The sequence below is a fragment of the Stenotrophomonas sp. 22DLJC03 genome, assembly GCF_056861405.1.
On the sequence record NZ_JBSPUG010000003.1, the window covers coordinates 905,206 to 962,876 of the forward strand.

Annotated in this window: 45 protein-coding genes (1 of these 45 running past the window's edge); 36 read left to right on the forward strand and 9 right to left on the reverse strand. The window is 66.0% G+C overall.

The genetic code is table 11. The features are described 5' to 3' along the window. From AC13GA_RS14820 to AC13GA_RS14850, 7 genes are all read left to right on the forward strand, one after another. Positions 1-1,467, forward strand: the 3' portion of a protein-coding gene (locus AC13GA_RS14820; protein WP_046987317.1) for a RelA/SpoT family protein. The gene continues 696 nt to the left of window position 1, outside the view; the window shows 1,467 of its 2,163 coding nt (coding positions 697-2,163); the start codon falls outside the window, past its left edge; the stop codon is at positions 1,465-1,467. Positions 1,468-1,727: 260 nt separating this feature from the next. After that, positions 1,728-2,114 carry a RidA family protein gene (locus tag AC13GA_RS14825; RefSeq protein WP_005410875.1) on the forward strand — a complete coding sequence of 129 codons (387 nt, stop codon included), beginning with the start codon at positions 1,728-1,730 and terminating at the stop codon, positions 2,112-2,114. Positions 2,115-2,121: 7 nt separating this feature from the next. Continuing rightward, a complete protein-coding gene (gene recG, locus AC13GA_RS14830; RefSeq protein WP_482998425.1) occupies positions 2,122-4,233 on the forward strand; it encodes an ATP-dependent DNA helicase RecG in 2,112 nt (703 codons plus the stop codon). A 447-nt stretch (positions 4,234-4,680) separates the two neighbouring features. Continuing rightward, entirely contained in the window at positions 4,681-5,619 is a 939-nt protein-coding gene (locus AC13GA_RS14835; protein WP_482998426.1) for a nucleoside hydrolase, read from the forward strand. An 87-nt stretch (positions 5,620-5,706) separates the two neighbouring features. Continuing rightward, entirely contained in the window at positions 5,707-5,949 is a 243-nt protein-coding gene (locus tag AC13GA_RS14840; protein ID WP_006389217.1) for a type B 50S ribosomal protein L31, read from the forward strand. A 296-nt stretch (positions 5,950-6,245) separates the two neighbouring features. Continuing rightward, positions 6,246-7,523, forward strand: coding sequence for a citrate synthase (locus AC13GA_RS14845; RefSeq protein WP_032127838.1), 1,278 nt, complete (start codon positions 6,246-6,248; stop codon positions 7,521-7,523). Positions 7,524-7,814: 291 nt separating this feature from the next. Then, positions 7,815-8,915 carry a hypothetical protein gene (locus AC13GA_RS14850; protein ID WP_478432585.1) on the forward strand — a complete coding sequence of 367 codons (1,101 nt, stop codon included), beginning with the start codon at positions 7,815-7,817 and terminating at the stop codon, positions 8,913-8,915. A gap of 237 nt (positions 8,916-9,152) precedes the next feature. On the opposite strand, the gene AC13GA_RS14855 is transcribed toward AC13GA_RS14850, so the two are convergent. Next, positions 9,153-9,926 carry an AraC family transcriptional regulator gene (locus AC13GA_RS14855; protein WP_482998427.1) on the reverse strand — a complete coding sequence of 258 codons (774 nt, stop codon included), beginning with the start codon at positions 9,924-9,926 and terminating at the stop codon, positions 9,153-9,155. A gap of 93 nt (positions 9,927-10,019) precedes the next feature. Between AC13GA_RS14855 and AC13GA_RS14860 the strand changes: the two genes are divergently transcribed. The 8 genes from AC13GA_RS14860 (at position 10,020) to AC13GA_RS14895 (ending at position 22,361) form a co-directional block, all read left to right on the forward strand. After that, positions 10,020-10,787, forward strand: coding sequence for an alpha/beta fold hydrolase (locus AC13GA_RS14860; protein WP_482998428.1), 768 nt, complete (start codon positions 10,020-10,022; stop codon positions 10,785-10,787). Positions 10,788-10,896: 109 nt separating this feature from the next. Continuing rightward, positions 10,897-11,262, forward strand: coding sequence for a NirD/YgiW/YdeI family stress tolerance protein (locus AC13GA_RS14865; protein WP_482998429.1), 366 nt, complete (start codon positions 10,897-10,899; stop codon positions 11,260-11,262). Between the two features lie 276 nt (positions 11,263-11,538). Further along, positions 11,539-12,045: a CS1 type fimbrial major subunit gene (locus AC13GA_RS14870; RefSeq protein WP_107380324.1), complete on the forward strand. Its 507-nt coding sequence runs from the start codon at positions 11,539-11,541 to the stop codon at positions 12,043-12,045. 49 nt (positions 12,046-12,094) lie between these two features. Continuing rightward, entirely contained in the window at positions 12,095-14,818 is a 2,724-nt protein-coding gene (locus AC13GA_RS14875) for a TcfC E-set like domain-containing protein (RefSeq protein WP_482998430.1), read from the forward strand. 221 nt (positions 14,819-15,039) lie between these two features. Further along, positions 15,040-15,948 carry a CblD like pilus biogenesis initiator family protein gene (locus AC13GA_RS14880; protein WP_482998459.1) on the forward strand — a complete coding sequence of 303 codons (909 nt, stop codon included), beginning with the start codon at positions 15,040-15,042 and terminating at the stop codon, positions 15,946-15,948. A 19-nt stretch (positions 15,949-15,967) separates the two neighbouring features. Further along, a complete protein-coding gene (locus AC13GA_RS14885; RefSeq protein ID WP_482998431.1) occupies positions 15,968-16,666 on the forward strand; it encodes a pilus assembly protein in 699 nt (232 codons plus the stop codon). A gap of 67 nt (positions 16,667-16,733) precedes the next feature. Continuing rightward, entirely contained in the window at positions 16,734-21,542 is a 4,809-nt protein-coding gene (locus AC13GA_RS14890) for an ESPR-type extended signal peptide-containing protein (protein WP_482998432.1), read from the forward strand. A gap of 69 nt (positions 21,543-21,611) precedes the next feature. Continuing rightward, positions 21,612-22,361, forward strand: a complete 750-nt coding sequence (locus AC13GA_RS14895; protein ID WP_049444611.1) for a hypothetical protein — start codon at positions 21,612-21,614, stop codon at positions 22,359-22,361. A 144-nt stretch (positions 22,362-22,505) separates the two neighbouring features. Here AC13GA_RS14895 and AC13GA_RS14900 read toward each other — a convergent pair whose 3' ends face one another. Then, entirely contained in the window at positions 22,506-23,150 is a 645-nt protein-coding gene (locus tag AC13GA_RS14900) for a hypothetical protein (RefSeq protein ID WP_046984289.1), read from the reverse strand. 245 nt (positions 23,151-23,395) lie between these two features. After that, positions 23,396-25,819 carry a penicillin-binding protein 1A gene (locus tag AC13GA_RS14905; RefSeq protein WP_046984288.1) on the reverse strand — a complete coding sequence of 808 codons (2,424 nt, stop codon included), beginning with the start codon at positions 25,817-25,819 and terminating at the stop codon, positions 23,396-23,398. Positions 25,820-26,038: 219 nt separating this feature from the next. Between AC13GA_RS14905 and AC13GA_RS14910 the strand changes: the two genes are divergently transcribed. From AC13GA_RS14910 to AC13GA_RS14980, 15 genes are all read left to right on the forward strand, one after another. Next, positions 26,039-27,097 carry a pilus assembly protein PilM gene (locus AC13GA_RS14910; protein ID WP_482998433.1) on the forward strand — a complete coding sequence of 353 codons (1,059 nt, stop codon included), beginning with the start codon at positions 26,039-26,041 and terminating at the stop codon, positions 27,095-27,097. Beyond that, a complete protein-coding gene (locus AC13GA_RS14915) occupies positions 27,097-27,981 on the forward strand; it encodes a PilN domain-containing protein (protein WP_482998434.1) in 885 nt (294 codons plus the stop codon). The genes AC13GA_RS14910 and AC13GA_RS14915 overlap by 1 nt, the downstream gene beginning before the upstream one ends. After that, positions 27,978-28,634 (forward strand): type IV pilus inner membrane component PilO, encoded by a 657-nt coding sequence (locus AC13GA_RS14920; RefSeq protein WP_046984285.1) that lies wholly within the window; start codon positions 27,978-27,980, stop codon positions 28,632-28,634. The genes AC13GA_RS14915 and AC13GA_RS14920 overlap by 4 nt, the downstream gene beginning before the upstream one ends. Before the next feature lie 26 nt (positions 28,635-28,660). Then, positions 28,661-29,164 carry a pilus assembly protein PilP gene (locus tag AC13GA_RS14925; RefSeq protein WP_046984284.1) on the forward strand — a complete coding sequence of 168 codons (504 nt, stop codon included), beginning with the start codon at positions 28,661-28,663 and terminating at the stop codon, positions 29,162-29,164. 21 nt (positions 29,165-29,185) lie between these two features. Next, positions 29,186-31,153 (forward strand): type IV pilus secretin PilQ, encoded by a 1,968-nt coding sequence (locus tag AC13GA_RS14930; RefSeq protein ID WP_046984283.1) that lies wholly within the window; start codon positions 29,186-29,188, stop codon positions 31,151-31,153. A 189-nt stretch (positions 31,154-31,342) separates the two neighbouring features. Beyond that, positions 31,343-32,368 (forward strand): AAA family ATPase, encoded by a 1,026-nt coding sequence (locus AC13GA_RS14935; RefSeq protein ID WP_428709420.1) that lies wholly within the window; start codon positions 31,343-31,345, stop codon positions 32,366-32,368. Between the two features lie 8 nt (positions 32,369-32,376). Beyond that, a complete protein-coding gene (locus AC13GA_RS14940) occupies positions 32,377-33,306 on the forward strand; it encodes a DUF58 domain-containing protein (RefSeq protein ID WP_046984281.1) in 930 nt (309 codons plus the stop codon). Continuing rightward, the gene (locus tag AC13GA_RS14945; protein WP_482998435.1) at positions 33,303-33,752 is read left to right on the forward strand and encodes a DUF4381 family protein; all 450 of its coding nucleotides are present in this window, start codon (positions 33,303-33,305) and stop codon (positions 33,750-33,752) included. Before AC13GA_RS14940 ends, AC13GA_RS14945 begins: the two co-directional genes overlap by 4 nt. After that, positions 33,749-34,753: a vWA domain-containing protein gene (locus AC13GA_RS14950; RefSeq protein ID WP_337302858.1), complete on the forward strand. Its 1,005-nt coding sequence runs from the start codon at positions 33,749-33,751 to the stop codon at positions 34,751-34,753. Before AC13GA_RS14945 ends, AC13GA_RS14950 begins: the two co-directional genes overlap by 4 nt. Next, entirely contained in the window at positions 34,750-36,585 is a 1,836-nt protein-coding gene (locus AC13GA_RS14955) for a tetratricopeptide repeat protein (RefSeq protein WP_482998436.1), read from the forward strand. Before AC13GA_RS14950 ends, AC13GA_RS14955 begins: the two co-directional genes overlap by 4 nt. After that, positions 36,582-38,297 carry a BatD family protein gene (locus AC13GA_RS14960; protein ID WP_482998437.1) on the forward strand — a complete coding sequence of 572 codons (1,716 nt, stop codon included), beginning with the start codon at positions 36,582-36,584 and terminating at the stop codon, positions 38,295-38,297. Before AC13GA_RS14955 ends, AC13GA_RS14960 begins: the two co-directional genes overlap by 4 nt. Positions 38,298-38,354: 57 nt before the next feature. Next, complete coding sequence (locus tag AC13GA_RS14965) at positions 38,355-39,674, forward strand: dicarboxylate/amino acid:cation symporter (protein WP_046984276.1); 1,320 nt, start codon at positions 38,355-38,357, stop codon at positions 39,672-39,674. 214 nt (positions 39,675-39,888) lie between these two features. Next, complete coding sequence (gene tkt / locus AC13GA_RS14970) at positions 39,889-41,886, forward strand: transketolase (RefSeq protein ID WP_482998438.1); 1,998 nt, start codon at positions 39,889-39,891, stop codon at positions 41,884-41,886. Positions 41,887-42,193: 307 nt separating this feature from the next. Continuing rightward, positions 42,194-42,472, forward strand: coding sequence for a type II toxin-antitoxin system RelE/ParE family toxin (locus tag AC13GA_RS14975; RefSeq protein ID WP_136639477.1), 279 nt, complete (start codon positions 42,194-42,196; stop codon positions 42,470-42,472). 11 nt (positions 42,473-42,483) lie between these two features. Next, positions 42,484-42,789, forward strand: coding sequence for a HigA family addiction module antitoxin (locus tag AC13GA_RS14980; protein ID WP_046984273.1), 306 nt, complete (start codon positions 42,484-42,486; stop codon positions 42,787-42,789). Positions 42,790-42,873: 84 nt separating this feature from the next. Here AC13GA_RS14980 and AC13GA_RS14985 read toward each other — a convergent pair whose 3' ends face one another. Next, positions 42,874-44,826: an acetyl-CoA hydrolase/transferase C-terminal domain-containing protein gene (locus AC13GA_RS14985; protein ID WP_482998439.1), complete on the reverse strand. Its 1,953-nt coding sequence runs from the start codon at positions 44,824-44,826 to the stop codon at positions 42,874-42,876. 34 nt (positions 44,827-44,860) lie between these two features. Next, positions 44,861-45,418 carry a flavin reductase family protein gene (locus AC13GA_RS14990; protein WP_482998440.1) on the reverse strand — a complete coding sequence of 186 codons (558 nt, stop codon included), beginning with the start codon at positions 45,416-45,418 and terminating at the stop codon, positions 44,861-44,863. A 118-nt stretch (positions 45,419-45,536) separates the two neighbouring features. On the opposite strand from AC13GA_RS14990, the gene AC13GA_RS14995 reads away from it, so the two are divergent. From AC13GA_RS14995 to AC13GA_RS15005, 3 genes are read left to right on the forward strand one after another with little or no spacing between them, the layout of a single operon-like run. Next, positions 45,537-45,902, forward strand: a complete 366-nt coding sequence (locus AC13GA_RS14995) for a BlaI/MecI/CopY family transcriptional regulator (protein ID WP_482998441.1) — start codon at positions 45,537-45,539, stop codon at positions 45,900-45,902. Further along, a complete protein-coding gene (locus tag AC13GA_RS15000) occupies positions 45,895-47,136 on the forward strand; it encodes a M56 family metallopeptidase (protein WP_482998442.1) in 1,242 nt (413 codons plus the stop codon). Before AC13GA_RS14995 ends, AC13GA_RS15000 begins: the two co-directional genes overlap by 8 nt. Next, positions 47,133-47,696, forward strand: coding sequence for a hypothetical protein (locus tag AC13GA_RS15005; RefSeq protein WP_482998443.1), 564 nt, complete (start codon positions 47,133-47,135; stop codon positions 47,694-47,696). The genes AC13GA_RS15000 and AC13GA_RS15005 overlap by 4 nt, the downstream gene beginning before the upstream one ends. Positions 47,697-47,753: 57 nt before the next feature. Here AC13GA_RS15005 and AC13GA_RS15010 read toward each other — a convergent pair whose 3' ends face one another. The 4 genes from AC13GA_RS15010 to AC13GA_RS15025 form a co-directional block, all read right to left on the reverse strand. Next, complete coding sequence (locus AC13GA_RS15010; protein ID WP_482998444.1) at positions 47,754-48,554, reverse strand: MBL fold metallo-hydrolase; 801 nt, start codon at positions 48,552-48,554, stop codon at positions 47,754-47,756. A gap of 11 nt (positions 48,555-48,565) precedes the next feature. Beyond that, complete coding sequence (locus tag AC13GA_RS15015; protein WP_482998445.1) at positions 48,566-49,384, reverse strand: S1/P1 nuclease; 819 nt, start codon at positions 49,382-49,384, stop codon at positions 48,566-48,568. A gap of 174 nt (positions 49,385-49,558) precedes the next feature. Beyond that, the gene (locus AC13GA_RS15020; RefSeq protein WP_482998446.1) at positions 49,559-50,968 is read right to left on the reverse strand and encodes a hypothetical protein; all 1,410 of its coding nucleotides are present in this window, start codon (positions 50,966-50,968) and stop codon (positions 49,559-49,561) included. 195 nt (positions 50,969-51,163) lie between these two features. Beyond that, positions 51,164-51,793 carry an OmpW/AlkL family protein gene (locus AC13GA_RS15025; protein WP_046984265.1) on the reverse strand — a complete coding sequence of 210 codons (630 nt, stop codon included), beginning with the start codon at positions 51,791-51,793 and terminating at the stop codon, positions 51,164-51,166. 193 nt (positions 51,794-51,986) lie between these two features. Between AC13GA_RS15025 and gap the strand changes: the two genes are divergently transcribed. The 3 genes from gap to AC13GA_RS15040 all read left to right on the forward strand — a co-directional run bounded on the left by gap (position 51,987) and on the right by AC13GA_RS15040 (position 57,153). Further along, the gene (gene gap, locus AC13GA_RS15030) at positions 51,987-52,991 is read left to right on the forward strand and encodes a type I glyceraldehyde-3-phosphate dehydrogenase (RefSeq protein WP_046984264.1); all 1,005 of its coding nucleotides are present in this window, start codon (positions 51,987-51,989) and stop codon (positions 52,989-52,991) included. Positions 52,992-53,116: 125 nt separating this feature from the next. Beyond that, the gene (locus tag AC13GA_RS15035; protein ID WP_482998447.1) at positions 53,117-55,780 is read left to right on the forward strand and encodes a DUF2339 domain-containing protein; all 2,664 of its coding nucleotides are present in this window, start codon (positions 53,117-53,119) and stop codon (positions 55,778-55,780) included. Continuing rightward, a complete protein-coding gene (locus tag AC13GA_RS15040; RefSeq protein WP_482998448.1) occupies positions 55,777-57,153 on the forward strand; it encodes a DUF3999 domain-containing protein in 1,377 nt (458 codons plus the stop codon). Before AC13GA_RS15035 ends, AC13GA_RS15040 begins: the two co-directional genes overlap by 4 nt. Positions 57,154-57,671: the final 518 nt, after the last annotated feature.

Below are 57,671 nucleotides of genomic sequence, written 5' to 3' on the forward strand. Positions count from 1 at the left end.
GAAGTGCAGTTGTCGCAGCGCCTGGCCAAGGAGGGCATCGAGCACCGCCTGGTCAGCCGCATCAAGACGCCGTGGAGCATCTACAACAAGATGCACGAAGAGAACAAATCCTTCGATCAGGTGATGGATGTGTTCGGTTTCCGCCTGGTCGTGCGCAGCGTGCCCAGCTGCTACCACGCGCTGGGTTCGGTGCACGCTACCTTCAAGCCGCTGGATGGGCGCTTCCGCGACTTCATCGCCATTCCCAAGGCCAACGGCTACCAGTCGCTGCACACGGTGCTGTTCGGGCCGTATGGCTCGCCGATCGAAGTGCAGATCCGTACCGAGGAAATGGACCTGATCGCCGAACGCGGTGTGGCCGCGCACTGGACCTACAAGTTCGGTGGTGATTCACCCAACAGCGCACAGAGCCGCGCACATGCCTGGATCGTCGAACTGATCGACTCGCAGCGCGCTGCCGGTTCCTCGCTGGAGTTCCTCGACAACGTGAAGGTCGACCTGTTCCCGGACGAGGTCTACCTTTTCACCCCGAAGGGCAAGATCCTCGCGCTGCCGCGCAACTCCACCGCGCTCGACTTCGCCTACGCCGTGCATACCGACGTCGGCAACATGGCCGTGGCCTCGCGCGTGGACAAGAAACTGGTGCCGTTGCGGACCAAGCTGGTGTCGGGCCAGTCGGTAGAGATCATCACCGCGCGCTCGGCCACGCCGAAACCGCAGTGGCTGGAATTCGTGGTCACCAGCAAGGCACGCACCGCCATCCGCCACCAGCTCAAGCAGCTGGAGCACGAAGACGCCGTGCAGCTGGGGCATCGGATGCTGGACCGCGCGCTGGAAGCGATGGACAGCTCGCTGGAGCGGCTGCCGAAGGGACGCCTGGATGCGTTCCTGGCCGAGCACCGGTTCCCGCGCCTGGAGGCGCTGCTGGCCGAAGTTGCGCTGGGCAACTGGATGCCGACCCAGGCCGCACAGGCGCTGATGGCCTACGCCGAACTGCGGGGCGGCCCGCATTCGCGCCACCACTCGCAGGAGAAGATCCTGATCAACGGCAGCGAACGCGGCGTGGTCACCTTCGCCGGCTGCTGCCAGCCGATTCCCGGCGACGAGATCATGGGCTACCACACCGCCGGCAAGGGCATCGTGGTGCACCGCATGGACTGCCCGAACCTGGCCGAACTGCGCAAGTCACCCGAGCGCTGGGTGCCGATCGGCTGGGATACCACCGTTTCCGGGGACTACGACACCTCGCTGGTGGTGGAAGTGGAGAACGGCACCGGCGTGCTGGCGCAGCTGGCCGCGGCCATCGCGCAGAGCCACTCCAACATCGAGCGCGTGGACTACCTGGACCGCGACTTCAACGCCGCCGTGCTGGCGTTCAACATCCAGGTACGCGACCGCAACCACCTGGCCGAAGTGATGCGCCGCCTGCGCCGCCTGTCGGTCGTGCAGGCCGTGCGCCGCCAGTAACGCGAACCCGGGGTCGGATCCCTCTCCAACGGAGAGGGCTCTGACCGCATTGAATCCCGCTGCAGGTCCACGCCATTCGTGGATGCTTCCGGTAGTGCCGGCCGCTGGCCGGCAACTTCGCGGTGCTTCCGACGTTCATGAGGTTGCCGGCCAGCGGCCGGCACTACCGAAGCGGCGCAGTAGATCCACGCCATGCGTGGATGCGCGCCCACCCGGTACAATCACCGCTCTGTTTTCCCCCAAAAGCACCGGAGCGACCCATGTCCCGCCAGATCATCAACACCGAAAAGGCCCCGGCCGCCATCGGCCCGTACTCGCAGGCCGTGCGCGCCGGCAACACCGTGTATTTCTCCGGCCAGATTCCGCTCGACCCGGCCACCGGCGACATCGTCGGCGCCGGTGACGTCGAAGCGCAGGCCCGCCGCGCCTTCGACAACCTCAAGGCTGTGGCCGAAGCCGCTGGCGGCTCGCTGGACAAGGTCGTGCGTCTGGGCCTGTACCTGACCGATCTGGGCGAGTTCGCCAAGGTCAACGCGGTGATGCAGGACTACTTCCAGGCCCCGTACCCGGCCCGTTCCACCATCGAAGTCTCCGGCCTGCCGAAGGGCGCCAACTTCGAGGTTGACGCGGTGATGGTCATCGACTGACCACCACGTGGCACGCAAGGCGGCGGTCACCCCGGTCCTGTCACCGTCCGGCGAAGCATCGCTTGCGATGCTCGCCGGCGTCGGTCCGGCCGTGGCCGCCAAACTGCAGGCACGTGGCCTGGCCACCCTGCAGGATCTCTGGCTTCATCTGCCGCTGCGCTATGAAGACCGCACCCGGCTGACCCGCATCGAAGACCTGCGCAACGGCGTGCCGGCGCAGGTGGAAGGGCGGGTGGTCGCGGTCGAGCGCGGCATGCGCTACCGGCCGATGCTGAAAGTGGCGGTGGAAGACGAAGGGCAGGGCACCCTGGTGCTGCGCTTCTTCCACTTCCGCCAGCAGCAGGTCGGACAGTTCGCGGTCGGCAACCGGCTGCGCTGCTTCGGCACGCCCAAACCCGGCCATCTCGGCCTGGAAATCGTCCATCCCAGCTACCAGGTGCTGGGCCGCAACGACGATCCCGAACTCGGCGACCGCCTCGACCCGGTGTATCCCACCGTCGAAGGCGTTGGCCCGATGACCATGCGCAAGCTGATCGGCCAGGCGCTGGACCGCCTGCCCGAGGAAAGCACGTTGGAACTGCTGCCCAGTGGCTGGCTGGATGGCCTGGGCCTGCCGTCACTGCGCAGCGCGCTGCTGACCGTGCACCGGCCGCCGCCGGATGCCGACCTGGCTGCACTGGCCGCCGGGACGCATCCGGCGCAGCGCCGGCTGGCGATGGAAGAACTGCTGGCGCACCACCTCAGCCTGCGTCGCCAGCGCATTGCCCTGCAGGCACACCATGCCCCGCCGCTGGCCGGCCCCGGAAAACTGGCCAAGGCGCTGCTGAAGCAGTTGCCGTTCGCGCTGACCGGCGCACAGACGCGCGTGTTCAAGCAGATCCGCGAGGACCTCGCACGGCCCAGCCCGATGCTGCGGCTGGTGCAGGGCGATGTCGGCTCCGGCAAGACCGTGGTCGCCGCGCTGGCTGCCATGCTGGCGGTGGAGCAGGGCAAGCAGGTGGCACTGGCTGCCCCCACCGAACTGCTGGCTGAGCAGCATCTCAACAACCTGCGCGGCTGGCTGGAACCGCTCGGCGTGCACATCGCGTGGCTGGCCGGCAAGGTCACCGGCAAGGCGCGCGCCAAGGTGATGGAACAGGTCGCCACCGGCGAAGCGCAGGTGGTGGTGGGCACCCATGCGCTGATGCAGGAGGCGGTGGTGTTCCAGGATCTGGCCCTGGCCATCGTCGACGAGCAGCACCGCTTCGGCGTGCACCAGCGGTTGGCGCTGCGCGACAAGGGCGCGGGCGGCAACAGCGTGCCGCACCAGCTGGTGATGACCGCCACGCCGATTCCGCGGACGCTGGCGATGTCCGAATACGCCGATCTGGATGTCTCGGCCATCGATGAACTGCCGCCGGGCCGCACACCGGTGCAGACCGTCGCATTGAACAACGATCGCCGCCCGGAACTGATCGAGCGCATCGCCCTGGCCTGCCAGGAAGGGCGGCAGGTGTACTGGGTGTGCACGCTCATCGAGGAAAGCGAAGAACTGGATGCCACCCCGGCCCAGGCCACCTACGAATCGCTGCAGGCGCTGCTGCCCGGCGTGCGCGTGGGGCTGGTGCATGGCCGGCTGAAAGCAGCCGAGAAGCTGGCGACGATGGTCGCGTTCAAGGCCGGCGACATCGACCTGCTGGTAGCCACCACCGTGATCGAGGTCGGCGTCGACGTGCCCAACGCGTCGCTGATGGTGATCGAGAACGCCGAGCGCCTGGGCTTGGCCCAGCTGCACCAGCTGCGTGGCCGCGTCGGCCGTGGTTCGGCGGTATCGCGCTGCGTGCTGCTGTACCAGGCACCGCTTTCGCAGATGGCGCGCGAGCGCCTGCAGACCATGCGCGAAACCAACGATGGTTTCGTCATCGCCGAGAAGGATCTGGAACTGCGCGGGCCCGGCGAACTGCTGGGCACCCGGCAGACGGGCCTGGCCGGTTTCCGCATTGCCGATCTGGCCCGCGATGCCGGCCTGCTGCCGGGCGTGCATGCGCTGGCAGAACGCCTGCTGGCGCAGCAGCCCGCGCTGGCCGATCGTGTGGTGCAGCGCTGGATCGGCACCGCCGTGCGTTACGCCTCGGCCTAATGCCGCCTTGGTGGGTGTGGACCTTGGTCCACACATCCACGCATGGCGTAGATCTACATCGCGCTGCGCGCGGGAGTCGAGCAAGGCTCGACTCTACAGACAGCGCTTTCGATCATTTCCATGTTCATCCACGCATTGCGTGGATGTGTCGACCAAGGTCGACACCTACCAACATCCGCCGTTCCGACAGACCGCGGAAATCTGTCGAAGGCGGGGTGGGTCCGGTTGCGGGGGTGTCCGCGGCATGGATGCCGCGGCCAAGCCCCCAAGGACGGGTTTACGGCGTCCCCCGCAACCGGACCCACCCCGCCATCCCCCAGAAAACCAGCTTTTGACGTTGCCGTTGCTCCTGCCTCTGCGGGTGCAGGGCGCAGCCCTGCCGACCCCCGTACTTGCAACGGTCATCATCCCGGTCCACACTTCGTTGCCGATCTGAAGACGGCAACGATGACCCACAAGATCCCCCTGTTGATCGACACCGACCCTGGTGTGGACGACGCCCTGGCCCTGCTGATGGCCTTTGCCGATGAACGGCATGACGTGGTCGCCCTGACCATCGCCGCCGGCAATGTCGGCCTGCAGTACACCGTCCGCAACGCCCTCAAGCTCTGCGACATCGTCGGCCGCGCCGACGTGCCGGTGTTTGCCGGCAGCCCGGATCCGCTGCTGCATCCGTCCGTCGACGCCGCCCACGTGCATGGCCGTGATGGTTATGGCGATGTGGACCTGCCACCGCCGAGCCGCGAGGCTGAAGCCGAACACGCCGCGCTGGCGATCCTGCGCCTGTCGCACGAACACGCCGGCGAACTGATGCTGGTGATGCTCGGCCCGCTGACCAACCTGGCGCTGGCGCTGAAGCTCGATCCGACCCTGCCCCAGCGCATCAAGCGCATCGTGGTGATGGGGGGCGCAGTCACCTGCCGCGGCAACATCATCCCCGCCGCCGAATTCAACATCGCCTTCGACCCGGAAGCCGCGCATGTGGTGTTCACCGCGTTCCCGCACCTGCTGGTGTCGGACTGGGAAGCCACCGTTGCCCATGGCCTGCCGTTGACCGAAGCCGAGCAGTGGCTGGGCGCAGATTCCGATCGCGCCCGCTTCTACGAGCTGATCTCGCGCAAGACCCGCGGCCTGTCCGAAGACAGCAAGGGCGGCCGCTGGTACACCGCCGACGCACTGGCCATGGCCTGGGCGCTGAACCCGGAAGGGCAGCTGCAGGTGGAGTCGCGGCCGCTGAACGTGGAGCTGAACGGTACGTTCAGCCGCGGTGCCACCATCGTCGACTGGAACCGCCAGACCGGCCAGCCGGACAACTGCGATCTGCTGATGGCCTACGACCAGGCGCGCTTCGAGGCCCTGGTGCGCCAGGCGTTGGGCGCCGCCTGAGCCGGATGCCGGCAACCGGTTGCCCCGAGGGGCAACCGGTGCTTATAATGCCGCTCTTGACCACCAGCCCATTTACGGTGTGAGCCCATGAAGGCCGATATCCATCCGAACTACCGCGACGTCGTCTTCCATGACGTCACCTCCGATTTCAAGATCCTGACCCGCTCGACCATGAGCACGAAGGAAACCATCAAGTGGGAAGACGGCAACGACTACCCGCTGGTGAAGGTTGAAATTTCCTCTGCTTCGCACCCGTTCTACACGGGCAAGCACAAGGTCATCGATACCTCGGGCCGCATCGACAAGTTCCAGAAGCGCTACGCGCGCTGATCTGTCGATCCAGCTTCGAACCGACGGCCGCGCTCTGCGCGGCCGTTTGTTTTTCCCCAACGCCAACCCAACGGGCGTTTGGATGGACGGAACACTGCGTTCGGGTGACAACGCTTTTGCCGATCCGGGCCGCTCAACGGCCGGCGTCTGGCCGCCTGTCGTCTACGACTTCTGTCTAGCGCCGGGCAAATGCTGCTGTGCGATAATGGCGTGATCCCCGGCACAGGCCGAGGACGTCATTCACGTGCCTGACCAATGCGCTTGGGCAGGCGCCTTCCCATGAAGGAGCGCACACAGTGTCCGATCTTGATCAGGTCACGCTCAACGCCGGCGATAAGTCGGTCGTTCTGCCCGTCATCAAACCCACCCTTGGCAACGACTGCGTCGACATCGCGAAGCTGACCAAGGAAACGGGGTACTTCACCTACGATTCCGGTTTCACCGCGACGGCCAGCTGCAAGTCCGCCATCACCTACATCGACGGCGACAAGGGCGTGCTGCTGTACCGCGGCTACCCGATCGAACAGTTGTCGGAAAAGTCGAGCTACGTCGAAGTGGCCTACCTGCTGATCAACGGCGAGCGCCCGAGCGCCGAGCAGCTGAAGGCCTTCACCGACGAGCTGGCTGCCGAAGCCAACGTCGATGAGTCGATCAACACCCTGATCGGCAGCTTCGCCAAGGATGCCCATCCGATGGCGATCCTGACCGCCGCCATCGCGCAGCTGTCGGGCATCTACCACGCCTCGCTGGACCTGTCCGACGCCGAACAGCGCCGCCAGGCCGCCGTGCGCCTGATCGCCAAGGTGCCGACCCTGTCGGCGCTGATCTACCGCCACGGCAAGGGCCTGCCGGCCAACAAGCCGGACACCTCGCTGGACTACGTCAGCCGCTTCCTGAAGCAGACCTTCGAGTCGGCTGATGGCCAGTACGATCTGAACCCGGACGTGGTCAAGGCGCTGGACCTGCTGTTCATCCTGCACGCCGACCACGAGCAGAACGCCTCGACCTCGACCGTGCGCCTGGTCGGTTCGACCGGTGCCAACCCGTACGCGTCGGTCGCCGCTGGCGTCACCGCGCTGTGGGGTCCGGCCCACGGCGGCGCCAACGAAGCCGTGCTGAAGATGCTGGAAGAGATCGGCAGCGCCGACAACGTCGAGTCCGCCGTGGTCAAGGCCAAGGACAAGACCTCCGGCTTCCGCCTGATGGGCTTCGGCCACCGCGTCTACAAGAACTTCGATCCGCGCGCCAAGGTCATCGGTGAGATGACCAGCAAGGTGCTCAAGCAGCTGGGCGTGCAGGATCCGCTGCTGGACGTGGCCGTCAAGCTGGAACAGGCCGCGCTGCAGGACGAGTACTTCGTCGCCCGCAAGCTGTACCCGAACGTCGATTTCTACAGCGGCATCATCTACAAGGCGCTGCAGATCCCGACCGAGATGTTCACCGTCATGTTCGCCCTCGGCCGCACCTCCGGCTGGGTGTCGCATTGGCTGGAACAGCAGGTCGACCCGGAAATGAAGATCGGCCGTCCGCGCCAGGTCTACACCGGCAGCGACGTGCGCGACTACCAGGGCTGATCGCCCGCGTAGGTTGTGCCAAGAACGCCCCGCATCCGCGGGGCGTTTTTTTTTTGCTTCGGCTCTGGTGGATGCCAACCTTGGTTGGCACGCTTTCGACACTCGGGAAAAATCATCCACGCGTGGCATGGATCTACCGCGTTCCCGCTTTTTGGTAGGTGCCAACCTTGGTTGGCACGCTCTTCACCGCGCCAAGACCGCGTGATTCAAGGGTCTCGCCAGCTTCACAAGCGCTCGCGCAGCCTCAGGACGCCAGCTGCACCCGCAGCACTGATACGGAGCATCCACCCCATGAGTACCCGATTCGATCCACCCGAGCGCGGCCCGCTCGGTCCCGACGTCGCCGCTGTCGTTACCGCACCCATCGTGCCGCCCACCAGCGAAAGCGCAGTGTCCTGGGGCGCGATCCTGGCCGGCGCCGTTGCCGCCGCTGCACTGTCCCTCATCCTGCTCATCCTGGGTGTAGGCCTTGGTCTGTCCTCGGTGTCACCGTGGTCGTTCGAAGGCGTCAGCAAGGAAACCTTCGGCTGGTCCAGCATCATCTGGCTGACCTTCACCGCGCTGGCCGCTTCCGGCCTGGGTGGTTATCTGGCCGGTCGCCTGCGCACCAAGTGGACGCAGCTGCACGGCGATGAAACCTACTTCCGCGACACCGCGCACGGCTTCGTGTCCTGGGCTGTGGCGACTCTGCTCACTGCTGGCCTGTTGACCTCGGTCATCGGTGGCGTGCTGGGCGCCGGCGCAAAGGTTGCCGGTGCGACCGCAGGCGCCGCTGCCACCACTGCCGGTGCTGCCGTGGCCGGAGCTGGCAGCGCTGCTGCAGGCGCACCGGAGAGCGACCTCAACTACTGGGTGGATTCGCTGTTCCGCAGTGCCACCACGGCGGGCCCGGACGCTGCCGGTGCACCTCCGGTTGCGCCGGCAGCGGGCGCAGCGCCGGGTACCAGCCCGATGGACCCTGCCGCACCGCCGCCGCCCCCGGCCGCCGCCAGCGTTGGCCCACGTGACGCCCGCACGGCCCCGCCGCCGCCGCGACCGATGCCGGGCAATGGCCCGATGGGCGACCGCCGCGAAGTCCGTGCCGAAGTGAACCGCATCATCGTCAACAGTCTGCAGGGGGATGGCCTGGACCCGGCCGATACCCAGTACCTGTCGCAGCTGATCGCGCGCGAGACGGGCATGAGCCCGGCCGAAGCGCAGGCCCGTGTGACCGACGTGCAGACCCGCATGCGTGCTGCGCTGGAGAAGGCCAAGACCACCGCCAAGCAGGCTGCCGACGATGCCCGCAAGGCAACGGCCTATGCCGCGCTGTGGCTGTTCATCACCCTGCTGATCGGCGCGTTCTTCGCCAGCCTCAGCGCCACCTGGGGCGGCCGTCGCCGCGACCTGTAACCCGCATCTGATGCAAGGAGACCTGCCATGAAAACGCTTCTGCTCTGGTTCTTGGGCGTGCCGATTCCGCTGTTGATCCTGTACGCGATCTTCTTCTGAGGTCGTGTCGTTGAGTGAGATCCATCAGGCCGCCGCGAGGCGGCCTGATGCCATCCAGTTGCGCATGGACATTTACAGCGTCGAGCCACGCTCGACCCACGCGCGCAGCGCACACAACAGCCAATCACCGGCCCAGTACTACGCCTCTGCGTACCGGCTCGGCGAACACCCCAGCACACGCCGGAAGGCAGCGGAAAACGCGCTCGGGCTTGCATAGCCCAGGTCCAATGCCACACGCGTCACCGCCTGGCCCTGTCCCAGCCGCTCGATGGCCACCAGCAGGCACACCTGCTGCCGCCACTCGGCAAAACCCACCCCGGTATTGGCGCGGAACAGGCGCGTGAACGTGCGCCGGCTCATGCCTGCTTCGGCAGCAACGTCATCGAGGCGGGCTCTCAGCGAAGGAACGTCGAGCAATGCGCGGCAGACACGTGCGAGACGTGCATCGGCGGGCAGCGGTGCATGCAGGGAAAGTGTCGGCATCGATGCGATTTCCGCCACCAGCAGCTGCATCAGTTTGCCTGCGCGCCCGTCTTCGTCGTACAGCGGGGGCAGGTCCACCGCCGCCTCCAGCAGCTGCTGCAATAGCGCAGAGACCGCGTACACCCGGCAGTGCGGCGGCAGCGCCACTGCGTCGGCCACCTCGGCGGAGAGAAAGGCGTTGAGCATCGTCACTGGCCCGCGCATGGTCATCTCATGCGTCAGGCCTGCAGGCACCCAGCAGGCGCGCCGTGGGGGAACCAGCCACCGCCCCTGCGGCGTGGCCACACTGATGGTGCCGCGCGCAGCGAACGCGAACTGCCCGCGCCGATGGGCATGGCGGGGAAACGTGAACTCGGCTGCGTAGTCGTTCGAGGTGACCACGACATCGCGTGGCAGGTCTTCGTAGGGTTCAAGCAGCGAATTGCGCATGGCCCGGATTCTATAGCGATTGACCCGTCATCGACGGTGGGCCGGATCCGCGCTGTCTAGCATCAACGCTCCCCTCAGCTGTAATGGAGCCACATGACCAATACTTTCCATCGCGTGGGACACGGACCCCATGCTGTCCTGGTGCTGCACGGCTGGTTCGGCGACGCGCACGCGTTCGAGCCCATCGAGCCATGGCTGTCGCGCGACGACTTCAGCTACATCTTCATGGACTGTCGTGGCTACGGCGGCATGCGCGATGTACGGGGGGCCTATACCATCGGCGAGATTGCGTCCGATGCATTGGATCTGATGACCGCCCTGGGCCACGAGCGCTTCAGCGTGGCAGGTCATTCGATGGGCGGCGTGGCCATTGAACGCATGGCCGTGCTTGCGCCGGAAAGGGTACGCGGCATGGTGGCCATTGCGCCGGTGCCATGCGGCGGCATTGTCTACGACGCCGCGACGCGAAGCCTGCTTGAAACGGCAGCCGGGGACGTAGGCGTGCGTCGGACCATCATCGATCGCAGTACCGGCGGACGGCTGCCGGCGCAATGGCTCGACTGGAAGGCCGCGTATTCGGCGGCACATGCTTCACCTGCAGCATTTGCCGCCTATCTTCCAGCATGGGCGGATACCGATTTCAGCAATGAGATCGTCGGCAATCATTGGTTGAAGGTGCTGGTGGGTGGGCACGATCCCACCTTCAACCGCGCACTGATGCAGCGCACCTATCTGCGCCGCTACCGGCAGGCCACGATGGAGGTCCTGCGGGATGCCGGGCATTACCCGATGAACGAGACGCCGCTGGCCCTGGTGGCGGCCATGGAATCGTTCCTGAAAGAGGCGTCGGGTTCGGGATGAATGGTTTCTGACACGGGATGTCGTTTTCACATCTTTTCGGATCTATTGCATGGGCATCACATTCGAGGCGATAGAAGCTGAGGGCACATATCCCTGCATGGAGACCCCCATGAACCGACGACTCACCCTTGCGCTCATCGCCACCTCCTTGAGCCTGCCCAGCGCTGGCGCCTTCGCCCAGTACACCGGCCCGGGCGCCACCAGTGCCGTCACCACGGTTGCCGAGGCGCGCGACCAGCGTGACGATCAGCCGGTGGTGCTGCAGGGCACGCTGGTGGCCAAGATCGGCCACGAGCGCTACCGCTTCAAGGACGCTACCGGCGAGATCGATGTGGAAATCGACGACAAGGATCTGCCCAGCCACCAGGCCGTCAGCGCGACCACCGTGGTGGAACTGCACGGTGAAGTGGATACGCACCGCTTCAAGCCCACCGACATCGACGTGGATCATGTGCGGATCGTCGGCACGCGTTGAGGCGACGGTAGTGCGCGCGTGCGTCGAGCATTGTGCACTTCTACGAAGGGCATCTCCCGCAATGAGGGTTGTTGCAAACGCGGTATGAGGAAGATTGCATAACCCCTAAACATTGAGTGAATTCAAGGATTCTTCTTAACGTTCAGTTATTTAGGAATCCTTGAATGGTCAGCGTGCGGTAGGCCTACCTACCATTCTCTCCGTCGCCCGCCCCCACGCAGGCGGGTGATGCCTCCGCACTGGAGGCCTCATATCCCACCGTCCGAGAGAGACACCATGAACTCCATCCTGAAGAAGGCCGCGCTCGCTGCAGCGCTGGCTACCGTTTCGCTGTCCGCCAATGCATTCGATGCCGACATCAAGGTCTGGGCCGACGTCGATCCGACCCTGGCCCTGCTCAAGGCCGATGGCACTGCGCTGGATTCGGTGGTCAACATGGTCCACAACCCGGTCAGCGGCCTGGTGCCCTGGTCGCAGCAGGTGCGCATCTACTCCAACGATGAAAGCAAGGACATCGAAGTGCGTGTTGGCAGCACCCCGCAGCTGCTCAACACCGATGGTGGCGGCGCGCCGGTGCCGCTGACCGTCAGCCTCAATGGCAGGGCGCTGACCGTGGCGGCGCAGGATTTCTCCGCAACCGATCTGTTTGATGGCGCCATGCCCGGTGCGTCGATCCCGATGGCGCTGCGCATCGCGCAGACCAGCCCGGCGCCGATCACCCGCGGTGGCCGCTACGAAGGCATCGTCACCATCGCCATGCAGCAGAAGACCACCAGCCCGTAAGGCACCCGCGCCGGCCCGCTTGCCGGGCCGGCTGCTTCCGGTAATCCCCATGAATGCTCCCGCACCCGCCGTCACCCGGCTGGCGGTCGCGCTCGCCCTGTCGCTGGCCACACCCCTGGTCGCGGCGCGCGGCGTTCCCGCCGGTTTCGAGGATCTGGTCGAAGGCCAGACCGAACACCTGGAGATCCGTCTGTTCGGTCGTTCGACCGGGCTGGTGCCGGTGCGCGTGACCCTGGAACACGTGCAGCTGGAAACCCCGGCCGAGGCGCTGCAGGCCTTGCAGCTGTCCGCCGAAGCGCAGGCCGCGCTGCTGCCGGCGTTGTCGCAGCCGCTGCCGCGCAACAGTCATCTGGCGTGCCGTTACGGTGGTGCCAGTGCCGGTTGCGGGTACATCGATCCTCCCCAGGAGCCCACTGCCGTGTGCGCGCTGTATGACGAAGGCGAGGGCGCAGTGCGCCTGTTTGTCGCCCGCCAATGGATCCCCGGCGAGCCGGCCGCCGAGCGCTACCACCAGGTCAGCGCCAATGCCGAGAACGCCTTCCTGCACCAGCACACCTTCAATGTCAGCGGTGGCCGGGGCTACCAGGCGCTGGCCGCGCAGGGCATGGGTGCACTGGGCGTGTTCCAGCGCGGACACCTGTCCGCCGACTGGACCTTCAGCCAGCAGCACTACCGCGGCGGTCTTGCCAGCCGCCGTTTCCAGCTCGACAACGCCTACTACCGCCATGACCTGGGCCAGCAGCACTACCTGCAGGCCGGGCGCATGGACCGCCGCAACCTGAGCAGCCCGCAGGGCGGCACCTTCAGTTTCAGCATGCTGCCGATGGATCGCTTCCAGGGCCTGCGGCTGGGCACCACGCAGGCCTACGTGGACTCCGCCGCCGCCGTGCAGGCCGCGCCGCTCACCGTGCTGCTGGCGCGCGATGCGCGTGTGGATGCGTTCGATGGCGAGCGCCTGTTGCAGACCTTCTACCTGCAGGCAGGCATCAACCAGCTCGATACGCGCCGGTTCCCCATGGGCAACTACACCGTCAGCCTGCGCATCTACGAAGACGGCGTGCTGGTACGCAACGAGGACGCGCCGTTCGACAAGGGCGGTGACTGGACCGACAGCAGCGTGCAGTGGTTCCTGCAGGGGGGCCGCCGCAACGAGCGCCGCAGCGACCGCTTCGACGACGAACTGGCGGCCATGGGCGGCCTGCGCGTGCCGATGGGGCGCAACGTGGCCATGACCGCTGGCATCGCCGATCTGGGCGGTTTCAGCTACGGCGAACTGCGGGTGGACCTGCGCCATGTGTTTGCCACCCAGGAAGTCCGCGCCACCTTCAGTGGCATGCACGGCAGCGATGGCAGCCGTGGCCAGCAGCATCAGGTTTCCTACCGTCGCCGCGCTTCGTGGAATGTGTACCACCAGCGCATGCGCGGCCGTGCCTGCCAGTTCGAGGATGACGCGCGCGACCGGCTCGGCTGCGCCGATTCGCTCAGCGCCTCGATGGCGCTGCCGGTGGCCGGCGGCAACGCCTACGTGGCCTATACGCGCCGCCAGACCTGGCGTGCAGGCACCGTGCGGCCGGGGCTGGATGATGATCCGCTGGCCGGACTTGACCCGCTGCTGCCGCCGTGGATGCCACAGCCCACGCGCATACCGCAGCTCAGCCGCACCTGGCAGGCCAGCTACAGCCGCAGCCAGCGCTGGGGCGAGTTCAGTGTCTCCAGCCGCATCGGCGTGTGGCAGCAGACCAGCGGCGGTGGACTGCGCGACGGCCGTGACCGCGGCATCTACCTCAATTTCAGCCTCAACCGCCTGCAGCACGATGACCGGGGCAGTTCGCAGCGACGCTATGGCGTGGACGTGCGGCAACCACAGCATGCGCGCCCGGACATCAACTACAGCGCCGGGCAGACGCTGCGCCAGGAATACGAGGATCAGTACCGCGAGGTATCGGGCGAACTGCGCGGCAACAACAACGAGCGCTACAGCGCCACGCTGAGTACCCAGCTGCTGAACCGTATCGGCCAGACCGGTGCCACGGTGTCGCGCTACCAGCACCAGGGTGGCAACGAAGTGGCGTACAGCGCCACGCACAGTTCCGGCCTGGCCATCGGCAAGCGCGGCGTGTACTGGGGCGCTGGCGTTGGCGCCGACGCGGGGCTGGCGGTGCAGGTGGATGACACCGACGACCTGGACCTGAGCGGCGTTGCCGCCGAGCTGCAGGTGGGCGGGCTGCGCCGGCAGCGACTGAAGCTGGGCGAGCGCCGGCTGCTGCCGATTTCCGCCTACCAGTCGCACCGCGCTGAAGTGCAGGACGCCAGCGCCCTGGACAGCATCGCCGCCGTGCGCGTGAGCGGTGTGGGCGGCGCGCGTCCGTTGTTCCTGCCACCGGGCCGGCTGGTACGCATGCCGGTGCCGATTGAAGTGACCTACACCTTCATCGGCAACGCCCAGGACATCGCCGGCGCACCGCTGCGCGGTGCCCGCATTCTCAACGCGCCGGTGCCCGGCACCGGCAGCAATGGAGGTTTCGTGGCCGACTTCCCACGACGCGAGAAGACCCTGTACCTGCTGCAGGACGACCGGTTGCTGCACTGCCCGCTGCAGGTGCGCGAGCGCCGCAGCGTGGTGATGCTGGTAGGCGCCGTGCAGTGCGAGCCGCTGGCCGTGGCCCAGCTGCCGGCCGACATCCGCCACCAGGCGCGGGTGACGCGGTTGCTGCAGGAGCAGGCGCTGATCGCCGCCACGCCACAGACCGCAGCAGCGGGAGGTGCGAAGTGAGCCGTCGGTTGTGGTGGGTGATGGCGGTGTTGTGTGGGCTGGTGCTGTTGGTGCCGCGGGCGATGGCGCAACAGCCGCCGGAGACGCATCCGTCGAGCGAGCACCGGGACATCGTGATGAGTTGGGATCGCTCTGCGATGCCGGGAGATATCGAGTTGTGGCCATCCAAAACTGTATTTGGATACGAGGAGCAGGGCACGCTGGGCTACGGTCATATGTTCATGACGTGCAGCTCGAACTCCAGCTCGGAACGCGGAAAGTGCCCGACTAATGACACCTTGGAGGATAGTAGAGGGGCCGTTAGCACAATCCCACTGAGGTTCACGGAAAGTCGCAGCGGTATGGAGGTGGATGTGGAAGTCACCGCTGCCATCCGTCGTATCGACGCTACGTTCGCCTGCAGCTTTGACTACTGGTCCGGGCCGCTCCGGCCAGTCTGGTCTTCCACCACAGGCTCGTGCGCGGGTATTGATCGCGTGGGCACATCCGTCGAGATGAAGCTGACTTCCGGTCAGTTGAGCCAGCTTGTAGCGGGTCACTGGTCGGCCGTATTGGACCTGACGCTACGAATGCCGCCCCACCAGCACCTTGCGGACTACTCGTTCTCCTTCGACTTCACCATCACCGATCACAACGCGGTCTCCATCTACTTCCCGCTTTTCGACCAGGTCAACCCTCACGTTGGCCTGAACCTGCAGTACGACCCGATCGCGCAGACCATCGGCGGGCGTACCCAGCTCGACATGTGCCTGTACGACGGACTTGGCTCGCAGAGCAGCTACCTCGGCGTCACCGTGCGTGACAGCGGCGCGCAACCTCCCGGGCCCTCGGGCTACTCGGTATGGCACGTCGATGGCGGCAGCGATGCCACCCAGCGCGTGGACTACACCGTCACCCTGGATCACAACGGTAGCGCGTTGCCCATGCGCAATGGTGTGGAGCAGTTGCTGCACGGCATCGATACCGCACGGCTGCGGCTGGTGCTGCTGCCCGGCATGACGCAGCCGGTGTTCTGCGTGCCTACGCCATTGACGCTGGAAACACCGCGCGTGCCGGTCAGCACCAAGCGCCCCGGCTACTACAGCGGCGATCTCAAGGTGGAACTGCGTGTTCCCACCGTCACGCCCTGAACCCCACATGGAGTACCCGATGAAACCCCTAGTCCGCTGCCTGCTGCCGCTGTCGCTGCTGATGGCGTTGCCTGCCCATGCCAATCTCACCGTGCATCCCATGCGTACCTCGGTGGACGCGAAGACGGGCGCGCAGATACGCATCTACTCGCAGTCCACCCAGCCGCAGTACGTGCAGGCATCGATCAAGCGCATCGTCGACCCGGCGGGGGCAGGTGAACAGGAGGTTGAGGTGGAGCCGAATGAGGCCGCCATCGCCATCACGCCGGGAAAGTTCGCCCTCGCCGGTGGCGGCAACCGGCTGATCCGTGTGATTCCGCTGCAGCCGGTCGAAAAGGAAACGGCATACCGCGTGTACTTCGAGGGTGTGCGCGGCCCCGAACGTGCAGACCCGGCAGGCGAGGGTGAGAAGGCCCAGGCCAATGTCGGCGTCAGCCTGGTATGGGGCGCGCTGGTCAATGTGCTGCCCGCGCAATCGACGATGGACGTGCAGGTGGAGGGAAGCCAACTGCGCAACACCGGCACGGTACGCGTGGGCATCACCAGCATCGCTGACTGCGATGGCGCGCGCTGCACCGCACATGACGTCTCGCGCAGCCTGTATCCCGGCAGCGCGCTGGAACTGCCATTTGCCCTGCAGCCGGGCCACACGCTGCAGCTGCGCTACCGGCTGACCCGCGATGGCTATCGCGAGCACGTGCACAACGTCGCGCTCTGAGTGCATCTCGCCGCTGTGGCTTGGTGCCACAGCGGTTCCTTCTGTTCCGTTTGTTAAGGAGAATCCCATGAACAAGATCTATCGACGGCTCTGGTCCGCCGCCCGCCAATGCTGGGTGGTTGCAAGCGAACTGGTGGCAGCGCGCGGCACGCGCAGGCACACATCGCGTGGTCCCGGACTGGCGCTGGTGCTGGCCATGCTGCCGGCATCGGTCATGGCAGCCACAGCGGGCCATCTCGAAACAGGCGCTGATGAGTGGATGGAAGACGCCCTGTACGCTGCCTTTGGCCCGTTCAACGCAAGCGCCATGCTTGTGCACGAGGATGCCGCCACCGCTCCCAGCGGGCGAGCGTTCTCCCGCGCGAACGCGCTTCCGCTGGCCTACAGCGACTTCGTCCAGCTCGGTTCGTATGCTGGTGCTCTCAACAGGGCAGTCGCGGTCGGCGTATGGGCACACTCCAACAACTACGGCGTGGCACTTGGCTACCAAGCCAATGCCAACGGGCAACATGCGACTGCGCTGGGGCATCAGGCCGTTGCCTGGGAGATTGGCAGCGTCGCGGTGGGTAACGATGCAAAATCCTACGGCTACAACGCGATTGCGCTAGGGAGCGGCGCGCTCGCGGCCGGGCGCAATTCCATCGTGCTTGGGGCGGATTCCAATGACTATGGTGACAATCAGGTATCGGTCGGAAATGGCGGAACGCGACGCAAGATTGTCTATGTCGCCGATGGTGCGGTCGACGCAAACAGCAGCGAGGTCGTGACCGGCAGGCAGTTGCATGCTACGCAGCAGGCGCTGGCCAGCGTACGCCAGAGTCAGACGTTGCTGGCGACGGGGACTGCGCCATCCAGTGCCAATGCCGCCAAGGCAATCGGCAGCCGTGCGCTTGCGATAGGCGTTGAGGCAACGGCTGACGGTGAAGATACACTCGCATTGGGCGGCGGCGCGCGCACGGCACCCGGGTCCGGAGTAGCGCGTATTGCCATTGGCGCAGGTGCCTTCGCTGGCAGCAGCGGCTGGACGGGTGCCGTCGCCTTGGGCGGCAGTGCCAGTTCCACGCATGATGGGGTTGCCATCGGCTATCAGGCCAAGACAAGCACCAACGGTACGGTGGCCCTTGGTCGCGGGGCAATCGCGACGCATGGGAATTCGGTTGCACTCGGCAGCAACTCGGTCACCTCTGGAGCCAACAGCGTCTCGGTCGGAAGTTCCTCCAACAGGCGGAAGATCCAGTACCTGGCCGATGGCGTGATTGCGGCGGGCAGTACCGACGCGATCACCGGCAACCAGTTGCACGCTACCAACGCATTGGTGGCGACCGCGACGTCCAACGCGACGACCGCCAAAACCATCGCCGAAAATGCTCTGGGCACAGCGACGTCCAGTGGCTATATCACAGCAGTGGGCACGGCCATGTCCAACGCCAACAAGGCAGTTGCCAGTGGCACCGGCGCATTCGCTGCGGGCACACAGGCCAAGGCGCAAGGTACCCACGCCAGCGCGTTTGGATTCTCTGCACAGGCGTCGGCCACTCAGGCCACCGCACTGGGACGTGAGTCGGCTGCCAGCGGAACGTATTCCACTGCTGTCGGGAACCTCGCCAAGGCAGGCAGCGCCAGTGCGGTAGCTCTGGGAGATCGCGCCAGTGCCACGCACGCCAATGCCGTAGCCCTGGGGGCCGGTTCGGTAACAGCAGGCGCCAATACCATCTCGGTCGGAAATTCCTCCAACAGGCGAAAGATCCAGTACCTGGCCGATGGCGTGATCGCGCCGGGCAGTACCGACGCGATCACCGGCAACCAGTTGCATGCCACCAATCAGGACCTGGCTGCAGCGCAAGCCGCTGCGCAAGAGGCCTTGCGCAGAGCCCGGGCCACGAACAATCTACTTGCCACAGCGGCTGAGGTGAGCGAGGCGAACAAAGCAACCGCGACCGGAAACCTGGCCATGGCGATGGGTAATGCTGCCAAGGGCAATGGCGTGGCAGCAATCGCTCTGGGCAACACGGCCAATGCCGTAGGCACCAATGCAATCGCTGTAGGCAGCGCTTCCAGTGTGACGGCCCACTATGCTGTCGCCCTCGGTGGAAACGCGAAGGCATTGCACGACAATGCGGTGGCCTTGGGCGAGAAGTCCGTGACGACCGGCACCAGCCAGGTCTCTGTTGGCAACGCGACGCTGAAGCGCAAATTGGTAAACGTGGCGGATGCCGCGTTGAGCAACACCAGCACGGATGCAGTAACGGGCAAGCAGCTGTTTGCCGTTGACGAGAAAGTCACTGCAAATCAGTCCCTGCTGACCAGTCATGCCTCGCAGATTTCTGGGCACCAGACGCGTATCGCCGACAACCGGCGCGATCTGGATGCCCTGCGTACCGAGTTCGACAACTTCGATCCCGATCTGGAGGGTGTGGTCCGCTACGCAGCTGACGGCTCCATTGATCTGGACGGCGGCAAGGTGCGGGGTGTGGCAGCGGGGGATATCAGCTCTGCGTCCAGTACCGATGCAGTGAATGGTGGGCAGTTGTTTGCGGCCAACGAGAAAATCCTGGCGCTTGAGAGCGTGGGAAAGTTCGTATCAATCGGTATAGGTGGCAGCCAACGAGCATCGGCCGCAGGAGTGGGGGCAGTTGCAATCGGTGATTCGGCTGAAGCAACCGTCGGTGGTGAAGGTGGAGTCGCGATAGGGGCATTTTCTCGCGCGGTGGGAAAGAACTCCATCGCCATAGGTCGCGCAGCGTACGTTGCTGGAAGTGCAGAAGGTGGCTTTGCATTGGGCGTTGGCACATCCGTCAACGCGAACCGAGGGGTAGCACTGGGCGCGGAAAGTCAGGTGCAGGCGGGAGCAAACAATAGTGTCGCAGTTGGCTATGGCTCGATTGCATCAGAACCTGACACCGTTTCTTTTGGAAATGACAGCATCCGTCGAAGGTTGACCGGCGTTTCTCGAGGACTCGGCGATGCCGAAGCTGTTGCCATCGTCCAGTTGTCTGAATCCCTCTCCACTTTAGGAGGTGGTGCGAGGTTGAGCAGCCAAGGTGGCGTGATAGCGCCCGTCTACAACGTACAGGGTGGTACGCAGAGCAATGTAGGTGACGCCATGGCTATTCTCGATGGTGCAGTGCTCAGGGCCGATAGTCGCGTAGATGGCGTCGAAGGCCAGCTGCGCGCGACATTCCAACAGTCGCCGTCAACGAGCGCAAATGGAATCGGCCAACTGAACCTGGCTGGTGCGCAGGGCATGATTCTGTCGAATCTCGTCGATGGGCGTATTGATGCGGGTAGTCGTGATGCGGTGACTGGCAGTCAGCTGTACGCAGCCAAGCAGGAAATCGCTAGGAACGGAGATGAGATCGAGCGTATGAAGGGCATGTCAGATAAAGGCGTGAGGTATGTTCTTCAGCAAGCACTTGATGAACGAGGAGGGCCGATTGATTTCGCTGGATCGCGATTGACTGGGATTGATTCGGGGGATATCTCATCTGCCTTCAGTACTGATGCAGTTAACGGCAGTCAGCTGTATGTGACTAATCAGCGAATCGCGAGCGTTGAATCGACTCATCGATTCTTCAAAATCGGTCGGGACGATTTGAGTGAGGACGCCAAGGCTGGATCGTTTGGTGTTGCGATTGGTGAATCCGCGCAAGCCACACCTAAGGATGGAGGTGAGGGTGGAACAGCCGTTGGCGCTTTTGCGATTGCTTTGGGCAAGAATTCCGTTGCTCTGGGGAGAGGGGCCTTGGTCGAACAGGGAGCAGATAGCGCATTCGCTCTCGGTGTAGGGTCACGTACGGCTGGTTCTGATAGCGTGGCGCTAGGCGCAGTCACTAGAACAGAAGTCGGTGCGGTCAGGTCCGCCGCCATTGGCATGGGATCCGTTGCCACAGAGGCAGACACGGCATCCTTCGGAAATAGCAGATACCAGCGCCGCCTCGTCAACGTAGCCAACGGCCGCAACGCCAACGACGCCGCCACCGTCGGCCAGCTCCGTGGCGCACTGTCCACCCTCGGCGGCAACATGGACGCCAACGGCAACGTCACCATCCCCGGCTTCAACGTCCAGGGCCAGCAGCAGAACACCATCAACGAAGCCCTCGCCACGCTCGACTCGGCCGTAGTCACCACTGGCTCCCGTGTCGACCGTGTGGAAGCCCAGCTCCGCTCGGTGTTCCAGGAATCTCCGTCCATCCGCAGCGACGGCACCGCCCAGCTCACCCTGGCGGGTGCCAACGGCATGGTCATCTCCAACGTCGCCAACGGCTTGATCGCCGCCGGCAGCCGCGAGGCGGTCAACGGTGGCCAGTTGCATGCCGCGCAGCAGCAGCTCAACGGTCGCATCGATGGCCTGGAGCAGCGCGTGGACGGCCAGCCGCAGGCGCGTGCAATGGCCACGGCGTCGGCAGCGCCGACCGAAGAGATCATGCCAAGCCCGGAAGCCAGCGGTTCGCCGCAGGTCGCTTCGGCAGGCGAGGGCGCTTCGCCTGCACCGCAGCCGAAGTCGAAGAAGGACGATTCGCCCGCGCCCACGCCGCAGGTTGATACCGCCGAGTTGGAAAAGATGCTGGCCCGTGCCAACGAGTACACCGACGGTGCGATCAGCAACTTCGAGCGCCGCCTGGACAAGATGGACAAGCGCTTCAACCGCATGGCGGCGATGAGCAGCGCGCAGACGGCCATGGCCATGAACACCGCTGGCCTGGCCACCTACAACCGCCTTGGCGCGGGCGTGGGCTACGCCGAGGGCGAGTCGGCCATGGCGGTGGGTTACCAGCGCGTACTCAACGACAAGGGCTCAGCCACCTTCAGCCTCAATGGTGCCTTCACCAACAGCGGTGAACGCAGCATGGGCGTGGGTGTGGGCATCGGCTGGTAAGCCATGGCGCCCCGGCGTGGTGCGCGTAACGAGCCCCGCCGCGCCGGGGTCCTTGCCGAGGAGATGGCAATGTACCGATGGGTGAGTCGATTCATCAGCTACCGCACGTTCTACGTTTGGCGGGCACGGTTTTACTACCACACCCGGCATCTGGACGTCTGGATGCTTGCCAGCGTGCTGTGCTTCCTGGGGGTAGTGGCGTTGCTCTGGTACTACTGGCGGTTCACCAATGTGCCGCTTCCGCGCATGCATCCGCAGGTAGCTGCGCTACGGGTGGAGGGCATCACCAACGAGGCGATCCACAGGATTGTTCTGGTGCGCCATGGTGGTACTCCCCCCGGCAAGCCGTTCTCCACGCCGGAGGAGATCCGGGCCAGCACGGTGCGTACGATGCGGGTGCGGCAAGTGCTGGATGGCGAGGTGGCATGGCGGCTGAAGGCGAACCTGCTGGCGGATATCGCCGATTACATCGAGGCGACCGCGGGCTGCGTGCCGTATCAATGCACACGGGTGCAGGCGCACATCAGCCAGCTGCGTGAGGCCGCGACGGAGAACGCGGGCATCAACAGGGCGTTGCAACCCATTCTGGATGGCCCGCGTGATCTGGTGCCCGGTCTCACGAGCGTCGATCGCCAACGGGTGAAGAGCGGCTGGTCGGATTCGTTCAGTGACATCTTTCACCAGGTATGGCTGTTGAACGATCTGCAGACCATGCACGCGCGGATGATGGCGGAGTACCCCAAGCGCGCACCCGCACCGTGGTTGCCGGAGTGGTTGATTGGCCCGGAGCCGACGACCGGTAATGGCATGCCACTGTAGAGCACTGCCATGCTAGGTGGCGCCCGCGGATGCCACGCGCCCTGTAGAGCCGAGCCCACGCTCGGCTGCTCTTCAGTCAGATATCCGGAAGTCTGAAATGCAGTGCGGACCAACAGTCCGCACCCACCAAGACTGGCGCTACCGTCACCCGCCGATATACGCGGTGATCTCCGCCTCGGCCAGCACCTGCCGCAACTGCGCCACGGACGCGCGCCGCATCGGCTTCTCATCCACCGGCGACAGCGGCGCTTGGCGCAGGGCGTCGTAGGGCAGCACGGCCAGGTCGAAGGTCAGCTCTTCGGCACTGAACACCCACACCGGCACGTCCAGGCAGCGTTCGCGGTCCATGCGCAGACGACGTGTCCGTGATTCGGCGGGGATGCCATGTTCGTCCAGGAAGCGATGCACGGCTTCCGGGTCGTCACTGTGCAGGTGCAGCTGCACGGGGCTGTTGGCGTCGGCGGTGCCATCCAGTACCGGGCCGACCAGGCGTGGGGCGAAGCCGTGCAGGAACTCCAGGGCGCGCATTGCGGCTTCGCGGCGGCGCTGCAGTTCGTTGCCATGCTGGGGCCCGGAGAACAACCGCTGGTACTCGCGCAGGGCGTCTTCAATCTCGGTGTTCCGGGGCAGGGAGGCATCGTCGTGGATGCCGAGCCGGGTGGCGGCCTTCAACTTGGCCTGGTGGTAGTCGCGGATGCCGCCTTCGGCCATCAGGCGCGCGGCTTCGTGGGCGAGACGGTGGCGCCGCTCGCGGGTCTGGCTGGCAGCATGCTGACGGGCGCGATGCATGCGATGACTCCCTGTTGCGACCTGGCTACAGACTAGCGCACGGATGTGACATCTGCGTGGGTATTTCGCGGAGGCGCCGCTGCGCTCGCCGGGCATGGCCCGGCGCTACCCGGCAAGACCGTGCCGTTGATCCACCAACGCTCTGGTAGGTGCCGACCTTGGTCGGCACGGGGTGCCAACCAAGGTTGGCAGCTACCAGAGCAGCATCGGTGCCAACCCACGGTTGGCACCCATCGCCCCCTTCCTCAGAAGATATCGAAAGCGGCGGCGTCGGCCTGCGGCGTATTGAGGTTCAGGTCGTAGTCGGTCAGGCGGTCCATGTCTTCCACCTTCACCCACTCGGTGGCGCCATTGAGGGTGGCCTGCACCATGCCGCTGGGCGGGTCGTTCTGCGCGATCGGGGTGTCCTTCAGCGCGGTGCGCATGTAGTCGATCCAGATCGGCAGGGCGGCCTTGCCACCGTATTCGCGGTAGCCCAGCGAGCGGAAGTCGTCGCGGCCCACCCACACGGTGGTCACGTACGGGCCGCCGAAGCCGGAGAACCAGGCATCGCGGTGGTCGTTGGTGGAGCCGGTCTTGCCGCCTACGTCCTCGCGGCCGAGTACCTTGGCCTGAGCACCGGTACCGCGCTGGACCACGTCGCGCATCATCGACACCAGCTGGTAGGCGGTGCGGGCGTCGATCGCGCGCGGGGCGGTGCGTGCATCCGGGTTGACCGGTGCGGCCGGGGTTTCGGGCTTGGCTTCGGCCTTTGCCGCAGCGGCCGGGTCCACCTTCGGGGCCGGGGCGCCGAAGTTGAAGCCGTCCACCACCTGGTTGACCGGCTGGCCGCTGCTGCCGGCGCAGTCGCGGCATGCCATTGCCGGGTTTTCCTTGAACACCAGATTGCCGTCGCGGTCGTTCACCTGGTCGATCAGCCAGGTGTCCACGCGCGAGCCGCCGTTGGCGAACACGGCATAGCCACGGGCTACCGACAGCGGAGTCAGCGAGGCGGTACCCAGCGACATCGACAGGTTCGGCGGCAGCTCCGACTCGGCAAAACCAAATTCACTGATGTACTTGCGCGCGTAATCCACGCCCATGCCATCGAGCAGTCGCACCGAAACCAGGTTGCGTGACTGCACCAGCGCTTCGCGCAGGCGCATCGGGCCGCGGAAGCCGCCGCCGTCGTTCTGCGGGGCCCAGGTCTTGCCGCGGCGGTCGCGGAACACGACCGGGGCGTCGAGCACGATCGAGGCCGGGTTGTAGCCCTTGTCGAAGGCGGCCGCATAGACGAACGGCTTGAAGCTCGAACCCGGTTGGCGACGGGCCTGGGTGGCGCGGTTGAACTTGTTGCCGGAGAAGCTGAAGCCACCGACCAGCGCTTTCAGCGCGCCGCTGTGGGCATCCAGCGAAACCAGTGCGGACTGGCCGCGCGGCAGCTGGTCCAGCAGCCATTCGCCCTCCTTGGCACCGGCGCGCACGCGCACGATGTCGCCGCGCTGCACCAGCTTGGCCGGGCTCTTGTTGGCCCACTTGGCGGCGCCGGCCGGCAGCACGATCTCGCTGCGATTGGCCAGCACCACGGTGGCGCTGCCATCGGCGCCGGTGCTGGCAACGATGGCCGGCAGCAGGCCGGCCTGGCCGAACATGCCGCGCAGGTGCTCGGCCAGGGCAGCGGCGTCTTCGCTGGCGCCTACCTGGACCTGCTTCTCCACGCCGTGCCAGCCATGGCGGTGGTCGTACAGCAGCAGGCCGTCGCGCACCGACTGGTTGGCGGCGGTCTGCAGGGTCGCATCGATGGTGGTGGTGACGTGGTAACCCTTGTTGACCACATCGCCGCCGAAGCGGGCGATCATTTCCTGGCGCACCAGCTCGGCCACGTACGGGGCATCGACCTGGACCGGCGGCTCATGCGCGGTGGCGTGCATCGGCACGGCCTTCGCCGCATCGGCCTCGGCCTGGCTGACGAACTTCAGGTCGGCCATGCGCTGCAGCACGTAGTTGTCGCGGCGCTGGCGGGCACGTTCCGGGTTGGAGATCGGGTTGCCCGAAGACGGGAACTTGGGGATGCCGGCCAGCGAGGCCATTTCATCCAGGTCCAGCTCGTTGAGCTTCTTGCCGTAGTAGAACTCGGCGGCGGCGGCCACACCGTAGGCGCGGTTGCCGAAGAAGCTCTTGTTCAGGTACAGCTCGAAGATCTCGTCCTTGCTCAGCTCCGACTCGATCTTCCGTGCCAGCAGGATCTCGGCCAGCTTGCGGGTGTAGCTGTACTCGGAGCTGAGGAAGAACTGGCGGGCGACCTGCTGGGTGATGGTGGAGCCACCGGGTACGCGCTTGTCGCTGGTGGTGGCCAGCAGCCATACGGCACGGCCGATGCCCATGTAGTCGACGCCGCCATGCTCGTAGAAGCGGGCATCCTCGGTGGCCAGGAACGCCTGCTTCAGGCGCTCGGGCACATCCTTCATGGTGATCGGGGTGCGCCGGGTCTCGCCGAACACCGCCATCAGCTTGCCGTCGGCAGCGTAGACGTACATCGGCTCCTGCATTTCCACGTCGCGCAGGGTCTGCACGTCGGGAAGCTTGGAGGAAACGGCATAGTACAGACCGCCTACGGCGGCCGCGCCGATCAGCGCCAGGACCAGGACAATCAGGAAGATCCAGCGCAGCCAGCGGCGGAGTCGAGTCATCGGGTTCAGATTCCGATTGCGAATTTCGTGGTCGCAGAGTATAGATTACGCAAGGTGGCGGCTGGGGTCGTCGCCGGGGAGCGCAAAGGGAACAGTCAGGGGCTGCATGGTGAATCCGTGAGGGACTTCACAGCAGGGCCGTTGCCATTTGCTAAGAATACGTTATTAATGCTCGGGCGCAGGTCTTGCGTCCAAGTGCCCGTCGGCAGGGGAGAAACCGTGGGGCTCATCCCAAAAAGTCAGTCGCCGCTTGTAGGCGTCGACATCAGTTCGACTGCGGTAAAGCTTTTGCAGCTGTCCCGCAGTGGCAACCGTTTTCGTGTGGAACATTACGCTGTGGAACCTCTGCCGCCGAATGCGGTGGTGGAGAAGAACATCGTGGAAGTGGAGGCCGTGGGTGAGGCCATCCGCCGCGCGATGAGCCGCTCGGGGAGCAAGGCCAGGCTGGCCGCTGCTGCCGTCGCCGGGTCGGCGGTGATCACCAAGGTGATCCCGATGCCGGCCGAGCTCGACGAAAACGACATGGAAGCCCAGATCGAGCTGGAAGCGGTCAACTACATTCCATATCCGATCGAGGAAGTGAACCTGGACTTCGAGGTGATCGGGGCGATCCCGAACAACCCGGAGATGGTCCAGGTGCTGCTGGCCGCGTCGCGTTCGGAAAACGTTGAACTGCGCCAGTCGGCGCTGGAGCTGGGTGGCCTGCAGGCCAAGGTGATGGACGTGGAGGCCTTTGCGGTCGAGAACGCGTATGCCCTGGTCGCCAGCGAGCTGCCGGTGTCCATCGAGGGCGTGGTCGCGCTGGTCGACATCGGTGCCACCATGACCACCCTCAATGTCCTGCGTGGTGGCCGCAGCCTGTACAGCCGCGAACAGGTGTTCGGTGGCAAGCAGCTGACCGACGAGATCATGCGCCGCTATGGCCTGAGCTACGAGGAAGCCGGCCTGGCCAAGCGCCAGGGCGGGTTGCCGGAAAGCTATGAGATGGAAGTGCTGGAGCCGTTCAAGGAAGCCACGGTCCAGCAGATCAGTCGCCTGCTGCAGTTCTTCTATGCGGGCAGCGAATTCAACCGCGTCGATCACATCGTGCTGGCCGGAGGCTGCGCCGTGCTCGGTGGCCTGCCGGAAATGGTCGAAGAGCAGCTGGGCGTGCCGACCGTGATCGCCAACCCGCTGGCACAGATGACCCTGGGCCCGAAGGTGAACGCACATGCGCTGGCCCAGGATGCCCCCGCGCTGATGATCGCCACCGGTCTGGCGCTGAGGAGCTTCGACTGATGGCGCGCATCAATCTATTGCCCTGGCGCGCCGAGCGGCGCAAGCAACGCCAGCGCGAGTTCTACGCAATGCTGGGCATGGCCGCGATTGGTGGCCTGCTGCTGTCGCTGGTGATCTGGTTCTACTACGACCGCCAGGTGAGCGGCCAGATGGACCGCAACGCCTATCTGGAAGCCGAGATCGAGAAGGTCAAGGAACAGAACAAGGAGATCGACCGCCTCGACGCCCAGAAGGACCGCCTGCTGGCGCGCAAGAAGGTGATCGAGGAACTGCAGGCCAAGCGCTCGCAGATGGTCCACCTGTTCGACGCGCTGGTGCGCACCATTCCTGACGGCGTGGTACTGACCGCGCTGCAGCAGGAGGGCGACATGCTCACCCTTGAAGGCCGGACCCAGTCCAATGCACGCGTGTCGGCGTACATGCGCAACCTGGAAACCTCCGGCTGGATGACCAATCCGGAACTGTCGATCATCCAGGCCAGTGCTGCCGACAAGAACGCGACCGGCCCGGTGTCTGACATCAAGGCGCTGCCGTACATGTTCAAGGTCACGGTGAAGCTGCCTGCGCAGAGCGAAGAGACCGGCACGCCCGGCTTGAATGCCGATGGCAGCGTGGCGGCCGCACCAGCGGCAGTGCCTGCCGTGGCACCGCTTGCTGCAGGCCCGGACGCGGCAGCTTCGGCCGCAGCACCGGCAGCATCCCAGCCGGCCCCGGCCCCGGCCCCGGCCCCGGCCCCGGCCCAACCGGCCCCGGCGGCTGCACCGGCCGCCGCGCCGGCCAAGCCGAACCAGCCGGCTGCACCGGCACCGGCCAAGCTTGAGGGCAGCCGCCTTGCGCAGCCGCCGCAGGCCTCCAACGCCCCGTTGCAGGGGGACCGCGCATGAGCCAGAAAATCGATCTGAAGAACCTGGATTTCAACGACATCGGCAACTGGCCGCAGAAGGCCAAGATCGTCTTCTGCTCGTTGCTGGCGCTGGTCATCATGTTCGTCGCCTGGATGCTGCTGATCAGCGGCAAGCGCGACGAACTGTCCAGCCTTGAGTCGAGGGAAGGCGACCTGCGCACCGAGTTCACCAAGCAGCAGGAACGCGCGGTGAACCTGGGCCCGCTCAAGCAGCAGCTGGCACAGATGGAGCAGGTGCTGCAGCAGATGTTGCGGCAGCTGCCCAGCAAGACCGAAATGCCCGACCTGATCATCGACATCTCGCAGACGGCGCTGTCCAGCGGCCTGACCAGCCAGTTGTTCGAGCCGGAGCAGGAGCAGGTGAAGGAGTTCTACGCCGAGAAGCCGATCAAGCTGAAGATGGTGGGCAGTTACCACCAGTTCGGCGCCTTCGTCAGTGGCGTGGCCTCGTTGCCGCGGGTGGTGATCCTGACCATGCACGACATCAACCTGAAACCTGCCGACAAGACCGGTGGCGGTGCCCGTGCGGGTGCGCTGGAACTGTCCGGCACGGTCAAGACCTATCGCTACCTGGACGAGACCGAGGTCCAGGAACAGCAGAAGGCTGAAGCTGGCAAGGAGGACAAGAAGTGACGCGTTCCTTCTTTGCACGCTGTGGGATGGTTGCCGCGGTGCTGCTGCTGGCAGCCTGTGGCCGTGGCGTGACCAGCACGCCGGGCGATGCGCCGAACCTGGAAAAGTGGGTGGAGGGCGAGCGTGCCCGGCCGGCACAGCCGCTGGAGCCGCTGCCGGTGATGCAGCAGTTCGAGACCTTCGAGTACTCCGCGCAGGGCCTGCGCGATCCGTTTACCGATGCCTGGACCAATCCGCAGGGGAGCGGTGGGTTGCGGCCGGATCCGAACCGGCGCAAGGAGCCGCTGGAAGGCTTCCCGCTGGACGCACTGGACATGGTCGGTACCATCGGCACCGGCAGCGGTACCGTTGCGCTGGTGATGGGGCCGGACAAGGTGACCTACCGGGTACGCCCGGGTGGCTACCTGGGGCAGAGCGACGGACGGGCCACGGCGGTCTTCGAGGACCGCGTGGAGCTGATCGAACTGGTGCCGGATGGCGCGGGTGGCTGGCTGGAACGGCCGGCAACGCTCTCGCTTGAAGATCAATGATCGTTTACTGGGGATAGCACGATGACCTTTCACCAAGCCAAGGGGCTGCGTCCCATCCGGCGCTCTACCTTGAACCGTGTCAGCGCGTTGGGAGTCGCGCTGATGCTGGCCTGCGCTCCGGCGCTGGCCGCCGCACCGGCAGAGAAGCCGGTGGGCACCACCGTGGCACCGGCCGCGGCGCCGGCCGGCCTGTCGGTCGCCAAGATCGATTTCAAGCGGGGCGATGATGGCGCGGGGCGCCTGATCGTCCAGTTCGATGGCCAGGGCGCGATCCCAGACCTGCGTACGCAGGGCAACAGCGTGGTGGTTGATGTCGGCAATGCCCGCCTGCCGGCCAACCTGCAGAAGCCGATGAACGTCATCGACTTTGCTACGCCGGTGCAACGCATCGACGCCAAGCCGTCCGGGGCCGGTACCCAGCTGGTGCTGAGCACCGGCGGTGCGGTCGAATCGCTGGCCTACCAGAGCGGCAACGAGTACGTGGTCGAGATCAGCCCGCGGCAGGCCCCGGCCGCCGTCGGTGCGGTTACTGCCGGCAGCGTGACCCAGGCCGCCAAGGCCGTCGGCCAGCGCGGTTTCACCGGCAAGCCGGTGACCTTCAACTTCCAGGACGTGCCGGTGCGCACCGTGCTGCAGTTGATCGCCGAAGAGTCCAACCTCAACGTGGTGGCGTCCGATTCGGTGCAGGGCAATGTGACCCTGCGCCTGGTGAATGTGCCGTGGGACCAGGCGCTGGACATCGTGCTGCGCGCCAAGGGCCTGGACAAGCGTCGCGACGGCAGCGTGATCTGGGTGGCGCCGCAGGCCGAACTGGCCAAGTTCGAGCAGGAGAAGGAAGACGCGCGCATCGCCATCGAGAACCGCGAAGACCTGGTGACCGATTACGTCCAGATCAACTACCACAGCGCCACCCAGATCTTCAAAGCACTGACCGAAGCCAAGGGCATCGGCGGCGGTGGCGGTGGTGGCGCAGGTGGCGGTGGCGGTGGGTCGTCGCAGGAGGAAAGTGGCTTCCTGTCCGGCCGTGGCCGCATCGTCGCCGACGAGCGCACCAACACGCTGATGATCAGCGACATTCCGAAGAAGATCGCGCGGATGCGTGAGCTGATCAGCGTGATCGACCGCCCGGTCGACCAGGTGCTGATCGAAAGCCGCATCGTCATCGCCACCGATACGTTCGCACGTGAGCTGGGTGCGCGGTTCGGAATCAGCGGCAGCCGCGACAATGCCTACTTCAGTGGCAATCTGGAAGCCAACCGCGATACCCGCAAGTCGCAGGTCGAAGCCGATGCGGCCAATGCCAAGGCGTACCGCGACTGGCTGGCCGGCGGCAGCACCGGTCCGGCGCCGGTGCCGGTGGGTTCGGCGATCACCCGTGGCCTGAACTGGGCCATGCCGGCGGCATCGACCAACCCGGCAGGCTCGCTGGCACTGTCGATCCTCAATGCCGGCTACCTGCTGGACGTGGAGTTGTCGGCCATGCAGGAAGAGTCGCGTGGCGAAGTGATCTCCAACCCGCGCGTGGTCACCACCAACCAGCGCGAGGCCCTGATCAAGCAGGGTAAGGAAATCGGCTACGTGACCATCAGTGCCGGTGCGGGTGGTGTCGCCACGCCGAATGTGCAGTTCAAGGAAGTGGTGCTGGAGCTGAAGGTTACCCCGACCATCACCAACGACAACCGCGTGTTCCTCAACATGCAGGTGAAGAAGGATGAAGTGGATCGGCTGATCCAGCTGGAAGGCTACGGTACCGTGCCGTCGATCAACCGCCGCGAGGTCAATACCGCCGTGCTGGTCGAGGATGGGCAGACCGTGGTCATTGGTGGCGTGTACGAGTTCACCGATCGCAACAGCATCAGCAAGGTCCCGTTCCTGGGTGACGTCCCGTTCCTCGGCAACCTGTTCAAGAAGCGTGGCCGCAGCAAGGACAAGGCCGAGCTGCTGGTGTTCGTGACCCCGAAGGTGCTGCGCGTGGCCAAGCAGAACTGAGCCATCGCAACCGGCAACACGAAGAGGGCCGCCCTGTGCGGCCCTTCTTCGTTTGGCCCCCCGTTCACGCATATGGCCGGTAGATCCACGCCATGCGTGGATGCTGTTCAGCCGTTCTTGATGCCATTCGCAGGGCACCCTGCGATGATGTCGGGAACCCGTGCCGTCCTGCGCCGGTCAAAGGCCCCCATGAACCTGCCACCGCCGATGCCCGAAACCGTCTCGCCGCCGCCCGCGCCGGCCATCTCCCGCCTGCATGCCGCTTTCAGCCAGCTGCGCGACGCATTGTCGGCCGAGATCGTCGGCCAGGCCGCGCTGGTCGAACGCCTGTTGATCGCGCTGCTGGCCGACGGTCACCTGCTGGTGGAAGGCGCCCCCGGTCTGGCCAAGACCACTGCCATCCGCGCGCTGGCCGCGCGCCTGGAAGCCGACTTCGCCCGCGTACAGTTCACCCCGGACCTGTTGCCGGCCGACCTGACCGGCACCGAGATCTGGCGCCCGCAGGAAGGCCGCTTCGAATTCGTGCCCGGCCCGATCTTCCACCCGATCCTGCTGGCCGATGAAATCAACCGCGCACCGGCCAAGGTGCAGTCGGCATTGCTGGAAGCGATGGGTGAGCGTCAGGTCACCGTGGGCCGCCACACCTACGCGTTGCCGTCTCTGTTCCTGGTGATGGCCACGCAGAACCCGATCGAGCAGGAAGGCACCTTCCCGCTGCCAGAAGCACAGCTGGATCGCTTCCTGATGCACGTGCGCATCGGCTACCCGGACCAGGCAGCCGAGTCGGAGATCCTGCGCCTGGCCCGCGAGCGTGCCCGTGGCGCGTTGGGTGAAGCCGCACCGGCGCCGGAGAAGCTGCCGATGCAGGATGTGTTCGATGCCCGCCGTGAAGTGCTGGACCTGCACATGGCGCCGGCGCTGGAACGCTACCTGATCGAGCTGGTGCTGGCCTCGCGTGATCCTTCGCGCTATGACGCCGGCCTCGGCCGCCGCATCGCCTGGGGTGCGAGCCCGCGTGGCTCCATCGCACTGGAGCGCTGCGCGCGTGCGCGCGCCTGGTTGGCGGGCCGCGACTTCGTCACCCCCGATGATGTGCGCGCGGTGGCCGCCGACGTGCTGCGCCATCGCGTGCTGCCCAGCTACGAAGCCACCGCAGAAGGCTGGGACGGCGAGCGCCTGGTGCAGGAACTGCTGGCCCGGGTGCCGGCACCCTGAGCCTGCGCATGACCGATCCATCCCTGGAACCCACATCCAACGTCAGCGATGGCGACGGGCTGCGGCCGCAGCTGTCCGAGCTGGTGGCGATGCGCCGCCTTGCACAGCGGCCTCCGCCGCCGCGCCGTGGCCGCGCCGGCAATGCAGGCCAAGCGCCGTCACCGCTGCGCGGACGTGGCATGGAATATGCCGAGTCACGCGAGTACGTGGCCGGTGACGACGCGCGGCATATCGACTGGCGGGTGACCGCGCGCACCGGCCGCGCCCACACCAAGCTGTTCCAGGCCGAGCGCGAACGCGTCAGCTTGATCGTGGCCGATACTTCACCGGCGCTGTATTTCGGCACCCGTGTACGCTTCAAGTCGGTGCAGGCCGCACGCGCCGGGGCTGTCGCCGCGTGGTCAGCGCAGCGTCGCGGCGACCGCGTGGGCGCCCTGCGTGGCAGTGATCGTGAGTCGCCCATCGCACCCGCAGGCGGGCCGCGCGGCGTGCTGCGCGTGCTCGATGCGCTTACCCGCTGGTATGCGCAACCACCCGCGGACGATCTCGGCCTTGAGCGCGCGCTGGATCATGCGGCCCGCGTGCTGCGCCCGGGTGCGCGCATGCTGGTGCTGGCCGATCCGCAGCAGGCCATCCGTATTCCGCCAGCGCGCTGGAGCGCGCTGGCCCAGCATCACGACCTCAGCCTGGTGCTGCTGGTCGATCCGCTGGAGCTGCAGCCGCCATCGGCCGCGCTGCAGTTCCAGACGCTGCAGCAGCGCATTGGCCTCGACCTGCGCCGCAGCGAGGTACAGGCGCATTGGCAGGCGCATTTCGTTGAACCGCTGCAGGAGCTGCGGCGTCAGCTCGGTGCGCGCCGTGTCGACGTGCAGGTGTTGTCCACCGATGCGCCCAGCGATGCCTGGCTGGCACCGTCGCCGACCGAGGTGCCGGCATGAGCGCCAACCTGCCGCTGCGCGATGTGCAGCTGCCACCGCCACCATCATGGTGGCCACCGGCACCGGGCTACCTGATGATCGGCGGCGCATTGCTGCTGGTGCTGTTGGTGGTGGCTGTGCTGGGGTGGCGCCGCCGCCGCCGTTACCAGCGCTGGTTGCAGCTGTTCGACCAGGAGTTGGCTGCCAGCCACGACGCCGCTGCGGAACTGGCGGCCATTGCGGGACTGCTGCGGCGTGCCGCCCGCCATGCGCGTCCGGGTAGCGAGTCGCTGCGTGATGAGGCCTGGTGGCAGCGCGTGGATCCGCAGGGCACATTGCCGGAAGCACGCCGAAGCCTGTTGGCCGAAGGTGCCTATCGCCCACGCGTGGACGTCAACGAGGTGGCCGCAGTGCGCCGCTGGGCGCGCGAACGCTACCTGGCGCTGCTGCTGGAGCGCCGCCGATGAATGTGCTGGCGAGTTACTGGCCGTGGCCGGACCTGCAGCTGGCGTGGCCGCTGGCGTTGCTGGCGCTGCCGCTGCCATTGCTGATGCATTGGTGGAAACGCCGTGCCGATTCGGGCGCGGCGCTGCGCGTGCCGTATGCGGCCACTGAACTGGAAGCGCTGGCCGGTGGCGGCCGCGTTGATGTGTCATGGCTGCGCACGCTGCTGCTGTGGCTGGGCTGGTGCGCGTTGTGCGTGGCGCTGGCGCGTCCGCAGCAGTTGGGTGAGGCGATCACGCCGCCGCAGGAAGGCCGGCAGATGATGCTGGCGATGGACGTGTCCGGCAGCATGGGCGAAGGCGATATGGTGCTGGGCGGACAGGCGGTTGATCGCCTCACCGCAGCCAAGGCCGTGCTGGCCGACTTCCTTGACCGTCGAGCTGGCGATCGCATCGGCCTGCTGGTGTTCGGTGACCGCGCTTACACGCTGACGCCACTGACCGCCGACCTGGCCAGCGTGCGCGACCAGCTGCGCGACAGCGTGGTCGGCCTGGCCGGCCGCGAGACGGCCATTGGCGACGCCATCGGCCTGGCGGTGAAGCGGCTGCGCAGCCAACCCGAAGGCCAGCGCGTGCTTATCCTGCTGACCGATGGCGTGAGCAATGCCGGCGTGCTGGAACCGCTGCGCGCGGCCGAGGTGGCGCGCGCGGAAGGCGTGCGCATCCACACCGTGGCCTTTGGCGGTGACGGCAGCATGCGCCTGTTTGGTATTCCGATTTCCGCCGACCAGGATCCGGTCGACGAAGCGACGTTGAAGAAGATCGCCAACATGACCGGCGGCCAGTTCTTCCGCGCACGTGACACCGCACAGCTGGCCGGCATCTATGCCGAGCTGGACCGGTTGGAGCCGATCGCGGCGAAGGGTCCGAGCCTGCGCCCGCGCGAGGAACGCTATGCGTGGCCGCTGGGCCTGGCCTTGCTGCTGGGCGCATTGGCCTGGTTGTGGCCGGAGCGTCGCCGATGATCGCGTTTGCTTCGAATTTTCCTGACTGGAACGCGCTGCACTTCCTGCGTCCGGAATGGCTGTGGGCGTTGCTGGCGCTGCCGCTGATCCTCGCGGTGGCGTTGTACCGGCAGCGGCGCAGCGACGTGTGGCGGCACGCGGTGGATGCGCACCTGCTGCCGCATCTGCTGGCGGCGGGCACCCGTCGTCGTGCGCGCCTGCCGTGGGCGCTGCTGCTGGGCTGGACGCTGGCTGCGTTGGCGATGGCCGGGCCAAGCTGGCGCCAGCAGGCGCAACCGATGTTCCAGGCCAGCGCACCGTTGCTGGTGGTGCTGGACCTGTCCAGCCGGATCACTGCGACCGACCTGCCGCCCTCGCGCCTGCTGCAGGCGCGGGCCAAGGTGGGTGAGCTCCTGCGCGCGCGCCAGGGCGGGCAGGTCGGCCTGGTGGTGTACGCCGACGACGCTTACACCGTGGCGCCGCTGACCGATGACGGCAGCAATGTCGCGCTGTATCTGGACGCCTTGTCGCCCGATGTGATGCCGCGTGATGGCCAGCGCGCCGACCGTGGCATCGACTGGGCGACCCGGCTGATGCGGCAGATCGGTGCATTGCGCGGGCAGATCCTGCTGGTGACCGACCAGGCCGACGGCGAAGCCGGATTGGCCGCAGCACAGGCACGCGGTCTGGGCATGCAGGTGTCGGTGCTGGGCCTGGGTACGCCAGCCGGTGCGGCCTATCGCGACGGCAGTGGTCAGATCCGCCAGGCCGCACTGGACGAAGCCAGCCTGCGCGCGGTGGCCACGGCCGGCGGCGGACGCTATGCGCGCATTGCCGCCGATGACAGCGATCTGCGCGCGTTGGGCGTGCTCGATGTGCGTGAGGCCACGACGGCGGAGCGACCGGGCGAGGGCAGGCAATGGCGCGATGAAGGTTTCTGGCTGCTGCCGCCCCTGATGCTGCTGGCGCTGTTGGCGTTCCGTCGCCGTGCATTGCTGGCTGCCGTACTGGCAGTGGGCCTGCTGCCATGGATGGGCGAGGTGCAGGCGCAGGCGCCGTCGGCCGCCACGCCGCAGCCGATACAGGGCACGCTGTGGAAGCGCAGCGACCAGCTGCAGCATCAGCGCCTGGCCGACGGCGTGCAGGCGTACCGCAATGGCGACTTCGCCAGTGCGCGCAAGCAGTTCGAGGGCATCGACAACGATGCCGGTTGGTACAACCTGGCCAACGCACTGGCACGCCAGGGCAACTACGACGAAGCCATTGCCGCCTACGATCGCGCATTGGCGCTGCATCCGGGCATGGCCGATGCGGTGGCCAACCGTGCGGTGGTCGATGCCGCGCGCAAGCGCAAGTCATCCGGTGGCCAAGGCCAGGATCAGCAGAAGCCACAGCAGAGCGGCCAGCAGAAGCAGAACGATTCGCAGGGCAAGCAGAATCCGCAGGGCCAGCAGCCGCAGCAGGGCCAGCAGAATCCCGGCCACGGCCAGCCGCAGTCGGGCCAGCAGGGCCAGCCCAAGCCGGGCGACGACAAAGCGCAGCCGAACCCGCAGCCCGGCGAGCGTGGCCGCGATGGCCAGCAGGCACCGCCGCAGGTGGAAGACGCCAAGGCGCAGGCACAGGCCGATGAACAGCAGCGCCAACGCATGCAGCAGGCGATGCAGCAGGCACGCGAGGGCAAGGCCGACAAGGACGGCAAACCGGTACCGGGCAGCGATGGCGCCACGCCACGCCAGCGCGAGGAGCAACAGGCGGTGGAGGCGTGGATGCGGCGTGTGCCGGATGATCCGGGCGCGTTGCTGCGGGCCAAGTTCCAGCTGGAAAACGAACGCAGGAAGAAGGAAGGGCGATGACGCGGGCGATGAACATGCATGGGCGCTGGCCGCTGCGGGTACTGGCGGCACTGCTGCTGTGGCTGCCGCTGCTGGCGTGGGCGCAGCCGCGCGCCTGGCTCGACCGCGACCGTGTTGCTATGGGCGATACGGTCACCCTCAACGTCGAGAGTGACCAGGGCGCACCCGACTTCAACCCGCTGCGTACCGACTTCGACCTCAGCGGACAGACCAGCAGCCGCCAGGTGGAGTGGAGCAACGGCGCCATGCAGCAGCGCAATCTGTACGGCGTGGCGCTGACGCCGCGTCGCAGTGGTGCGCTGGTCATTCCCGGCCTGCAGGTAGGCAGCACGAGGACCGCGCCGCTGACCCTGCAGGTGGACGCCGCCCCCGTCGCCGGTCCGGACAGCAACGCGATGGCCTTCATCGAAACCGTTGTCGATGATCAGACGCCGTACGTGCAGCAGAGCGTAGGCGTGGTGGTGCGGCTGTACTTCGCCTCGCAGCTGGCGTCCGGCGAACTGGTGCTGGATACACCGGCCGGCGCGTCGTTGCAGCGGGTGGGCGACGACCGTACCGACGTGCGCCAGGTCAACGGCCGCCGTTACAACGTGGTCGAGCGCCGCTTCCTGCTGATCCCCGAACGCAGCGGTGCGCTGCGGCTGGCCGGTGCGCGCTTCAACGGGCGTAGTGCCGGTGGGTTCTTCGATGATTTCTTCGGCGGCGGCGATGGCCGCATGAATGCCACCGGCGCCGACCGCACCCTGCAGGTGCAGGCCCAGCCGGCACAGGCGCCGCAGCCGTGGCTGCCGCTGCAGAGCCTGCAGCTGCGCTACACCAGCGCGCCGACCAGTGCGCGCAGCGGGGAAGCCGCCAACATCGTGGTCGAAGCGATTGCCGAAGGCGCGACCCGTGCGCAGTTCACCGATCTGCCGGTGCCCGAGGTCGGCAGCAACGCGCAGGTCTTCGCCGAGCCTGCGCAATATGAGGAGACCTTCAACGGCAGTACGCCGCGGCTGAAGATCACCCGCCGCTATTCGATCGTGCCGCGCCAGCCGGGTTCGCTGGTGGTGCCGGGGCCGCGCCTGCCGTGGTGGGACGTGCGCAATGGCAAGGCACAGGAAGCGCGCCTGCCGGACCTGACGCTTGCCGTCGCAGCGGGCAACGGCGGAAGCAATGCGTCGCCTGCGCCCTTGCCACCGATCGACACCGATGCGGCGTTGCCCGGTGCCGATGGACAGGACAGCCGCATCGCGGCGACCGATCCGCGCGCCAGTGGCCTGTCCGAACGGCCCTGGCCGTGGGTGGGGGCTGTCATCGGCCTGGCGTTGCTGTGGCTGCTGACCCTGCTGTGGGGGTGGCAGCGTGGCCGTCGCCAGCGCGTGGCGGCGCCGGTAGCGGGCCGCTCGGCTGTGCCGGTTGTGGCGAGCGGACGTGCTGGTCTGGCCGAACTGCGCCGCGCGCTGGATGGCGAAGGTTTCGAGCAGGTTGAAGCGCAACTGTGTGCGATGGCCGGTGTCGAACGTATCGAGCAGGTCATCGACCGCCTGGCCGAGCCGGCCCAGCGTCAGGTGTTGCAGGACCTGCAGCAGGCACGCTGGGGCGGGCAGGGCGACCTGGCGTCACTGCGTACCCGCCTGCGCGAGGCCTTCCGTGACGGACCGCACTGGTCGGCGGCTGCGGGCACCGCTGACACTGGCCTTGCGCCGCTGTATCCGCCACGGCGAACCTGAACCAGCGCCGCTTGCGCGCTTTGTTAGAGTGCATTCATTTTTCGAGGAAACCCCCGTATGACAGCAGCTGCTGCCGACAAGAAGAAGTTGCCCCTGCATTGGAAGATGGGCATCGGCTTCGCGATCGGCCTGGTCCTGGGACTGATCGTGCACGCCCTGGGTGGCAGCGTCGATGGTCTGCAGGCCGGTGCCAAATGGGTAATGGACTACATCACCACCCCGGCTTCGGGCCTGTTCCTCAACCTGATCTTCATGCTGATCGTGCCGCTGATCTTCTCGGCGCTGATCATGGGTGTGTCGGAGATGGGCGACATCCGCGCCCTTGGCCGCATCGGCTGGAAGACGCTGGCCTACACCGTGCTGCTGTCTGGCATTGCAGTGGGTATCGGCCTGGTTCTGGTCAACCTGCTCAAGCCCGGTGCCGGCGTCGACCCGCAGGTCGCGGCGATGATGCTGTCGGAGAACGCCGAGCGCAGCAAGGAGATCGTTGCTGGCATCCATGGCACGCCGAAGGGCATGGACATGCTGCTGTCTATCGTGCCGAGCAACGTGCTGCAGGCCGCGTCCGACAATGGCGCGATCCTGTCGCTGATGTTCTTTGCGCTGATGTTCGGCATCGGCATGGTGCTGACCGACAACGAGAAGGTCGCCCCGTTGCGCCGCGCCATCGAAGGCGTGTTCGAAATCTCGATGACCCTGATCAACCTGGTCATCCGCCTGGCGCCGTACGCGGTGGCCTGCTTCATGTTCAACCTGGCCGCACTGTTCGGCTTCGAGCTGATCATCCGCCTGGGCGCCTACGTGGGCGTGGTGGTGCTGGCACTCGGCCTGCACATGGTGGTGACCTACGGTACGGCCGTTTGGCTGTCCGGCCGTTCGCCGCTGTCGTTCTTCCGTGATACCCAGGAAGCCACGGTGATGGCGTTCTCCACCGCCTCCAGCAATGCCACCCTGCCGACCGCGCTGCGCGTGGCCGACCAGATGGGCCTGCCGCAGCGGGTGTCGCGTTTCGTGCTGACCGTGGGTGCCACCGCCAACCAGAACGGCACCGCACTGTTCGAGGGCGTGACGGTGATCTTCCTGGCCCAGTTCTTTGGCGTGGACCTGAGCATCGGCCAGCAGATCATGGTGATGGCCGTCTGCATCCTCGGTGGCATCGGCACCGCTGGCGTACCGTCCGGCTCGCTGCCGGTGGTGGCGATGATCTGCGCCATGGTCGGCGTGAACCCGCTGGGCATCGGCCTGATCCTGGGCGTGAACCACTTCCTGGACATGTGCCGTACCGCGCTGAACGTCACCGGTGACCTGGCCCTGACCACGCTGGTGGCCAAGGGTGAAGGCCACGACGGCCCGGCGCTGACCCCGCACAAGGACTGATTCGGGAGCCACTGCTGGCGACCTGATCGGGGTCGGATCCCTTTCCGCAAGGAAAGGGATCCGACCCCTTTTCACATGCGGAATCCGGCGGAGATCATGAAGTGCCGGCCAGCGGCCGGCACCTACCAGGCACGTTGGACTGACCCCCGCCCGACGACTATGGGACAATAGGCCGCCCGCACGTCCGCGGCCGCCTCCCGATTCCGACAGAACCATGACGCAGCCTACCCGTCGCCAGTTGGCCAACGCCATCCGCTTCCTTGCCGCCGATGCGGTTGAAACCGCAAAGTCCGGCCACCCCGGCATGCCCATGGGCATGGCCGACATTGCCGAAGTCCTCTGGAACGACTATCTCCGCCATAACCCGAGCAACCCGCACTGGTTCAACCGCGACCGTTTCGTGCTGTCCAACGGCCACGGTTCGATGCTGCAGTACGCGCTGCTGCACCTGAGCGGTTACGACCTGCCGATCGAGCAGCTGAAGCTGTTCCGCCAGCTGGGCAGCCACACCGCCGGTCACCCGGAACGCCACGAGACCCCGGGCGTGGAAACCACCACCGGTCCGCTGGGCCAGGGTTTCGCCAATGCCGTGGGCTTCGCCCTGGCCGAGAAGCTGCTGGCACAGCGCTTCAATCGTCCGGAGCTGGAAGTGGTCGACCACCGCACCTGGGTGTTCATGGGCGATGGCTGCCTGATGGAAGGCGTGTCGCATGAAGCGGCGTCGCTGGCTGGCACCTGGGGCCTGCACAAGCTGGTCTGCTTCTGGGACAACAACCACATCTCCATCGACGGCAACGTCGAGGGCTGGTTCACCGACAACACCCCGGAGCGTTTCGAGGCCTATGGCTGGAACGTGGTGCGTGATGTCGACGGCCACGACCCGGAAAGCATCAAGGCCGGCATCGAGGCCGCGCTGTCGCAGAGCGACAAGCCGACCCTGATCTGCTGCCGCACCACCATTGGTTTTGGTTCGCCGAACAAGGCGGGCAAGGAATCCAGCCACGGCGCACCGCTGGGCAAGGACGAGCTGGAAGCCACCCGCAAGCAGCTGGGCTGGGAATACGGTCCGTTCGAGATCCCGCAGGCGATCTACGACGGTTGGCGAGCCAATGGCGCCGGCACCCTGCGCCAGGCCGAGTGGGAACAGCTGTTCGACAAGTACGCCAGCCAGTACCCGGGCGAAGCCGCCGAACTGACCCGTCGTTCGCACGGCGACCTGCCGGCCGACTTCGTTGCCAAGGCCGATGCCTACATCGCCCAGGTGGCCGCTGAAGGCCCGACGATCGCCTCGCGCAAGGCCTCGCAGCTGGCCATTGAAGCCTATGCCCCGCTGCTGCCGGAAATCGTCGGCGGCTCGGCCGACCTGGCGCACTCCAACCTGACCCTGTGGAAGGGCAGCAAATCGGTCGCCAGCGACGACGCCAACGCCAACTACGTGTACTACGGCGTGCGCGAGTTCGGCATGACCGCCATCGCCAACGGCCTGGCCCTGCACGGTGGTTTCATTCCGTTCGACGCCACCTTCCTGGTGTTCAGCGACTACGCCCGCAACGGCGTGCGCATGAGCGCGCTGATCCCGGCCCACGCCATCCACGTCTACACCCACGACTCGATCGGCCTGGGCGAAGACGGCCCGACCCACCAGCCGGTGGAGCACCTGGCCGCGCTGCGCTACATCCCGAACAACGACGTGTGGCGTCCGTGCGATGCGGTCGAGTCGGCAGTGAGCTGGAAGGCCGCGATCACCCGCCAGGACGGCCCGAGCTGCCTGGTGTTCAGCCGCCAGAACCTGCCGCACCAGCCGCGCAACGCCGAGCAGATCGCCCGGATCGAGCGCGGTGGTTACGTGCTGGCCGATGCCGCCGGTACCCCGGACGTGATCCTGATCGCCACCGGTTCGGAAGTCTCGCTGGCCACCGAAGCCAAGGCCCAGCTGGACGCGGCCGGCCTGAAGACCCGCGTGGTCTCGATGCCGTCCACCGATGTGTTCCTGCGCCAGGATGCGGCCTACCGCGAATCGGTGCTGCCGAACGCCGTGCGCAAGCGCGTGGCCGTGGAAGCCGGCGTCACCGGTTTCTGGCGCCAGTTCGTCGGCCTGGACGGTGCGGTGATCGGTATCGACACCTTCGGCGCTTCGGCCCCGGCCGACCAGCTGTACAAACACTTCGGCATCACCACCGCGCACGTGGTGGAAGCCGCCAAGTTGCTGTAAGCAGCCCGGCAGTGAGATGAAGGAAAGGCCGGCGCACGCCGGCCTTTTCTTTGGTCGAGAGAAAAGGGGATGGAGGAGATTAAGTTGTTTGTGCACAAACGACTTAATCCCCTCCGTCAGTTTTTTTCGTCCGGCATGTTCCGCCCGACGGCTCCGGTGTCGCGTTGGCCTCTTCATCTGACCTGCGTTCTCTGCGAAAAGGAGGGCCTGCCGAGGCACCGCCAGAAGTAGGCATGGACAGGAAGAGCAGCGCAGGATCCCATGTTGGATTTGCGGAGTGTAAGGTGATGCCTTACAATGATGCCGCGTGATCGTCAGCTTCAGGCATAAGGGCCTGAAAGCGCTCTATGAGCGGGGCGACATTTCGGGAGTCCGTGCCGATCATGTCGCTCGATTGCGGCGTTTGCTTGTGCAGTTGGATCAAGCCCGGCTGCCTGGAGACATGGGGCTGCCCGGAAATCGCCTGCACCCTCTGCGCGGAAGCTATAGCGGCTACTGGGCTGTAAGTGTCTCGGCGAGTTGGCGATTGGTGTTCCGCTTTCGTGGGCTCGACGTCGAACTGGTCGATTACCTTGATTATCACTAGGAGTCTGCTCGATGCCGTTGCATGATCCGCCGCATCCCGGAGAATCGCTGCGCGAAGACATCCTGCCGGCGATCAGCATGTCGATCAGTGCGCTGGCGCAGCATCTTGGCTATTCCCGCGGACAGTTGTCGACCATCATCAACGGGCACGCCGGCATTTCCGCGGAACTCGCATTCCGCCTTGAGCTTGCGGGTCTGGGCAATGCCCGCATGTGGCTGGCGATGCAGGCGGCATACGACCTGTGGCAGGTCGAGCATCGAGCGCATCCACCCATTGCCCGCCTGTACCTTGAGGATGCAGTGAGGATAGGGCAGTAGATGCACGTCATGCATGGATAAGAAGGGGACGGAGGGATTAAGTCGTTTGTGCACAAACGACTTAATCCCCTCCGTCCCTTTTTCTCAGGCGCTGCGCGCCAGCGCCAGGCGCAGCAGTCGCGCGTCCAGGCGTTCGGCGAAATCCTTCGGCGCCTGCAGGCCCATGCGCTGCAGGTACACGGCATCGCCGTCGCCGGCCGGTTGTCGCAGCGCTGCCCAGACCGTGCGCAGCTTGTCGCCGCGGGTCTGCGTGTTGGCCTTCAGCCAGCCCAGCGCCTTCACCAGCACCTGCTCGATCTCGTTGAAGTCGCTGCCCAGCGGATAGTCCGGCAGCGTGCCATCGGCGCGGAACGCTGCCAGCGCGGCGGCCAATGCCTGCGGTGTGTTGCGTTGCTGTCGCTCGGGATCCGGTTGCGTGGCCGCCAGCACTTTGCGCGCGGCATGCGCCTGCTGCAGCAGCCCGCTCTGAAACGGTGCTTCGGTGATCGCAGCCATCGCATGCACGCAGTCCTCGTCGGTCAAGCCGCGCAGATCGGCGATGCCGTATTCGTTGAGGTAAATGTCGCGTAGATGGCGCGGGATGGTGGTGTGTCCGTAGTTCCAGCGCACGTTGGATTCACGCTGGCCCTTGTCATCGCGCGCCGCGCGGAACATCAGCACGCTTCGGGCTTCGGGCAGGGCATGTGCCATCGCCACGAAGTTGTATTGGCCACCAACACCGGATACCACGCGTCCATCGTCCAGCGCATCCGACACCGCCGCGCCCAGCGCGGTGGCCATCATGCAGGAGTTGAAGAAACGCGCGTGCCGGCGCTGCAGGCGTTCCAGCGTCTCGTTGCCGCCGTACAGCTGGTTGATCTCGCTGATGCGGCGCATGCCGATCGCGCGGCACTCGTCTTCCGGCAGCGTGCGCAGCCATTCGTAGAACTCGGGTGAGCCCAGGTAGAACGCGCCGTGCAGGTACTCGCCTTCGGCGGCGAGGGTGGCGTGATCGATGGACAGGGTGCTGCCGTTCTCGATGCGTTGCATCAGCGCCAGGTCGTCGTGCACCTTGCGCTTGATCACGCCTGTCTGCACCAGCCGGCGGAAGCCCTCGTTGAGCATCTCGCTGCAGCCGTACAGGCCGACTTCGAACGGTTCCAGTCCGCCGACTTCCTGCACCAGCGGGTGGCTGGCCAGCTGCGGATCCAGCGCATGCAGCACGCGCCGGTAGCGCGCGTTGTCGGTGTGGCGCAGCACCAGCGCATGGCTGAGCGCGTCGGCCAGCGTGCCGATGCCGATCTGCAGCGTGCCGCCATCGCGCACCAGCGTGCTGGCATACAGGCCGATGGCGTAGTCGGCATCGCCGACCGGCTGCCGCGGCAGGCCGAACAGCGCCGGATACGGCGGCGGCGGGGTGATCACCAGATCGAAGAACGACACATCGACCGTGGCCGAGCCGCCCAGGTAGGGTAACTGCGGATCGATCTCGGCGACCAGCAGCGGGCGCGGCAGGCCTCGCGCGGCGATTGCATCCAGCGTGTCCTGGGTGATGTCGTTGTTGCACGACAGCGAGAGCCGCCGGTCGTCCGGCCGCATCGCCACTTTCTGCACGATCACCTGCGGCGCGCGTTGGGCCACGGCATCGGCGGCGTGGGTGTAGTTCAGGCTGGTATAGCTGGACTGTGCCTGCCGCGAGCCGAGCAGGGCACCCGACTGCATGTAGAACTCTTCCACCTGCACATGCGCCGGCAGCGCGTCGCGGGCGATCGCATCGGCATAGGCCAGGCGCGGGAAATCGTCGCCGAAATGGCGCTGCGCGAACGGTGCCATGAAGCGCGCTTCCAGGCCATTGCCGCGTGCCTTCGGCGGGTTCAGCGACAGCGCGGTATACAACTGCAACGGTCGCGACGGGTCATGTTCGACGCGTGCGTACAGCGCATTGAGCAGCCGATGCGGCTTGCCCAGTGCCAGCGGTGCCCCGATCCGCAGCGGCCCGTCCACGCGCGCAAACAACCAGTCGACGGCGGCGTCCAGGTCGGTGAGGTGTTCGGTCATGCGCGGTGGTCCTGCGAGTGGGGGAGTGCTGGCATTACAGCATGTCGGGCTTGAACCGCCGTCGACGCGAGACTTCGGCGCCAGACACCATGAACTGCCCATCGCCCCGGTAATGCACCGTGCGCGGCAGCTTTGGGCGTGGTGCAACATGGGCCCGCACGATTTCCCAGATGAACAGGTTGCTCGATTCCACTTGGCTATCGTCGTAGAGGCGGCATTCGAAGCACGAATGACATTGCCCGACCAGAGGTGCACCGACCTCGCGCGCGGGCTGTGCATCGAGCCCGAAGTGGGCGAACTTGTCGACCTCGCGGCCGCTGCAGTTGCCGATGTCCACCACGGTATCGAGCAGCTCCACGCCGGGCACGTTGATCACGCACTCGCCGCTGCCACGGGCCAGCGCGTGGCTGTGATTCGCGTCCCACAGATAGGTGGCGACCAGCGAAGGCGAGAAGCCCATCACCATGTGCCAGCCCATCGTCATCAGGTTGCGCTGGCCGCGCCACGCCGTGCTGACCAGCACGATCGGTCCGGGCTCGAGGAAGCGGCGCGCCTGCTCGACCGGGAAATCCTTCTTGGGCAGCGCTTTCATCCGGGGCCTGGGGCGGGAGGTATCGATGCTGGCGCAGATGCGATGAACCTGGAGTCGAGGGGCTTGACAGATGATTCGATTACGCGCGTAATCGGGTCGTCGATTACGGATGTAAACCATGACCCCGATCAGCGAAGCCGAAGCCGTTGTGATGGAGGTGCTGTGGCAGCAGGCGCCACGTAGCGCCGACGATGTGGTGGTCGCGCTGGCCCACCGCGACTGGGCCGAGCCGACCATCAAGACCCTGCTCAACCGTCTGCTGACCAAGGGCGCGATCGCCGCCGAGCGCGATGGCCGGCGCTACCTGTACCGGCCGCTGCTGCAGCGCCAGGCGTGGGTGGAGGCGCAGAGCCAGGACTTCATCGGCCGCGTCTTCGAAGGGCGGGTGGCACCGCTGGTCGCGCACTTCAGCGAACGCGGCCAGTTGAGTGCGCAGGACATCGCCGAACTGAAGAAGCTGATCCAGGAGCTGGACCATGACTGAGCTGCTCGATGGGCTGTGGCAGGCCAGCCTGTGGCTGGCGGTGGGCGTGGTCGTGCTGGCGATGCTGCGGCCCTTGCTGGTGCGCCTGGGGGGCGTGGCGTTGGCCTACCGCAGCTGGTGGCTGCTGCCGTTGCTGGGGGCATCGTTGCTGCTGCCGTTACCGCAGGTGGCACTGCTGGAGCATGTGCCAACGCTGCCGTTGAAAGTGCTGCCCGGCGCCGTCGAAGGCATGACAGGGCAGTCGTTGCCGTGGGCCGGGCTGTTGCTGCTGGCATGGACGCTGGGGGCGGTCCTCTGTCTGCTACGCGATCTACGTGCGCAGCGGCGTTTTGAACGTGGCATGGGCCAACTGTGTGCACGCGCCGATGGCAGCTGGCAGGCCAGCGCCGACCCGGGCCTGCCAGCGTTGGTTGGCCTGTGGCGGCCGCGCATCGTGGTAGGCCCGGACTTCGACCAGCAGTTCACCGCACAGGAACAGGGCCTGATCCTGCAGCACGAGCGCAGCCACCGTCGCAATGGCGATCACTGGGCCAATGGGGCGCTGCTGATGGCACGCGCGGTGTTCTGGTTCCATCCGCTTCTGCCGTGGGCCGCCCGCCGATTCCTGCGTGACCAGGAGCTGGCCTGCGATGCCCGCACCATTGCCCCGCAGCCTGCGCTGCGCGGTCTCTACGCCAGCACGCTGCTGAAGGCGCAGCTGGTCCACCCGGTTGCGCCAGCGGTCTGCCATTGGCGCAGCCAACCCGTGTTGAAGGAGCGTATCGCCATGTTGAAGCAGTCCAAGCGGAAGGCATTGCCGTGGGTGTCGGGGCAGGTGCTGGTGGTCGGGTTGTGCCTGGGAATGGGGGCGGTGGCATGGGCCAGCCAGGGGGGCGTGGCCGGGAACCCGAGAATCGGTGTCGAGCCGTTTGAACACGCGGAAGAAGATGCCGCCAAGGCGGGTCTGGACAGGCCCATCCAAGTCGACAAGATGCCGCCACCGTCCTATCCGAAGTCCGCCATCGAGCAGCGCCAGGTGGGCGTGGTGAACCTGCGCGTGGAAGTGGATGCCAAAGGCCATCCGACTGACGTCCAGGTACTCAGCGCAACCAATCCCGGTGTGTTCGATGCGGTGTCGATCGCCGCTGCGCGGAGCTGGACCTATCGTCCGGCGATGAAGAACGGAAAGCCCGTTGCAGGGGCTGTGAAGATTCCGATCACCTATGCCATGGACAACACTGAGGACTCCCAGTGAAGTCCGCGCCGCTGTTGATGACGGCGGCGCTGTTGGCAGGGTGCGCGACCCAGGATCGCCTGACCGCCGTTGACACCCGCAGCGAGAATGTCGGCCATCAGCGCCTGCAGCCGCAGACCGGTGGCGGCAGTGGGCAGCTGCAGACCTACTCGCTGGGCGCGAGCGAGGGCTATCGGATGCCGCAGTTGTACGCGGCACCGGACCCGGAAGTGGGCGATCGTGACCCGCGCGCGGAACTGGCGCCCACCACCATCTGCCTGCAGGTGGTGGTCGATGCGCAGGGCAGCGTCGAACGCAGCATGCCGTTGACCGATCGCCCGGAGTGCGCGGCAGGTGCTTCGGGCGAGAATGCGCCCCTTCTGCAGGCCGCACAGGAAGCGGTGGCGATGTGGAAGTACTCGTCCGCAGCGGTCTGTCACTTTGCCGCTGGCAAGGCGCCTGCAGACCGCGGCGACTGCCGCGGCGCCGAGCGCGTCGAACCGGTGGCGGTTACCCTGCAGTACGCCTTCACCTTCGAAATCGTGAAGGGACAGCACGTGGTGCGTACGCAGGGAAAATGATCGCTTGCGATGACCGGGGTAGCGCCGGGCCATGCCCGGCGAGCGCAGCGGTGTGTGTCAGGCACCGCCCTGGATGTTGGCCTTCACCGCTGGCTGCATCAGCGTCGGTTCGGCCAGTGTGGCATCGCGGGCCTGGCGCACGCTGACGAACTCCGCCTCGGCCACGCCGTCATGCACGTGGATGTTGTGTGCGCGCTGCTCGCCGATGGTGGTCTCGTTGGCGAATGCGCGGCCGCCGGGGCCGTAGTCGTGGCAGACGAACACGCGCGTCGCATCGGGCAGCGCCAGCAGACGCTGGATTGAACGGTACAACTGCGCGGCGTCACCGCCCGGGAAATCGCAGCGGGCGGTACCGCCGTCGGGCATGAACAGCGAGTCGCCGGTGAACAGCGCATCGCCGATCAGGTAGGCGATGCTGTCGCTGGTATGGCCGGGCACGGCAATCACCTGGCCGCGCAGTCCGCCAAGAGCGAAGGTCTCGCCATCGCCGAACAGGTGATCGAAGATTTCATCCGCCGCAGGAAGCTGCAGGCCGTAGCGCGGGGCGAAGGTGGCCTGCACCGCGCGGATGCCTTCGCCGATGGCCAGCGTGGCCTGGGGGAAGCGTTGCTTGAGACGGCGCCCACCCGATACGTGATCGGCGTGAGCGTGTGTCTCCAGCAGCCAGCGCAGCTGCAGGCCCTGTTGTTCGATGGCCTGCAACGCGGCATGCAGCGGCGCTTCACTGCTGGCGTCGGTATCCGGGTCGTAGTCCAGGACCGGGTCGATCAGCGCCGCTTCGCCGCTGGCCGGATCACTGACCAGATGGCTGAAGGTATTGCTGTCACGGTGGAAGAACGACTGCACCTGGACTGACATTGGAACGCTCCTCAGCGCGTGCCGAGCACGCGGTTCAGCAACTGCGCCAGGTTCTCACCGGCCAGTCGCAGCTGCGCTTCGGCCAGCGGCCGGTAGCGCTCGGTGTATTCATCACCGATTTTACGCGTGGCCGGATAAACGCCAGCTTGCATGGAAATGCGGCAGCTGGCCTCGGCCCACGTCTGCGGGTCGCGCTGCGGGTTGGACTGGCGCGGCAGCTTCGGTGCGCGCTGGCTCTGCAGCAGCGGCAGATAGCCGGCGTCGTCAAGCTTGCGGGTGTTGAGCATGCCGCTGTCCCACAGCGAGTGCAGGTTGGTACCGCGGTTGCCGAACTGCAGCTGGAAATCGTTGCCGCCCTTGTCGTGTGCGTAGCCGGCATGCATCGGCTGATGGATGTCGCCGACCAGGTGCACGACGAACTTCAGCGCCTGCAGGCGCTCGCCATCGGTCAGGCTGCGGTCGCCGAGGATGGTGCTCTGCGCCTTCAGGGCTTCGACGATGCAGTTGCCGTTCTTGCAGTGCTTCGGTGCTTCGTAATGGCAGTTGTCTTCGGCGATGTTGACGTAGTGCCAGCCGGCCGAGCGACGGCCCAGGCCCGGATCCTTGGCACGCAGCTGGTCGGCCCAGGGCGCGATGCTGGCCAGCGTGGCGTCCGGTTCGGTGGCCAGTAGACGGTCCACTTCGGCGCGGGCGGTGGGGTTGAGGCGGGCGTCGGCGACTTCGGCGACAAGGCGGTGGCCTTGCGCGCCCCAGGCATGGACGGGGGCGGAGACGGACAGCAGGACCGGCGCCAGGGCGGCGGCGAGGAGGAAGGAGTGCAGGGCTTTCATGCGCACATTCTAGCGGGGCGCGAAGAGGGTGGGGCTGGCATGGCGATCCATGGAAAGATGGTCAGACCCCAATTGGGTTGTCTGGTCGAGAGCCAGGCACTGCGATCACTTCAGCAGCCGGAGAGAGCGCCCGCGTGGCGGAGTTGGCCACGCGGGGGGGGCATCGTTAGGGGTTCAGGGATTTAGTCGATAGAGCTCGAGAGGCATCGTGGTTATTTCAACGTCGACTTTATTGGTTCCACTGCCGACGCGCCGCCACTTGCCGGTCTCGAAGTCCAGTTTCTCCACTTCCCGCCACCACTTATTAAGGCCAATGACCCCGGATGCCGCTTTCCGGGGGGCGCGAGCAGCAACGACGAGATAGACCAGAGAAAGATCTTTGCTGCCGTACTCGCCGACAAGGAATGATGAGTTCGACAGCCAGCCTGAGACCTTGGCCGATGGAACACCGAGATTGTTGTCGGCGAAGCCCAGGTAGTTGACGTTCTTCAGTGCTGACTGGACCTGTCTCGTTACACCGAAAGTGCTTTGCTGATCCGAAGCCAGATTGCGAGGATTGTTGCGTTTGTCGAGCAGTCCGAGCATGTCATTCCCATTCGGAGCACCGGCGGCATTGCTGACATCGTGGGTAATGAAATTCGCGAAGCCGTTGATGCCGAATGCGAAAGACCACCCGGCGAACCAACGCAGATCATGGAAGTTTGCGTACTCGAAAGGGTCCTGGGCCAGCGAGGGATGTGCGGATTGCACATTCTGGAGGTAAGCGACGGGCGCTTGCCCCCTGGATCTGGCAAGATTCGAAATAATCGACATGTTCTCAGACATCAAAAGGTCCTTCGCCGTTGGACACTTCCTGAATGAAGGGGTGAATGGGTAGATGTCGAAGGCGAGGTAGTCAGGGCGCACCTCGTCAGATACCCGGCGCGCAAATGTCGAGTAGCGTGCCACCATCTGTGCGGTTCTTTCAGGTTGCGGAATACTCGCTTCCATGCAATCCACACCATAGTCAGTGGGTGACATGGCGCCTGCATGTTCAGTGCCCGCATAGGCGCCCGTGTTGGCGTGCAAGGGGAACAGGTTGATGAACACCTTCATGCCTATGAGACGAGGGTCGTCTTTGACACATCGGTTCATCTCCGCGAGTGGAGAAATGTCCTTCTCTGGTGGCTCATCCTTGAAATGGAGGCCAGCAAAGCTCTTGCCAAACTCGGCACGGAGTTTGACTAGAACTGGATCAATCCGTTCCTGAGTGTACGCCTGACAGTTGAACTTCCCGGCTTGGGTTGCAGATTCGAACGTCCAACGTTCATACGTATAGAACTCAAGCCCCCGCAAGCTGATCGGGGTCGCAATGGTGCGCAGTTGACTCAACGTTGCCGATGGCACGAGAAAACGAGTGACGCCGATTGTCGCGAGTTGATCGACTACTTTTTCCGCGATGGCGGGGTTGTTCAGGTAGCAGTCCTGAGCAAAGTCATCGCAGGATCCCCCGGACATCATTGCGAACGTTCCATCTGCAACGTCAGTGGCATGTGCCGTAGGTGCTGCTAGAAGGAACGCGATTGTGAGCCAAGCCAACTTCATGGTTGAGTTTCTTCTCTTGTCGGTGGGGGGCTGAGAATTCTAGGCGTAGGCTGCGCTAGTGATTTCTTAGCATGGCATGGTCAGGGTAGGGGAATTCAGAACAAAAAAGCCCCGGCAATCACCGGGGCAACATGCTGCGAGGGTTTTGCATGTAGCGGGGGAGCGGGGGCGAAGCCCCCGCACTCAACACACCGCTTAGAACTTGAAGACGTACGACGCGCCGTAGACCAGCGGATCGATGTTGACCGTGCCGATCTTCTCGCCATCCAGCTTTACCTTGCTGTCGATGTCGATCCAGCGCATGTCCACGCGCAGCGCGCCCTTCTCGCCGATCGCGAAGTCCACGCCCGCATGCGCGGCCAGACCCCACGAATCCTGCAGCTTCAGGCGGCTGTCCTTCAGCGCACCGGTGGTGTCTTCGCTGAAGAAGGTCGTGTAGTTCACGCCCGCACCGATGAACGGCGACACCTTGCCCTTGCTGTTGAAGTGATACTGCAGGGTCACCACCGGCGGCAGCTGCTTGGTGCTGCCCACTCGGCCGAGGCCGTTGATGTTGATGTCGTGCTTGAACGGCAGCGCGGCCAGCACTTCGATGCCCAGGTTGTCGGCGATGAAGTACTCACCGGTGATGGTCGGCTTGACGTCGTTGTCGACATCGACCTTCAGGGTGCCGTTGGCCAGCCAGCCGTTGTTCGACTTCGGCGCCACCTGGTGCACGCCGGCGGAGACGGTCCAGTCGCCCTTGGACTGGGCCATGGCCGGGGCGGCGGCAAGGGACAGGGCGGCGGCCAGGCTGGCCACGATCAGGGGGGAGGTCTTGCGCATGGGGGTAGTCTCGTTGCTGGGTGGATGGCGACAGTCTCGGCCTCACGCCGCGCTAACGCTTTGATCCGGATCAAATCCTGTCCGCCAGCCCGTTGCCGGCAGGGGCTGGCCCACGGTGGCCATGCCCGGTTTGCTAGACTTGTGGGCCCTATCCATCCCGCCGCACCCGACGCGGCCGCAGGAGCTTGAGAACATGGCAATCAAGGTTGGTATCAACGGTTTCGGTCGCATCGGGCGTAACGTCCTGCGCTCGGCGGTGCTGAACTTCGGCGACGACATCGAAATCGTGGCCATCAACGATCTGCTGGAGCCGGATTACCTGGCCTACATGCTCAAGTACGACTCCGTGCACGGCCGCTTCAAGGCCGACGTGGCGGTGCAGGGCAACGACCTGCTGGTCAACGGCAAGAAGATCCGCCTGACCCAGGAACGCGACCCGGCCAACCTGAAGTGGAACGACGTGGACGTGGACGTGGTGATCGAGTCCACCGGCCTGTTCCTGACCAAGGAAACCGCGCAGAAGCACATCGACGCGGGCGCGAAGAAGGTGATCATGTCGGCGCCGTCGAAGGACGACACCCCGATGTTCGTCTACGGTGTGAACGACAAGACCTACGCCGGCCAGGCGATCGTCTCCAACGCCTCGTGCACCACCAACTGCCTGGCCCCGCTGGCCAAGGTCATCAATGACAAGTGGGGCATCAAGCGCGGCCTGATGACCACCGTGCATGCGGCCACCGCCACCCAGAAGACCGTCGATGGCCCGTCCAACAAGGACTGGCGCGGCGGCCGCGGCATCCTGGAAAACATCATTCCGTCGTCCACCGGTGCGGCCAAGGCTGTCGGCGTGGTCATCCCGGAACTGAACAAGAAGCTGACCGGCATGAGCTTCCGCGTCCCGACCTCGGACGTGTCGGTGGTCGACCTGACCGTCGAGCTGGAAAAGGAAGCCACCTACGCGGAGATCTGCGCTGAAGTGAAGGCACAGAGCGAAGGCCCGCTGAAGGGCATCCTGGGCTACACCGAAGACAAGGTCGTGGCCACCGATTTCCGCGGCGAAACCTGCACCTCGGTGTTCGACGCCGAAGCCGGCATCGCCCTCGACGGCACCTTCGTCAAGCTGGTGACCTGGTACGACAACGAGTGGGGCTACTCGAACAAGTGCCTGGAAATGGCCAAGGTCGTCGCCGCCAAGTAAGGTCGGCAAAGATCGCACGCGGACCCCGGCCTGGCCGGGGTTCGTCGTTTATGGGGCCGGCACTGTCGTAGCATGGGCCGGTCGACCGCTGCCGCTGGGGCGCGGGATCGCAATGGAAGCACGCAATGGAAGCACTGATAGCCCTGGTCGTACTGGTCCTGCTGGCCATCCCGCTGCTGCTGGTGGTGGCACTGGTGATGATTGCCGGCCTGCGTCGCCGCGTCGCCGCGCTGGAAAGCGCACTGGCCGCCGAACCTGTCGCCAGGCCGGTCGCCGCCGCGCCCGCGCCTGAACGGCTGGTCACGCCCGCCGCCAGTGCCGATCCCCCCTTCCTGCGGCCGGTCGCTGCGGCTGTGCCGCCCTCACCTCAGCCTCCGCAGCCGCCGTTGCGTGAGGCCGCGCCCACCGAGGCGCCTGTTCCCCGTCCTGCCGCGCCACCGCCGGTGCCGGTGCAGCCACCGTTGCCGCCAGAACCGGCGCTGCCTAACTTCATCGAGCGTGGCGTCGTTGCGGTCAAACGCTGGTTCACCGAAGGCAACGTGCCGGTCAAGATCGGCATGCTGGTGCTGCTGGCCGGTGTCGCAGCACTGCTGAAGTACGTCAGCGACCAGGGCTGGCTGGTGCTGCCGATCGAACTGCGCCTGGCCGGCGTCACCGTGGGTGCGCTGGGCCTGCTGGCCTTCGGCTGGCACCAGCGCGAACGTCGGCGCCTGTTTGCGCTGGCCCTGCAGGGCGGTGCCATCGGCGTGCTGCTGCTGACCATCTTCGCCGCGTTCAAACGCTTTGAACTGCTCAACCCAGGCTTTGCCTTTGCCAGTTCGATCGCACTGGTGGCCGGGCTGTGCGTGCTGGCAGTGGTACAGAACTCGCGCACGCTGGCGGTGCTGGGCATCCTGGCCGGCTTCATGGCGCCGTTGTGGCTGTCCACCGGCAGCGGCAACCACGTGGGGTTGTTCAGCTATTACGCGGTGCTCAACGCAGGCATCTTCGCCATCGCCTGGTTCCGTCCGTGGCGTGCGCTGAACCTGCTCGGCTTCGCTTTCACCTTTGGCATCGGTACCTTCTGGGGCGTGCTGCAGTACGCGCCTGACAAGTTCAGCAGCACCGAGCCGTTCCTGTTGCTGTTCTTTGCCTTCTACCTGTTGATTCCGCTGCTGTATGCACGCCGTCAACCGGCAGGTCGGCGCGATCTGGTCGACGGCAGCCTGGTGTTCGGCACGCCGCTTGTCGCGTTCTCGCTGCAGGCCGGCATGCTGCATGAGCAGCCGATGACGCTGGCACTGTGTGCACTGGGCCTGGCTGCGATCTACGCGGTGCTGGCGCGGGCGCTGATCGCGCGTGCGTCGTACACCGTACTGGCGCAGTCGCATGCGGTGCTGGCGGTGGGCTTCGCCACGCTGGCGGTGCCGTTGGCGCTGTCAGCGCGTGCAACCGGTGCGGTGTTCGCACTGGAAGGTGCCGGCCTGGCCTGGCTGGGCCTGCGCCAGAAGCGCTGGCTGCCGCAGGTGTCCGGTGCATTGCTGCAGATGGGTGCCGCGTTCGCCTTCGTTGCCGGTGGCGATCACTGGCATGAAGACGTGCGTTTCCTGCTCAACCCAACAGCGATTGGTGCACTGCTGCTGGCCGTGGCCGGCTTCGCGTCGGCGTGGAGTTACCAGCGCAGGGAGCGTCACGAGATCGCGCTGGTCTACTACCTGTGGGGACTGCTGTGGTGGTTGGGCGGCCTGGTGCACGAGATCATCCGGTTCTTCCCCTACCGCATCGAAGTGGATGCACTGCTGGTGCTGGCCGCGGTTACCGCATGGCTGGCCGCGGAAATGCAGCGTCGCCAGCCGGCGCGCGCGCTGGGCGTGACCGCACTTGCAATGCTGGCGCTGGGCTTCCCGCTGGCGCTGATGCAAAGCGATGCGCACCAGCAACCGTTCGCCGGCTACGGTGCGCTGGCCTGGGCGGCGTTCGCGGTGCTGGGTGTGCGCACGCTGCTGTGCCTGCGCCAGGGCGGCGACACCGTGGCACGTATCGCGCAGTTCCTGTGGTGGCTGCTGTGGCCCTCGCTGCTTTCGCTGCTGGCGCTGTGGGGCGGTGGCGAGGCCAACTTGGCGCAGGGCTGGACGACCCTGCTGGTCACGCTGCCGTGGCTGCTGATGGCGGCGCTGTCGCTGTGGCGCTGGAACGTCCTGCGCTGGCCGCTGGGCGTGGCCTTCGACAGCGTGCGCCTGCCGCTGCAGTGCGTGCTGTTCGGCCTGTTGTCGATCGGCTGGTTGTTCGGCCAGCTGCTGCCGGGTGATGCCGCGCCGCTGCTGTGGCTGCCGGTATTGAATCCGGCCGAGATCGGGCAGTGGCTGAGCCTGCTGCTGCTGGCGCGCTGGCTGTACAGCGACCAGGCGCCGCAGGCACTGCTGAAGATCCGCCTGCCCGTGCTGGCGCTGGCGGCCTTCATTGCGCTGACCAGCCTGGTGCTGCATGGCGTGCACCAGTGGGGCGGCCTGTCCTGGAACGCCTCGATGATGCGCTTCAGCCTGGCCCAGACCAGCCTGACCGTGCTGTGGAGCGTGCTTGGCGTGATCGCCTGGGTATGGGGCTCGCGTCGCGGCCAACGCGTGTTGTGGATGGTGGGCGCCGTGCTGATGGGCGTGGTGCTGGCCAAGCTGGTACTCATCGATCGCCAGCACCTTGGCAACCTGCTCGGCATCGCATCGTTCATCGCCTACGGCCTGCTGTGCACGGTCGTGGGTTATCTGGCACCGGCACCGCCCAGCTCGGCGCCGTCCGTGGAGGAAAAACAATGAGGAATTGGAGCAGGGCGCTGCTGCCGGCGATGTTCGGCATGCTGGCCGCCGTCGCGGTGCAGGCCGCCGAGTACCGCACCCAGTACGCCGAACAATGGCCGTTGACGTTGTCCAGTGCACAGTCCGGTGCGTATCGCGTCGTGCTGGAACCGGCGATCTACCGCCGTGCCGGTGCCGCCGACCTGGGTGATCTGCAGGTATTCAACGCGGCGGGCCAATCGCTGCCATCGGCGCTGCTGGCACCGGACCAGCCGTTGGCACAGCCGCCGGTGCAGCGCGAACTGCCATGGTTCGTGCTGCCGCCGCTGGCCGAATCGCAGCGCAATGACCTGCAGCTGCTGACCGAACGCGATACCGACGGCCGCGTGCGCCGGGTTGAAGCGCGCGTGGGCGGCAGCGCGGTGACGAACGGGCAGGGCGGTTGGCTGATCGACGCCAGCGTGCTTGGCCAGCAGCCGTTGGCAGCGCTGGTGCTGGACTGGGCTGACAGCGGCCAGCCGCTGCAGGCGCAGGTGCAGCTGGACGCCAGCGATGATCTGCAGAACTGGCGCCCGATCGCGCGGGATGTGCCGCTGGTGGATCTGCAGCGCGCCGGCAAGCGCCTGTTGCAGCGCCGGCTGCAGGTGGACAGCAGCGCCCGCTACGTGCGCGTGCTGGCACAGGGCGAGGCACGCCTGCCGACCCTTCGCAGCGTGCTGGCCGAGCTGCCGCCGGCACCGGCCACGCTGCCGTGGGAATGGCTGTCGCTGGAGCCGACGTCGAAGGGCAAGGGCGAGTACACCTTCGAGTTGGACGGCCGCTTCCCGGTGGCGCGCGCTGACGTGGCCAGCACCGACAACAGCCTGGTGCAGTGGACGCTGTTCAGCCGCGATGACGAGAGCGCGGAATGGCAGCGACGCAGCGCACCGTGGATTGCCTACCAGCTGCAGCAGGGCACCCAGGGCCAGCGCCAGCAGTCCGCCGCGCAACCGCTCGGCGGCATCCACCGCGACCGATACTGGAAACTGGTGGCGAACCCGGCGGAAACGGCGACAGCGCCGACCCTGCGCCTGGGCTATCAGCCGGAAGTGCTGGTGTTCCTGAGCCAGGGCGCGGCACCGTATGCGCTGGCGGTAGGCAGTTCGACCGCACGCCGGGCGGAAGCACCGGTGGGCGTGCTGATCGAGGAGCTGCGGCAGCGCAATGATCCTTCCTGGCAGCCGACGCTGGCGCGCCTGGAAGGCAGCCCGGAACCGCTGGCCGGCGACGCGGCGCTGAAGCCGCAGCGCGATTGGAAGGCGTGGTTGCTGTGGGCGTTGTTGGGGTTGGGCGTGCTGGTGGTGGGTGGCCTGGCGCTCAGTCTGCTGAAGCAGAAGTCTGCGCCTTCGGCGTAGTTTCCGGCGAACGGCGCAGCCCCTCGTGGGTGGGGTTGGTCGTGCAAAGCAAAAGCAAAAGCCGCGCTTGGCCGGGCGGGGTAGGTTCGCGGGGGACGCCGCAAGTACGTCCTTGTAGGCTTGGCAGCCGCATCCATGCGGCTGACACCCCCGCGAACCCACCCCGCCCGGCCTCTGACAGTTTCCGTGTGCGTCCACCCACGGAAGAGGAAAAAGAAAAGCAAGAGCGGAAGCGGGTCGCTTCGCTCGACGGCCATCGGGGTCAGATCCGTTTTCCGCAGGAAAACGGATCTGACCCCTTCTTTCTCCATCCGACATCAGAAACTGCTTTTGCCTTTGCCATCCGCATCACCTCATGAACCTGTCGAGGCCGGGGTGGTGTGGGCTGGCAGGGGTGTCAGCCGCATGGATGCGGCTGCCAAGCCTCCAGGGACGGATTCACGGCGTCCCCTGCCAGCCCACACCACCCCGGCCCATCCACAGCATCACAAAGCGCCAGTGCTTTGGCTTCGGCCGTT

Bases quoted from the DNA above. Each gene is read 5' to 3' on its own strand.
- gap (WP_046984264.1), top strand. From the start codon at position 51,987: ATGGCAATCAAGGTTGGTATCAACGGTTTCGGTCGCATCGGGCGTAAC.
- tkt (WP_482998438.1), top strand. From the start codon at position 39,889: ATGACGCAGCCTACCCGTCGCCAGTTGGCCAACGCCATCCGCTTCCTT.
- AC13GA_RS14855 (WP_482998427.1), bottom strand. From the start codon at position 9,926: ATGCGCAATTCGCTGCTTGAACCCTACGAAGACCTGCCACGCGATGTC.
- AC13GA_RS14860 (WP_482998428.1), top strand. From the start codon at position 10,020: ATGACCAATACTTTCCATCGCGTGGGACACGGACCCCATGCTGTCCTG.
- AC13GA_RS15010 (WP_482998444.1), bottom strand. From the start codon at position 48,554: ATGTCAGTCCAGGTGCAGTCGTTCTTCCACCGTGACAGCAATACCTTC.
- AC13GA_RS14950 (WP_337302858.1), top strand. From the start codon at position 33,749: ATGAATGTGCTGGCGAGTTACTGGCCGTGGCCGGACCTGCAGCTGGCG.
- AC13GA_RS14925 (WP_046984284.1), top strand. From the start codon at position 28,661: ATGGTTGCCGCGGTGCTGCTGCTGGCAGCCTGTGGCCGTGGCGTGACC.
- AC13GA_RS14870 (WP_107380324.1), top strand. From the start codon at position 11,539: ATGAACTCCATCCTGAAGAAGGCCGCGCTCGCTGCAGCGCTGGCTACC.
- AC13GA_RS14825 (WP_005410875.1), top strand. From the start codon at position 1,728: ATGTCCCGCCAGATCATCAACACCGAAAAGGCCCCGGCCGCCATCGGC.
- AC13GA_RS14885 (WP_482998431.1), top strand. From the start codon at position 15,968: ATGAAACCCCTAGTCCGCTGCCTGCTGCCGCTGTCGCTGCTGATGGCG.
- AC13GA_RS14835 (WP_482998426.1), top strand. From the start codon at position 4,681: ATGACCCACAAGATCCCCCTGTTGATCGACACCGACCCTGGTGTGGAC.
- AC13GA_RS15015 (WP_482998445.1), bottom strand. From the start codon at position 49,384: ATGAAAGCCCTGCACTCCTTCCTCCTCGCCGCCGCCCTGGCGCCGGTC.
- AC13GA_RS14850 (WP_478432585.1), top strand. From the start codon at position 7,815: ATGAGTACCCGATTCGATCCACCCGAGCGCGGCCCGCTCGGTCCCGAC.
- AC13GA_RS14900 (WP_046984289.1), bottom strand. From the start codon at position 23,150: ATGCATCGCGCCCGTCAGCATGCTGCCAGCCAGACCCGCGAGCGGCGC.
- AC13GA_RS14930 (WP_046984283.1), top strand. From the start codon at position 29,186: ATGACCTTTCACCAAGCCAAGGGGCTGCGTCCCATCCGGCGCTCTACC.
- AC13GA_RS14995 (WP_482998441.1), top strand. From the start codon at position 45,537: ATGACCCCGATCAGCGAAGCCGAAGCCGTTGTGATGGAGGTGCTGTGG.
- AC13GA_RS14960 (WP_482998437.1), top strand. From the start codon at position 36,582: ATGACGCGGGCGATGAACATGCATGGGCGCTGGCCGCTGCGGGTACTG.
- AC13GA_RS14905 (WP_046984288.1), bottom strand. From the start codon at position 25,819: ATGACTCGACTCCGCCGCTGGCTGCGCTGGATCTTCCTGATTGTCCTG.
- AC13GA_RS14865 (WP_482998429.1), top strand. From the start codon at position 10,897: ATGAACCGACGACTCACCCTTGCGCTCATCGCCACCTCCTTGAGCCTG.
- AC13GA_RS14980 (WP_046984273.1), top strand. From the start codon at position 42,484: ATGCCGTTGCATGATCCGCCGCATCCCGGAGAATCGCTGCGCGAAGAC.
- AC13GA_RS14920 (WP_046984285.1), top strand. From the start codon at position 27,978: ATGAGCCAGAAAATCGATCTGAAGAACCTGGATTTCAACGACATCGGC.
- AC13GA_RS15035 (WP_482998447.1), top strand. From the start codon at position 53,117: ATGGAAGCACTGATAGCCCTGGTCGTACTGGTCCTGCTGGCCATCCCG.
- AC13GA_RS14990 (WP_482998440.1), bottom strand. From the start codon at position 45,418: ATGAAAGCGCTGCCCAAGAAGGATTTCCCGGTCGAGCAGGCGCGCCGC.
- AC13GA_RS15040 (WP_482998448.1), top strand. From the start codon at position 55,777: ATGAGGAATTGGAGCAGGGCGCTGCTGCCGGCGATGTTCGGCATGCTG.
- AC13GA_RS14895 (WP_049444611.1), top strand. From the start codon at position 21,612: ATGTACCGATGGGTGAGTCGATTCATCAGCTACCGCACGTTCTACGTT.
- AC13GA_RS14840 (WP_006389217.1), top strand. From the start codon at position 5,707: ATGAAGGCCGATATCCATCCGAACTACCGCGACGTCGTCTTCCATGAC.
- AC13GA_RS14915 (WP_482998434.1), top strand. From the start codon at position 27,097: ATGGCGCGCATCAATCTATTGCCCTGGCGCGCCGAGCGGCGCAAGCAA.
- AC13GA_RS14985 (WP_482998439.1), bottom strand. From the start codon at position 44,826: ATGACCGAACACCTCACCGACCTGGACGCCGCCGTCGACTGGTTGTTT.
- AC13GA_RS14940 (WP_046984281.1), top strand. From the start codon at position 32,377: ATGACCGATCCATCCCTGGAACCCACATCCAACGTCAGCGATGGCGAC.
- AC13GA_RS14935 (WP_428709420.1), top strand. From the start codon at position 31,343: ATGAACCTGCCACCGCCGATGCCCGAAACCGTCTCGCCGCCGCCCGCG.
- AC13GA_RS14890 (WP_482998432.1), top strand. From the start codon at position 16,734: ATGAACAAGATCTATCGACGGCTCTGGTCCGCCGCCCGCCAATGCTGG.
- AC13GA_RS14945 (WP_482998435.1), top strand. From the start codon at position 33,303: ATGAGCGCCAACCTGCCGCTGCGCGATGTGCAGCTGCCACCGCCACCA.
- AC13GA_RS14880 (WP_482998459.1), top strand. From the start codon at position 15,040: ATGACGTGCAGCTCGAACTCCAGCTCGGAACGCGGAAAGTGCCCGACT.
- AC13GA_RS14955 (WP_482998436.1), top strand. From the start codon at position 34,750: ATGATCGCGTTTGCTTCGAATTTTCCTGACTGGAACGCGCTGCACTTC.
- AC13GA_RS15000 (WP_482998442.1), top strand. From the start codon at position 45,895: ATGACTGAGCTGCTCGATGGGCTGTGGCAGGCCAGCCTGTGGCTGGCG.
- AC13GA_RS14965 (WP_046984276.1), top strand. From the start codon at position 38,355: ATGACAGCAGCTGCTGCCGACAAGAAGAAGTTGCCCCTGCATTGGAAG.
- AC13GA_RS14875 (WP_482998430.1), top strand. From the start codon at position 12,095: ATGAATGCTCCCGCACCCGCCGTCACCCGGCTGGCGGTCGCGCTCGCC.
- AC13GA_RS15020 (WP_482998446.1), bottom strand. From the start codon at position 50,968: ATGAAGTTGGCTTGGCTCACAATCGCGTTCCTTCTAGCAGCACCTACG.
- AC13GA_RS15025 (WP_046984265.1), bottom strand. From the start codon at position 51,793: ATGCGCAAGACCTCCCCCCTGATCGTGGCCAGCCTGGCCGCCGCCCTG.